Here is a 57,671-nt window from a genome sequence, read left to right on the forward strand (position 1 = left end):
GTATAGCCCAGCAGTCTGCACAGGGCTTTATTCGCCTGTATCCACTGACCGTTGGTGGAGACCAGAGCCATACCAATCGCTGAATACTCCATCGCGTGACGGAAACGGGTCTCACTTTCAGCAATATGTTTGCGCTCTTCGCGAAACGAATGCATCACCAGCGTCATTATATGGCTGGGGATCAGCGCCAGCAGGAAGGGCACCCACGGCATGGCGGTAAGCAGACGGGCATTGGTGGTGTCCGCTGGAATAAGATGAAGTGCCAGCATCAGCGACATCATCGAAATAGTCGCGAGGTAGATAACAAAGGCTTCAAAGCGTGGCAGGCGCACCGCACTGTAGAACAGGATCACGATAACGAAGGTGAACGGCCAGGGGAAATAGCGCAACGTCAGCCAGCACAGGGAAAGGGTGAGCACCAGGGTAAGCAGCGTTTCAAACAACACATTCTGGCGCAAGTGACGGCGAACATAATCAGGCTGCCACAGCAGGCATACCGGCCCCAGGGCCAGCATGCCGATGACCTCGGAAATCGTCCATGTGGTAAAGAAGTTAAATGAGACATGGTCGTTGATATCCAGCAGCCAGCTTGCCAGCAGCCCGCCTGCCAGTGGGGTAAAAATGCCGACGGAAACGACCATCTTGCACCAGCTAAGCAGGGAGTTGAGCGGCGCACGCCGGTCAAGCAGCTGGCGTAGCAACGACCCGCCAATCAATGCCTGTAAAAGATTAACCAGGGGGAATTTAAGATTGGAGAACGATGTTCCCAACACCACGGCGTTAGCGAAGGTGACACCCAGCACGCAGCCCACCAGAAGCAGAGGCAGCTCGCGCGAAGGATTGCGGAAAACCACCATCGTCATCAGGGCGGTGGAAAACCATAGCGGTGAAATCTGTCCGCTGACTTTGATCAGTTCCAGGCAAAAAAAGGTGACGACAAAACTCAGCAATCCCAATAGCAGACCGTGAACACAAAGTGGGCGGGAGAGGGCTACTCGTTGTAAAGTTTTTGTCGTCATCACATATCCAGCACAGCGCCGATATAGGCGTAATCTCAATCTCTAATACCATGCTAGCATAAGAAATAAGCGATGCAGCGGCAAATGGGCAATCAAAAGATCGTCTTATTCGGACGATTGAACGGGCGCTATCCCGCGCCTGAGGGCATTTTTCGCCATTACCGGCGCAATTTGAGCAACTCCTCGCGGGTCCAGGCGTGGTCGATACCGGCGATCTGCACAGACAGGCGTTGCAGGAACTGTTGAGTGGTGGCGATGCGGCCATGACCAATCAGCAGCAGCGGCACCAGCAGGGCAATGCTCAGTTGCCACAGTGAGAATCCGCGCGGGCGGATATGGCGCTGGCCTATCAGGAATGCGCTGCTCAGTGTAAAGCCGAGGATCAATCCGCAGATCACTTCACTGACGGAGTGATAATGTAATACCAGACGCGAGATGCCCACCATCAGCGGGATCAGATAGCCGACCGCAATCGCAGCAGTACGCCAGATCGTCGGCAGACGCGCACTCAACAGCCAGAGCATGACCGGCCAGAGGGTCGCAGACATTGCGCTGTGGCCGCTGAAGCCGGTGAAATTGAAACGGGCGCTGCCAATACCAAACCCCAGGAAGGCGATTTTTGACAGGCTGACAACCGCGCCTGCGGTGCAGAAGGCCAGCAGCCAGTACCAGGCAGTGCGTTTATTGTCGCTTTTCCGGTGGAGTAAAAACGCCATAATGGCAGCGGTGGGGATCAGCAACATGCTGTCGCCAAAGTAGGTTAAAATATGGACAATATGCCAGGCCACACGGTTTCCTTTTTACTGTTTTTCTGTCCATCAGTTTAACGATGAAAGTGATTGTCGCCTAACGGGAAAGTCTGAAAAAGTTGCAGGCGCTTTTTGCTGGCATCAGCAGGGCTAACTCCCTATAATTGCGCCCGCTATGCCCTTCATATTTCAAGCCGCAGGTGCGTTTTTTGGCGTTTTTGCCTGCACCTCGAAATCTGCCGGGTTATGCTTACCCTTATATTGTCTCAGAACCAGGTCTTTAATATATGACTGACAAGTCGCATCAGTGCGTCATCGTAGGTATCGCAGGCGCTTCAGCCTCGGGAAAAAGTCTTATTGCCAGTACGCTGTATCGTGAAGTCCGCGACCGCGTGGGCGATGAAAATATTGGTGTCATCCCCGAGGATGCCTACTACAAAGACCAGAGCCACCTCACCATGGAGGAGCGGGTCAAGACGAACTACGATCATCCCAGCGCCATGGACCACAATCTGCTGTTGCAGCACTTGCAGATGCTGAAAGCCGGGCAGGCGATTGAGCTTCCCGTGTACAGCTATGTGGAACATACCCGCACCCAGCAAACCATCTGCCTTAAACCGAAGAAAGTGATCATCCTTGAGGGGATTTTGCTGCTGACGGATGCGCGGCTGCGTCAGGAGATGAACTTCTCTATTTTCGTTGATACCCCGCTGGACATCTGTCTGATGCGTCGTATGAAGCGCGATGTGAACGAACGCGGTCGCTCCATGGATTCGGTGATGGCACAGTATCAGAAGACAGTGCGCCCGATGTTCCTGCAATTTATTGAACCTTCAAAACAATACGCTGACATCATTGTGCCGCGTGGCGGCAAAAACCGTATTGCCATTGATATCCTGAAAGCGAAAATTAATCAGTTCTTCGAGTAATCGAAGCGTCTGTGGAGTGCACCATGAGATTATGTGACCGCGATATAGAAGCCTGGCTCGATAATGGCAAACTGGGCATTGATCCCCGCCCACCGGTTGAACGTATCAATGGTGCCACCGTTGATGTCCGCCTGGGCAATCAGTTCCGCACTTTTCGCGGTCATACAGCTCCTTTTATTGATTTAAGTGGACCGAAAGACGAAGTCAGCGCCGCGCTGGAACGCGTGATGAGCGATGAAATTGTGCTGCCGGAAGGCGATGCATTTTACCTGCACCCCGGTGAACTGGCGCTGGCGGTGACGCTGGAGTCGGTAACGATACCTGACGATTTGGTGGGCTGGCTGGATGGGCGTTCTTCACTGGCGCGTCTCGGGCTAATGGTTCACGTGACTGCTCACCGTATTGATCCGGGCTGGCAGGGCCGGATTGTGCTGGAGTTCTATAATTCAGGTAAACTGCCGTTAGCTCTGCGTCCAGGCATGCTGATTGGCGCACTGAGTTTTGAGCCACTGTCGGGGCCCGCAGCGCGCCCTTATAACAGCCGCCAGGATGCGAAATACAAAGGTCAGCAGGGCGCGGATGCCAGCCGTATCGACAAAGATTAAATACCCGGCATCATTCAAGCTGCAGATGCGTTGGCTTCACCCGCTCGCCCCGGTCACATAGTTATCTATGCTCCCGGGGACTTACGGGCTTGCCGCCTTCCTGCAACTCGAATGATTTAGGGTATAAGCAGCTACATTTCTTTGATTTCAGGCTGCAGAAAATGGTTTAAGGAGAGGCATGAAAAGATTTATCACTACCCTTGCCATACTTTTAGTGGTGATGGTGGCGGGTATGACCGCACTGGTCGTGCTGGTCAATCCTAATGATTTTCGCGCCTACATGATCCGCCAGGTGGAGCAGCGTAACGGCTATCAACTGGCGCTCAATGGCGATCTGCGCTGGCACGTCTGGCCGCAGCTTAGTATCCTTTCCGGGCCAGTTACCCTGACTGCACCGGGCGCCGCGCAGCCGGTTGTCAGTGCGCAAAATATGCGCCTGGACGTCAATCTGCTGCCGCTGCTTTCCCACCAGCTTTCTGTCAAACAGGTGATGCTGAAAGGTGCCGTGGTGCGCCTGACCCCAGACAGTGAGAGCCAGCGTCCGGCCGACGCGCCGATTGGCCCCGCCGATAAAGGCAATACTTCATCCGTCAGTGATGTTACGCACGGCTGGAAGTTCGACATTTCCCATTTGCGCATTGCGGATAGCCTGCTGGTCTGGCAACAGACCAACGGAGAGCAGCTTAACGTCCGCGATTTCAATCTGGCGCTGGATCAAACCCAGGCGCGCCGTGCGCATATCACGCTGAGCAGCCGGATTAACCGTGACCAGCGCGAGCTGCAGCTCAATCTCGACAGCGATCTGGACATTACCGATTATCCCCGGCGTATCGGAGCGGTGATCAATCAGTTTGATTATCAACTGAAAGGTGCCGATCTCCCTCAGGATGGCGTAAAGGGAAGTGCCCAGATGAAAGCCCACTGGACGGCGCTGACCCAGCAGTTCAGCCTGGAGGAGATCAACCTCAGTGCGAATGACAGTCAACTCACCGGCACGGTATCGGGTTCACTCGGCACGCGCCCTCAGGTGGTGGCCAGTCTGCACGCGGCCAGTCTCAATCTGGATGCCCTACTGGGTCTGAACCAGGTTGCGGCGGGCGATGCCACGGGGACTGAAAAGCGTTCAGGTCCTGCGCCAGTGATTGCCACACCGCCAGAACATGATAATGCCAATTCACCGCTTAATGCGATGGATGGTCAGCTTGCTCTGATGGCCGACAAACTGAACTGGCGTGGACTGGAGATGAACAAGGTGCAGTTGGACGCATCCAGCAACGGTGGATTACTGACGGTGAAAACGTTCAGTGGTCAGGCCGCTGATGGCAGCTTCTCTCTGCCGGGAACGATTGACGTGCGTAGCGCACAAACCAAAGTGGCATTACAACCGGACCTGAAGCAGTTTGCGCTCACGCCGTTGTTGAAAGGGCTTGAGTTGCCCAATAACGTCAGCGGAGCGCTGTCGCTGAAAGGGGACTTCCACGGTGAGGGGCTGACCGTAGATGCCTTTAAGCGGCAGTGGCAGGGCAAGGCAGAGATGAGCATCCTTGATGCGCAGTTTGCAGGTCTGAACTTCCAGCAGTTGATCCAGCGCGCGGTAGAAAATAACAGTACCAAAGTGCGCGGTCAGAATGACGACAGCCAGCCCAATCTGCAACAAATCCAGGGGAGCGTGGCGCTTAATAATGGCGTGTTTGATTTTGGTCGCCTTGATGCCCGTTCGGATCAGCTGAATTATACCGGCGCTGGCATGATTGATGTGGTGAAAAGAACGCTGGATATCCGCTTTGGCGTGACGGTGACGGCAGGCTGGAGCGGTGACAGTACGCTGGTTCAGCGCCTGCAACAAACGCCAGTGCCTTTACGTATTTATGGTCCGTGGTCTGCGATTAACTATAACCTGAGAGTCGATCAGGTACTGCGTGACCAGATCCGTGATGAAGCCCGCCAGCGGCTGAAACAGTGGATTGAGCGTAACCCGGATAGCAATAACAAAGATGATATGAATAAGCTGCTGAAAGGTCTGTGATTTTGTAGGGGTCGACCCCTGAGGTATCCCCATAAAGTCAGACCGGCATGACGAGCGGTCGACCAGTGACGCTGGTCTGCACGATTGTCCAGGTCAACGTCAAGGGCGTTTCGCTTTCCCGCTGCGCGGGCTGAGCGACCCAGGGTGGGCAGTCGCCCCCTTCAACGTCAAAATCCAGGTCAAAACCCAACCCGAAAACAACTCAGAACGCGTAGGGGCGGACCTTCTTTTTCGGTCCGCCCGTGATGTTGAGCAGGGTGCGGCCCCTGTTTTACGGGGCGATCGGAAAAGATGATCGTCCCCTACACCCGATCACAATGGCCCCGGACCTGAAGCCAGACTGCCAGCCATTCATTTTTGTGGGGATCCCTCAGGGGGCGACCATTTTTTCTGGTCGACCCGGCACCGTCCGATGGCATTACACGCCATCATTCTGCGGTATAATCTGCACCTTCTGCACGCGGTGGCTGTCAACCTGCAATGTACGGAACAGGTAATCCCCCACCTGGACCTCTTCCCCTGCCTGCGGTATGCGCTGCAAATGCTCCATCAGTAATCCTGCCAGCGTCAGATATTCGCGTTTCTCATCCAGTACCAGCGGCAAGTGCATCGCCAGGTCGTCGAGCGGCATATGACCATTGGCGGTCCAGCTACCGTCGGCATTCTGTTGAATGTCGTAGCGCGGATCGATCTTCTCCCCTTCGTTTGGCAGATTCCCTGCGATGGTTTCCATCACATCACTCAGCGTCACGATCCCCTCGACCGAACCAAACTCATCAACGACAAACGCAAAATGGGTTCGGGCGGTGCGGAACTGCTCCAACGCAGGCAACAGGGCCAACTGCTCGGGGAAGATCAAGGGCTGGCGGATCAGCGCGCGCAAATCAAGGTCATTGCCATGCAGCGCCTGCTTCAGCAGGTCAATAACATGTACCACCCCGAGGGGTTCATCGCTGTTTTCAGTAATGATCAACCGCGTATGCTGATTATTGTCCAGCAGCGCCATGATTTTTTCCGGCGACTCTGCCAGGTCGATATGCTCAATATCATGACGCGAGGTCATGATGCTGCGAACGCTGCGCTGGCCCATTGCCAGTACGCGCGCAATCATCATGCGCTCCTGCTTGTTGAAGATCGCTTTGCGCCCGGCATTATCGGCAATCAGTGATGAGGTCTCCGCATCCAGTTCCGCCTGCTCGTGGTGGCCGCGCAGCAGCCTGAGTACCGCTTCTGCGGTGCGTTTACGCAGCGGCGATTTTGCGGAGAGGAAACGGCGACGGTTAAACTGTGCCAGCTGATTCAGGGCTTCAATAATCACCGAGAAACCGATGGCGGCGTACAGGTAGCCTTTCGGAATATGATAGCCAAAGCCATCGGCCATCAGGCTGAAGCCGATCATCAGCAGGAAGCTGAGACAGAGAATAATGATGGTCGGGTGACCGTTAACGAAACGTGTCAGGGGTTTACTTGCCAGCAGCATCAGGAAGATGGCAATAATCACCGCCGCCATCATAACCGCGAGGTGATCAACCATTCCCACCGCGGTAATCACTGAGTCCAGCGAGAACACCGCATCCAGCACCACAATCTGTGCCACCACCGGCCAGAATCGTGCCCCACGTTTTTGCGGGCCTTCCTCTTCATCCTTACCTTCCAGCCGCTCGTTCAATTCCATCGTGGCTTTAAACAGCAGGAATACACCGCCGACCAGCATGATCAGATCGCGGGCACTAAAACCGTGGCCGTTGACGCTAAACAGAGCATCGGTCAGTGATGACAGCCAGGAGATAGAGGCCAGCAGGCCCAGACGCATCAGCAGGGCCAGCATCAGGCCAGTGACGCGGGCACGGTCGCGCAGTGCCGGAGGAAGTTTTTCCGCCAGGATGGCAATAAACACCAGGTTATCAATACCCAGGACCAGTTCCAGCAGGACTAGCGTGACCAGGCCGGCCCAGATTGACGGGTCGGCGATCCATTCGAACATTGTTTTCACCTGAACAGCATATGAGATCATCAATGATGAGTCGGAATCGTCACCATTTCAACCAGTAATCCGGGCGTATTGTCTTATGGCATCAGGGATGGACGATAAATCAGCTTTATCGCCGGATTAATAACCATCGGTTACCGAAATTCTTAAACTGTTTCTTTTCAGGATTAATCGTATAGGGCCAGATTGATTAAAGAGTAATACTTATAACCTGAATACACGGAAGTAGGATAATTCTTAATTTTCGACAGGGAATTAATCTTAATTTTACTGTGAGAGGAGTAGGGCAATGAGTGGTACTGACGCAACAGCAACGTAGTCTTATTCCTAAAAGAAGGTACGGGCGGGGGGAGCCTCTTGTAAACAGGCCAGTTATAACTAGTATAGCAACGTGTTACTGAATGTCTGCGTGGATGTTGTATTTAGCGCAGTACTGACGGATTAAATGTTGATTTATGTGAATGAAGACACATTTCCGTTGATAAAAACGCTAAAACCTGACGCTAAAAATGGCAGGTAAACAACATGAAACGGCAACATTTTACAGCGCATTGGCAGCTACAAGCCAGGGGCGGTAGCGTGTCCTGACGAGTCTTGAGACTGTTCAGGAAGCGCCGCGGAACAGTAAACGTTCATGTTGATTTTCTTGCCAAAATCTCTAGCCGCTATGCCAGCTACGATGACCTTTTTGTCAGACTCCCTAAATAAGTTTCCTGTGAAATAACTGATGTGTTGATTAAATACTCATCTCACCAGGTCAGAGACCAATAAAACACAGGCTTCCTAAGATAAAAATTACGAGTTAACTATGCGCGATATTGAATTTACCTTTAAAGGGTTGTTAATAAAACTGTCATTGGCTCTCTCAGATCTCATCTGTTTTAATGCGGCACTGGCTGTGGCCATTTTGCTCATTAATAGTTTTCCTGGTGATATTCTGTCAGATATACCTGCCATCGATTTCAAATTGACTATTGCTACACACATTATGCTTTCTGTTGTTTGTGTGGGGTGGTTCTGGGTGAGATTACGCCATTACACTTACCGCAAACCCTTCTGGTTTGAGTTAAAAGAAGTCTTCAGAACCGTCTTAGTGTTTTCGATTATTGCACTGTCAGTGAGCGCATTATCTAAATGGGAATTGTCCCGTTGGATATGGGTATTAACCTGGCTGCTGGCGATGGTGATGATCCCGGTCGGACGTGCCGTGGTGAAACGGGTGCTTAATCGTAACAATCTGTGGAAAAAACAGTCCATCATTTTGGGCAGCGGTAAAAATGCCGAAGAAGCGTATCAGGCGCTGCAAAGCGAAGAAGTGATGGGCTTTGATGTGGTGGCCTTCTTTGATGTGGATGGCAGCCAGCCCGCTCATGAACTCTTCGGTATCCCGGTCGTGAAAGACGAGCAGGCGCTATGGGCAATCGTGAACAGCGAAACGCAGTTTATCGTGGCAGTAGAATATGAACAGAGCCAGTCACGCGACCTGTGGCTGAAAAATCTGGCCAAACATAACTGCCGTTCCGTTTCCGTCATCCCTTCACTGCGTGGCGTGCCGCTTTATGGCACAGATATGGCCTACATCTTTAGCCATGAAGTGATGATCCTGCGGGTGAACAACAATCTCGCCAAGCGCACCTCGCGCTTCCTGAAACGTACCTTTGATATCGTTGGCGCGCTGGGGATTATCACCATGCTGTTGCCGGCCTTAGCTGCACTGATCTTTATGGTGTCACGCGATGGTGGGGCACCTATCTACGGCCACGAACGCGTTGGCTTCAAGGGCCGCAAATTTAAGTGTCTGAAATTCCGCTCTATGGTGGTGAACTCGAAAGAGGTGCTGGAAGAGGTGCTGCGCACTGATCCGGCAGCCCGTGAAGAGTGGGATAAAGACTTTAAGCTGAAAAATGACCCGCGCATTACCCGCGTTGGACATTTTATCCGTAAGACCAGCCTTGATGAACTACCGCAATTATGGAATGTCGTGCGCGGTGAAATGAGTCTGGTGGGGCCACGTCCGGTGATTGAAGCCGAACTGGAACGCTATGCGGGTGATGTTGATTACTACTATATGGCTAAACCAGGCATGACCGGATTGTGGCAGGTGAGTGGACGTAATGATGTTGATTACGAAACGCGTGTCTACTTCGACTCCTGGTACGTGAAAAACTGGTCACTGTGGAACGATATCGCCATCTTGTTCAAAACCGTCGGTGTGGTTCTGAAACGTGATGGGGCGTATTAAAACAAAGCAGGGGGCCTTACAAATACAGTGCCTGATTAGAAGTCTTAGCAATTTTTAGACGCTACACAGCGGCGGTCTCGCCATTCACATTCATATTACTGATAGCGATAAACCAGATGATTAAAATCAAAACTAAATTGATACCCCTGCTGGTTTCAGCAGCATTCCTTTCCGGTTGTACTATCGAGCCGGGCAGCCACCTTTCCACCACGGGTAAAGATGTTGTCAAGCAGCAGGTCAGTGATTTTGACATCGACAAATACGTTAATGTCTTCCCGCTAACGCCGGGTCTGGTTGAACGCATGCGACCAAAACCGATTGTGGCACAGGCAAATGAAGCCCTGCAGCGTGAGTTGCAGGCTTATGAGTATCGCATTGGCGTTGGTGATGTTCTGACGGTAACCGTCTGGGATCACCCGGAACTGACCACCCCATCTGGTCAGTATCGTAGCGCCAGCGACACCGGTAACTGGGTCCATTCTGATGGCACTATTTTCTACCCGTATATCGGTAAAGTCCGTGTAGCCGGTCGTACGGTGCAGGAAATCCGTGATGAGATCGCCCGCCGTCTGTCGCAATACATTGAAACCCCGCAGGTGGATGTCAGCATTGCGTCATTCAAATCACAAAAAACCTATGTAACCGGTGAAGTGACCACGTCTGGCCAGCAGGCGATCACCAACGTGCCGTTGACCATTCTTGATGCCGTCAACGCCGCGGGCGGGTTAACCGCCAACGCCGACTGGCGCAACGTGGTGCTGACGCACAACGGCCGCGAGCAGCCTATTTCATTACAGGCGCTGATGAAGAACGGTGACCTGTCGCAAAACCATCTGTTGTATCCCGGCGACATTCTTTATGTGCCGCGTAATGATGACCTCAAAGTGTTCGTTATGGGTGAAGTTAAACAGCAGACCACACTGAAAATGGACCGCAGCGGCATGACGCTGTCGGAAGCGCTGGGCAATGCTCAGGGCATGGATCAGACCGCTGCTGATGCAACGGGTGTCTTTGTGATTCGTCCAACCAAAGGACCTAACCGCAGCAAAATCGCCAACATCTATCAGCTCAATACTAAAGATGCCGCCGCGATGGTAATGGGTACCGAGTTCCAGTTAGAACCTTATGACATCGTTTATGTCACCTCTACGCCGCTCACCCGTTGGAACCGCGTGATTTCACAGCTCGTTCCAACCATCAGCGGTGTTTACGATGCGACACGTACCGTGCAGACGCTTCATAACTGGTAACCGTCGGAAAACATTATGATTAATTCAATCTTAGTTGTTTGTATCGGAAATATCTGCCGTTCCCCCACCGGGGAACGCCTGCTGAAATCCGCACTACCTGAGAAGAATATCGCATCCGCGGGATTGGGGGCCATGGTCGGCCACGCTGCTGACGACACTGCCAGCAGCGTGGCCGGTGAAAATGGTGTGTCACTGCACGGGCATGTGGCACAGCAACTCACGTCAGGCATGTGCCGGGATTATGATTTGATCCTGGTGATGGAAAAAAAACATGTCGACCAGGTCTGCCGCATCAACCCTTCCGTACGTGGCAAAACCATGCTGTTTGGACACTGGATCAATCAGCAGGAAATCGCCGACCCGTATAAGAAAAGCCGCGATGCCTTTGAGGCCGTGTACGGAATCCTTGAAAACGCTGCCCAGAAATGGGTCAACGCATTAAGCCGATAGTTGGGACTTCCATGAAAATAAAAAGTAAGGCACCGTCAGCGCCTCAAGACGATTCAAACGGGTTTGATCTGGCGCATCTTGTGGGACAGTTCATTGACCATCGCTGGATAATCGTTGCAGTAACGGCGTTATTTATGTTGATGGGCACGCTCTATAGCCTGTTCGCCACGCCGATTTACAGTGCGGATGCCATGGTGCAGGTTGAGCAGAAAAATGCCAACACCGTGTTGAACGACCTGTCGCAGATGATGCCGAATGCACAACCCGCCTCAGCGACTGAAGTGCAAATCGTGACCTCACGTATGGTGTTGGGGAAAACGGTGACAGACCTCGGACTTGATGTGCTGGTGCAGCAGGACTATTTCCCGGTTATCGGTCGCGGCCTGTCACGCATGATGGGCAATAAGCCACAGCAGATTGCTATTTCACGCATGAAAGTGCCGGCCATCTGGGATAAACGCCAGGTAACGATCGAAGTGGATGGCCCGGACAGCTACACCGTCAGCAAAGATGGCGATGAGCTGTTTAAAGGTAAAGTTGGCCAGTTTGAACAGCACGGCGATGTCACCATGCTGGTTAGCGACATTCAGGCAGAGCAAGGCACCAGCTTCACCGTGTCTAAACTGAGCGACCTGCAGGCGATTAAACTGATCTTCAATAACCTGACCGTTGCGGATATGGGTAAGGATACCGGCGTGCTGGGCCTGACCTATACCGGTGAAGACCCGGTGTTAATCAGCCAGGTGCTGAACCAGGTGATTAACAACTATCTGTACCAGAACATTGAGCGCAAATCAGAAGAAGCCGAGAAGAGCCTGGCGTTCCTGAAGGAGCAGCTGCCTGATGTTCGCCGCAAACTGGATGTCGCCGAAGACAAGCTGAATACTTTCCGTCGCCAGAATGACTCCGTTGATGTGTCGCTGGAGGCGAAGTCCGCGCTCGACTCTTCTGTCAGCATTCAGACGCAGCTGAACGAACTGACTTTCCGTGAAGCGGAAGTGTCACAGCTGTTTAAGAAAGATCACCCGACTTACCGCGCATTACTGGAAAAACGGGCGACGCTGGAAGATGAGCAGAAAAAGCTGAACGGCAAAATCAGCCAGATGCCACAGACTCAGCAGGAAATCGTGCGTTTAACGCGTGATGTGCAGGCAGGGCAGGAAATCTACATGCAGCTGCTGAATCGTCAGCAGGAACTGAGTATCAGTAAGGCCAGTACCGTGGGTGATGTCCGCATCATCGACCATGCGGAAACCGCGGGTACACCGGTTGCACCGAAAAAACTGTTGCTGATTCTGGCCAGTCTGGTGGCAGGCCTGGTGGTATCGGTGGGTCTGGTGCTGCTGAAAGCGCTGTTCCATCATGGCATTGATAACCCGGAACAGCTGGAAGAGCTGGGTCTGAGTGTTTATGCCAGCGTACCGCTTTCCGAATGGCAGCGTAAGAAAGATGCCGAAGCACTGGCAAAACGTAACCTGAAAGGCAAAACAGACCCGCACAACACGCTGCTGGCACTGGGCAACCCGACGGACCTCTCCATCGAAGCGATCCGCAGCCTGCGTACCAGCCTGCACTTCGCCATGATGGAAGCGAAAAACAACATTCTGATGATTACCGGTGCCAGTCCGGGGATCGGTAAAACCTTTATCTGTTCTAACCTGGCCACGCTGGTGGCGAAAGCCGGTCAGAAAGTGCTGTTTATCGATGGCGATATGCGTCGCGGTTATACCCACGAACTGCTGGGTGCCGAGAGCAAAAATGGCCTGTCGAATATTCTGTCCGGTAAGACGCCGTTCAGCGCGGATCTGGTGCAGCACGGTGACTTCGGCTTTGATTTCATCGCGCGTGGACAAGTGCCGCCTAACCCGTCTGAGCTGCTGATGCACAACCGCATGAATGAGCTGCTTGACTGGGCCAGCAAGAACTATGACCTGGTGTTAATTGACACCCCACCGATTCTGGCTGTGACCGATGCATCTATTATCGGCAAGCTGGCGGGAACCTCTCTTATGGTGGCGCGTTTCGAAACCAACACCCTGAAAGAAGTGGAAATCAGCTACAAGCGTTTCGCCCAGAACGGTATCGATATTAAAGGGGTGATCCTCAACGCCGTGGTACGTAAGTCAGCCAATGCCTATGGCTACGGTTATGACTATTACGACTACAGCTACAAGCAGGATGCGAAAAGCTAATATCCCTGAGGAACCTTTATACCGAAAGGGTAAAGGTTCCTTTTTTTGTGGTGAGTGTTTGTTTGTAACCGTTTAAAAGGTGCCTGGCAATGAAGGATATTCTCTTTTCGATCGTCATTCCTGCATATAATGCATCCGAATCTATCGTGACCACGCTGGATTGTGTGGCGGCGCAGAGTTACCAGAATTTCGAAGTGATCATCGTGGATGATAAATCGGCCGATGCCGATAAACTGGCCGCGCTGGTGCAGTCAGAACGTTACCGCCAGCTGAAGATCAATCTGGTGCTGTCGCAGGAAAAGTTGAACGGCTCCGGTGCGCGCAACAAAGGCATCGAACTGGCGACGGGCGATTACATCAGCTTCCTCGATGCGGATGATGAGTGGCACAAAGATAAGCTGGCAGAAAGCCTGAAGCTGATTCATCAGCTGGAAGGGCAGGGCAAGCAGAAGTTCGTGATTTACAGCCAGGTCAACATTATTCAGGATGGTCAGTTCCTGAAAGTGCTGCCGTTGCAGCAGGTCGGGCGCAATGAAACCGTGGCCGAGTATCTGTTTGGCTGCTACGGCTTTATCCAGACCAGCACCATCGTGCTGAAGCGCGAATACGCCCAGGACATCCGCTTTGATCAGAAGTATATCCGTCACCAGGACTACGACTTCTGCATCCGTGCTGACAAACTCGGCTACGAGTTTGTGATGATTGACCAGCCGCTGGCTAACTATCACCTGGTCACCAAATTTGGTTCTAAACATAAAGGCGAGTCGGTGAAGTATTCCTTCTTCTGGCTCGACAACATGAAACCGTACCTCACCCAGCGTGATATTCACACCTACAAAGCGTACAAGCTGCCGCTGCGATATAAAATGGACGGCAAATCGTTCCAGGCCAGCCTCAGCTTTGCCCGCTACTTTTTCTTAACCAATAAAGATAACCGCACTTACTTCCTCAATCGTGTCAAAGACAAACTTCGGGCCAGGCTCGGAGGGAAGTAACGTGAGCAGAAGAATAATAATTGGGTGGGAAACGCTATGGCAATATATTGGATAGTCAGTTACAGCATACTGATTTTATGTTTCTTTGAACTGGCAACGATTAACCAGGCGAATGAGCCGAAAATGAAGCGCGTGACCACCTACTTCTTCTTTATTGCGGTGGTGGCGCTGATTATGTTTGCGGGCTTCAGGGGCCCCAACTCCGGCATTGATGACTGGCAGTATCTGGGGTTCTTCTACGACTTCTCCCGTCAGTCCAGTATCAGTGGTTATGAAACCGTGGCGGATATTTACCGTTACGAAAACCTGTTTATGTTACTGGCGTGGGTATTGTCGTGGTTCACCCATGAAAGCTACTTTTTCCTGCTGTTTGTCAGTTTTATTGCGGTATCAACCAACGCCTGGATTTTCAAAAAGTATTCGCCGTTGATCCTCTGTTCGCTGTGCCTTTACTCAGCGCATCTGTTTATCAACAAGGATATGAACCAGATTCGTTTCGGGCTTTCCAGCGCCTTCGCCGTGGCCTGCATCTGTTCGGCCGCCGGGCGTAAATATTTTCTGGCGTTTGTCTTTCTGGCGTTCAGTACCCAGTCGCACTCCACGGGTTATGCGGTACTGATGGTGCTGCCGTTCCTGTTCCTGCGTGAGCGTAAATACTTCGGTATTGCGATGGTGCTGGCGGCGATCCCGCTCGGTCTGATCGGCGGGAAAAAGCTGTTCCTGGACTCACTGGGGATTGTTCCGGTGATCGGGGACCGCGCAATGGGCTACAGCGGAACGGTATTTGATGCAGCCTCGCCGGTCTTTGGCCTGGCGAACTTAAAAAATATCGCCTTTATTGCCTTCTTTACGGTGGTCTATTTTAACCGGCCGATCAAAGAAGAAGATCGCATTGCCTACATTCTGTTTATCGCTTACTCGGCCGGTGCCGCCGTGCGTATCGTTTTCTCGGACTTCTCCATTATCGGTGGGCGCGTCGGGAACCTGTTCCTGCACTGTGAACCGTTATTGCTGGCGTTTTTGATGATGCGTATCCGTCACACGCTGCTTAACTTTGGGCTGTTGTTTGCCATGACCTCTTATTATCTGGCCTACAACACCATTCTGTCGGTGCAGTCGATCAACGGTTACAGCATTGCGCCGTTATTCCGTCTGTTTTAACGCAAGCGGGCGAGGCGTGACTCGCCCGTAATCTTCGACAGAAATATTTCCCAGGGGTCAGGCATGCCTGACCCGTAATAAAAATAGGGTATCAGATGAATAATCAAATCGGCACGGTAGGGATTATTATCCCGATGTACAATGCGCGCGCGACGGTTTTGCGGGCGGTGCAGTCGGTGATTGATCAAACGTATACCGACTGGCGGATCTATCTGATTAATGATAAATCCACCGATGACTCACTGGAATTTGTGCAGCAGCATTGTACGGACCCGCGTATTACCATTCTCAGTAATGACGTTAACCTCGGTGCAGCAGAAACACGCAACGTGGGATTAAACGCCGCGACGGAACCTTTTATTGCCTTCCTCGACAGTGACGATGAGTGGGTCAGCGATAAGCTGATGTTGCAAACCGCCTGCCTGGCGGCCGGTGATGACCTGGTGATCAGTGATTATAACTACCAGTCACGCACCAAATCATACGATGTTCGCTACGGTAAACCTGCGCTGCTGAAGGATAACTTCGTTAAAAAGCAGTTCCGCATCTGCTTCTCTTCTGTTTGTTATCGTCGCCCGGCGCGTCAGGTGCTGTTTAAGAAGAAAGGGCATGAAGATTTCCTGTTCCTGTATGAACTGTTCGATCAGTACAAGCAGGCACGGGTGATTGATAAAAATCTGGTGACCTATTACGAGATGGGGGATTCCCTGTCGCGTAATAAAAACAAAGCGGCGAAATGGCACCTCGATCTGCTCAAGTTCATTTATAAAAATAATCCGCTGAAAGTGTATTACTACTACGTCTGGTACATGGTTAATGGCGTGTTGTTTACCTTAAAACATCGCTGATCTGAGGTGGTTGAAATAATGAAAAAAATCGTACTGGTCATCAAGGATGCGTATTCCTATGCCGGAACTGAGAATATCTGTAACTTCATGTCAGAATGCTTCGGTGAGCAGCATGAGGTGACCCTCTATTCACTGGAAGGATCGGGAGAACCGTTTTATCCTTTCAGCCAGGTACAGCAGATTATCAGCTTCGCTGGCGAAAAAAATCCGCTTAAGGCCGCCGTAAAACAGATCCAGCAGCAGCGGTTCGATGCGGTATTTCTGATTAGCATGGGCCGCCTGAGCGTGATGTTTGCGCTCTACAGCATGATGACCCTCAAAAAGAAAACCGCCCGCGTCTACGCCTGTGAGCATGTGGCGATTAACTCCTTCAGTAAACCGATCAAACTCCTCAAGTATCTGATGCTGCGCTATTACGATCGTGTGATCGTACTGACCGACAAAGACCATCAGGTGTTCAACGGCTGGAATATCGCCAGCAAAACCATCCCCAATCCTGTGGTGTACAAAAACCTTCAGCGCACAACGCGGCATTATCGGGCGCTGGCGGTCGGACGTCTGGATCATCAAAAAGGTTTCGACCTGCTGCTGGATGTCTGGCAGGGCTTTGTTGCCACCAATCCTGACTGGACGCTGGTGATTGCCGGTGACGGCGAGCTGAAAGATGAGCTAGTCGCGCAGGCCGCACGGCTGAACATCAGCGACAGCGTGAATTTCGTTGGCCGCGTCAGCAACATCAACGACTACTACCGCGACAGCGATATGGCCCTGATGACCTCGCGCTACGAAGGTCTGCCGCTGGTGCTGCTGGAAGCCAAGTCCTGGTCACTGCCTGTTGTCGCCTATGACTGCCCGACCGGGCCGCAGGAAATTATTCACCATCAGCAGGATGGCTTCCTGGTAGCGATGAACGACAAAGCGTGCTTCATCGACAGTATGAATCAGATCGCCCATGACGATGACCTGTTCTATGCCATGAGCGCCAGTACCCAAACCACGGCCCTTAAATTCGACGGCCGCGTGATTAAAGAGAGCTGGCTGTCCCTGGTGTAAGGGCAGTTAAGGTTCTTATTGAGTATCTCTGGACAGCCATTTCCTGCCTGCTTTGCAGGCTCCAAAAAATTGACCACGGGATAACACCAATGAAAAGAAGAGAATTACTCACGGCGTTCTCGTCGATTCTTGCAGGGCTTTCTGTCAGCTCAATTTCCAGTGCGGCAGCGGCGAAAAGCGATCCTTCTCTGGCGCTAAAAGGGATCCCATCCGGTGAACTGCCGAAGGGCGATGTGCCGATTCTGACGCCGGAAAATGTCTACACCATGCCAGACCAGTTCTGGAAGAATTTCAACGGTAAATTGTATATCGGTAAAGCGGGCACTGACCCGACTCAGTCCGGTAATCTGATTAACCTCTATCTGCGCGATGCCTCTGGCAACCTGTCACAGATTCAGCAGCCGGTGGCGCTGAATAAAGGTAACTTTGAGCAATTTATTAATGATAATGCGGCGTTAATTGCCGATCCTTCACATTCCATGGCGGTGGTTGATGATGGCGGAAACACGCTGTTTAACATCCCTGACGTGACCCGTGGCGCGAACAATTTCAGCCAGCGTCTGGCGCAGCCCGCCGGGTATCAGCTGATTGGGGAAATCCCCTCGGTTGACGATCTGCGTAAAACGCGCCCGCTGTTTAGTGGCGCAAAAATTAAGCTGAAAAGCTGGCATGACGGGCTGGAAGTGGGCGGCGGCGAGTTTGTAGGCACACTGGAAGCCGCGAAAGACGACGGCGGGGTGACGATCTCCTCCGGTGCGGATTACCACTGGCGCCGCGTGGTGGAAGACTTTAACCGCCTGACGCTGTTTGACTTCGGTGCGATTGCCGATGGTAAAACCGACAGCGCACCGGCTATCAAAGCGATGTATCAGTGGGCGCAGGATGCGAACCAGCAGATCTGCCTGCAATTCCCTGCGGGCACCTTCTTCGTCAGTGCCTGTGACTTCTCCCAGCTGCAGACGCGCTTTTTCCGCGTCTCCGGTGCGATGGTTAACTTTGGCTATTTCCCGGCCACCACCCTTGTTTCTGACGGTGATTCTGACTTTGTTTTCAAGGTCAACACCCGCTGGGTGGAAGTCAGCAATCTGCAATTTAACGGTCGCACCGACACCCAGCCGAACAAGCAGGGCTTCTTCGATAACCAATGCGAAGGCGGCCAGTATTTCCGTGGTGCCTGCCTGCGCTTTGTGCGCGTCGGTGGCACGGCAATTAGCCTGATGGATACCCTCGATTGCAAAATTGATCAGTGGTATGCGCTGCGCTGTAGCGGCGACGTGATCAAATCCGTCTGGTCCAATGCACCGAAAGGGAAATGGGATCACAGCACGGCCATCGAGCTGTCCAACTTTAACGCTCAGTACTGTACCGACGGCAAGGTGCTGAACCTGCAACGCTGCGGTCAGTCGCTGATCCACAACGGCTGGATTGAACATACCGAATTCCCCGGCGATATCTCCAACGGGCAGTGGATCATTGATGCCCTGAGCCTGGAAACCTGTAAGAACCCGCTGATTGCGCACAACTCGCGCCTCAATATGCGCCAGACCAATCTTCAGGCCGGTAGCTGGATTGACAATTCTCTGGCGGAAGGCGAGTGGCTGGGCGCCTGGGAGCGCGGCTCTACGCGCGTGGAATCCTACGGCGTGGCGGTGGATGGCAGTATGAAATACAACTACCTCACCTCACGTTTTCGCATTGAAAACAACAGCGACCAGCAGAAGTGGGTGGAGCTGGGCAATATCTATACCCCGGATGTCGGCGATGCCTGGGAGATTGAAATCTTCGGTCAGTCCTCCTTCAGCAACGGCAGCGGCAATGCGCCGCTCAACAAAGTGGTGGGTGACAAAACCACCGGCGGAAGGGCGATTGTCAGCCTGCAACGGAAAACCCACAAGTTTGAAGCGTCATGGCATGCCGAAGGGGCCAGCCCGGTGCTGGATGTGATGATTGTGACGCCGCACGACACCGATGTGCGGGTGTTTGTCAAAATTGATGGCTGGGTCGCTTCAGCGGGTGTGTTGATCAAAACCACCGCCAAAGACCGCTTCAAGACCGGCCGCTGCGCACGCTTCGACAGCAGCATGGCCTTTGGCAAGCCGCCGTCAGGAAAAGATGTCAGCCGTGCCAGCCAGCGTTTCAGCCTGCATAACGGCAAGGCCGGGATCGGCGCGAATGAGGCGGGGGATTTGCTGATGGCTTCCCGTCCACTCACCGCCGACCAGGTCAATACCGATCACCCGGAAGGCTTCGTTTCTATCGTGCTTAACGGCAAACAGGTCGCCATTCCGTACTTTTCACTGAAATAACCGTCAGTTTTCCGTTAAGACCAGGCAATTTCAGAGTTATCAGGCTGTTTTTCCTCGGGCAGGACAGGCAGCCTGTTTTAAACGATTCAGCAGCATTGATGGGCTTAGCCTGTAAAAATTACAAAAATTTTTCTGGAGTAGTTATGAAGATTTTATTAGTTGGCAATCATACATGTGGAAATCGTGGTGATGGCGCTATTTTACGCGGGATTATTGATTCGTTGAACCTGGCAAGGAACGATCTTGATATTGATGTTATTAGCCGTTATCCAACCAGTTCTGGTTACCTGCTCCAGCAAGACATTTTGCCTGATGCGCTCTTTTTGCAGACCAAAAAGGGCAAAAACAAGATCGTCGATAAGATCAAACGCCGCCTGATGCCAAAAATCATGATGGCGCACATCGCGAATAAGGGTGTGTTCAAGCTGTTTCCTGTACCGCAGTATTTGCAGGAATTTAGCGACAACCTGAAGCAGTACGATGCGATTATCCAGGTCGGCGGTTCGTTCTTTGTCGATCTGTACGGTCCGTTGCAGTTTGAGCACTCACTCTGTGCGCTGCTGGCGAAGAAGCCGATCCATATGATTGGTCACAGCGTCGGTCCGTTCCAGAAGCCGCGTTTCAATGAAATTGCCAACTTCGTGTTTGACCGCGTCGACAGTCTGGTGCTGCGCGAAAGCGTCAGCCTGGAGATGATGAAGCAGGGCGGTATCACCACCGGGAAAGTGGTAAAAGGTGCTGATACCGCCTTCCTGGTCCGCGCACGTGAGGTGGCAGATCCGGGGCATAACCTCGTTCACTGGCAGCAGGTGATTGGCCAGCAGAAAACCATCGCCATTACCGTGCGTGAACTGGCGCCCTTTGATAAACGCCTGGGTGTCACTCAGCAGGAGTACGAAGCGGCGTTTGGCCGGGTGATCAACGCGATGATTGCACGGGGTTATCAGGTTGTCGCCTTCTCTACCTGTACCGGCATCGACAGCTATAACAAAGATGACCGTATGGTGGCGATGACCCTGAGCGATCATATTGAGCAGAAAGATAAGTACCACGTGATTATGGATGAGTTTAACGACCTTGAGCTGGGCATCATGCTGGGTCAGTGCCATCTCACGATTGGCACCCGTTTACACTCCGCGATTATCTCAATGAACTTTGGGACGCCCGCGGTGGCGATTAACTACGAGCACAAATCTCTGGGCGTGATGAACCAACTGGGGCTGCCCGATATGGCCAGCGATGTGAAGAGTCTGATGGACGGCAGCATTATCACCCGGGTGAATAATGTGCTGGATAATTATGATGCGGTGAAGCAGCAGGTGGATACCGCTGTGGAACAGGAACGGATCCTGGGTAACCGTATCACTGACGACGTGGTCAAACGCTTAGGGTGAGCCAATGAAACTGACATTTTTCACGATGCGATTTCCGGTTTCCTCGGAAACCTTCGTACTGAACCAGGTAACGCACTTTATTGATATCGGCTACGACGTTGAGGTCATTTCGGTATTTCCGGGTGACCTGGTCAACCGGCACGGTGCGTTTGACCGCTATAATCTGGCTGAGAAGACCCATTATCTGCTGCCGGAAGAGAAGGTCAGCAATACGGATAAGCTGAAACAGCGTCTGCAAATCGTGTTGCCGAAAATTCTCAATACCGCCACGTTAAAATCCTTCAATATCGGGCGCTACGGCGCCCAGTCCAGCAAGCTGCTGTTACCGGCGATTGTTGCCGCCAACAAAACCCCCTTCGTTGCCGATGTATTTTTGGTGCACTTCGGTTATGCCGGGGCGCTCGCTAACAAACTGCGTGAGCTGAAGGTGTTGCAGGGCAAACAGGCGACCGTGTTCCACGGTGCCGATATTTCACGCCGCCATATCCTCGACGAGCATAAAGAAGACTATGCGCGCCTGTTTACCCAGACCGAGCTGCTGCTGCCTATTAGCCATCTGTGGGAAAACAAGCTGATCAGCATGGGCTGCCCGGCGGAGAAGATCCATGTGACGCGTATGGGCATCGAGCCGGAGAAATTCAATCTCAAAATCAGGGATTCGCTCCATCAGCCGCTGCGCATTCTCTCCGTGGCGCGCCTCACCGAGAAGAAAGGGTTGGGCGTGGCAATCGAGGCCTGCAAAATCCTCAAGGCCCAGGGCGGGCAGTTTGAGTACACCATTGTCGGTAACGGCGACCTCGAAGAGGAACTGCGTGCCACCATCGCGGCGGCCGATCTGGCTGACTGCGTGAAAATGGTCGGCTTTAAGCCGCAGGAAGAGATCAAACGCTATCTCGATGAAGCCGATATCTTCCTGCTGCCGTCCCTGACGGCAGCGGATGGTGATATGGAAGGCATTCCGGTGGCGCTGATGGAAGCCATGGCCGTTGGGCTGCCGGTGGTGTCCAGCGAGCACAGCGGTATTCCTGAACTGATTGAACATAATGTCTCCGGCTGGCTGGCACCCGAGGGCGATGCCGAAGCCCTGGCCGCCATTCTGCTGAAGCTGTCACAGGGTGAGGCAGATGTCGCACCGGTGGTGGTGGCCGCACGTCACAAGGTGGAAACCGAATTTAACCAGCACATCGCTTACCGCGAGCTGGCAGAGATTCTGGAGCGATTAGCGTGAGTAGTTTAAAAAATCAGGCCGTATGGCTGTTTGGGGGGACCTGTTTCGCCGCCGTGTTACAGGTGATACAGCTTGGGGTGCTGGCGCGTAAGCTGGAAACCCACGAACTGGGCATTCTGGCGATTATCAACGCCATTCTGGCTGTGGCAATGGTGTTGCAGGATATGGGGATGAGCAGCTACATCGTGCATCGCCAGAACATTACTCGCAAAGAGCAGAGCACCATCTACTGGGTGAACGTGTTACTCAGCCTGCTGACCGGATTGCTGTTGATTGCCATTGCCTGGCCGATTGCACATTTCTACCACATCCCGGAACTCACCGGGCTGATTATGCTGACCAGCATCAACTTCCTGGTGCTGGGATCGCTGTCGCAGTATCAGGCGCATTTCGTTAAAGCCAAACGCATGGTGCTGCTGGCGAAGATCGAAATGGTCACTAAGTTTCTTGCCTTTGTGCTGACGGTGGGGCTGCTTTACTACTCGCCGCTCAATGTCTCCGCGGTGATCCTTGGCCTGTTTGCCAATGCCGCGATGCGCATTCTGTGCATGATCTGGTTTGGTGAGAAGTCCTGGCGGCCGACTTTCGAGTTTGATAAATCGACGTTCTTTAGTTCGATGAAGTACGGTGTGTATCAGCTGGGTTCGCAGACAATTAACCAGTTACGTACCCAGGCCGACTCCCTGATTGTCGGTAAAGTGATGGGGGCGGAAATGCTCGGGGTGTACTCGCTGGCGAAAGAGCTGGTGCTGCAACCCCTGAAACTGGTGACGCCAGTCATTAATCGCCTGGCACTACCACGCTTTGCTGAGAAACAGCACGAGCCAGCGCAGTTGCAGAAGCTGTTCCTGAAAGGCACTTTTGTCATCATGCTGTTCAGCAGCCTGATGTACCTGGCGATTGGCATCCTTTCTCCGGTGGTGGTGCGCGTGCTTTATGGCCCGGCGCATGAGGCGGTCGGGCATCTGATCCCACTGATGCTGCTGTTCGGTATGCTGCGTCCGATGGGGGGATTGACCGGCGCGATTTCTCAGGCCAACGGCCGCACCAACGTTGAGTTCTGGTGGAACGTGGTGGCGAGCATCATCGTGGTGATGGTACTGGCAACGACCTGGATCTGGCCGAACGTCTGGTATGTGGCGCTGACGCTGTCGATTTCTCAGGTGCTGATCTCCGGTTTTGCCCATCCGTTCTTCATCAAACCGGTCATTGGCATTCCGTTCCTTCCTTACGCGCGCCAGTGGATGTCGGTGGCGGTGGTGTTTGTCGGGATCATGGCATTGGTCAGTTATTACGACCTGTTTATCCGACCGGAATGGTTCGCCGGTATCTTATAAGTCGGTAATAAATATAAGGTCACCTGGAGGGTGGCCTTTTTTATGGCTGGCCCTGGCTGCTTATTTTTCAGATTAAGATTATACTTGTGAATCATCTCTTTAATGCATAATCAGTGAACGTTTTTTACTTCATTTATATGGAAAAAATATGACCAAGCTTAAAGCAGTTATCCCAGTTGCGGGTCTCGGTATGCATATGCTCCCTGCTACAAAAGCCATTCCTAAAGAGATGTTACCTGTTGTCGACAAGCCGATGATTCAGTACATCATCGACGAGTGTGTCGCTGCGGGTATCAAGGAAATTGTCCTGGTCACTCATGCATCCAAGAATGCGGTTGAAAACCACTTCGATACGTCCTATGAGCTGGAAGCCCTGCTCGAAGCGCGTGTGAAACGTCAGCTCCTGAGTGAAGTGCAGTCTATCTGCCCGCCGGGTGTGACGATCATGAACGTGCGCCAGCCGCAGCCGCTGGGCCTGGCCAACTCCCTGTTATGCGCCCGCCCGATGCTGCACGATCAGGCTTTCGTGGTGGTACTGCCGGATGTGCTGCTGGATAACGCCAGTGCCGATCCGCTACGTTACAACCTTGCCGCGATGGTGGCACGCTTTGAAGAAACGGGTCGTAGCCAGGTACTGGCGCACCATATGCCGGATGTTGACCTGTCGGAATACTCCGTCATCACCACCAGGGAGCCGCTGGACTTCCCTGGCAAGGTAAGCTCTATTGTTGAGTTCGTGGAAAAACCAGATCAACCACAAACGCTGAACTCCGACCTGGCTGCGGTGGGTCGCTATGTGCTGTCTGCAGATATCTGGGCCGAACTGGAAAACCTTGAGCCAGGCGCCTGGGGCCGCTATCAGCTGACCGATGCGATTGCCAACCTGAACAAGAAGCAGCCTGTTGATGCGCATCTGCTGAGCGGCGACAGCTTCGACTGCGGTCGTAAACTGGGCTACATGAAAGCATTTGTGACCTGGGGCCTGCGTAACCATGCTCAGGGCCGCGAGTTCCGTGAAGAAATCCAAAAAATTCTGGCTAAGTAATCTCATTGATAATGACCGCGCCGGGCGTGGTCTGAAGGAGTCAACATGGCAATTTTAGTAACGGGCGGGGCGGGCTACATCGGTTCTCATACCGTGTTGTCGCTGCTGCAACGTGGCGATGATGTTGTCGTACTGGATAACCTGAGCAATGCCTCTCGCGAGTCGATTAACCGTGTAGAGAAACTGACGGGCAAAACTGCCACCTTCTGCGAAGGGGATATCCTCGACCGTGCCTGCCTGCGCGACATTTTTTCCAGCAATAGCATCAATGCCGTGATTCATTTTGCCGGGCTGAAAGCCGTTGGCGAATCCACCCGCAAACCGCTGGAGTACTACCAGAATAACGTTACCGGTACGCTGGTGCTGCTGGAAGAGATGCGCGCAGCTGGCGTGAATCAGTTTATCTTCAGCTCTTCTGCTACCGTCTACGGTGCCGATGCGCCGGTTCCTTATGTGGAAACCACGCCGATTGGCGGCACAACCAGCCCGTATGGCACCTCGAAGCTAATGGTTGAGCAGATCCTGCGCGACTATGCCAAAGCGAACCCGGAATTCAAAACCATCGCGCTGCGTTATTTCAACCCGGTGGGTGCGCATGAGTCTGGTCAAATTGGCGAAGACCCGAACGGTATCCCGAACAACCTGCTGCCGTATATTGCTCAGGTGGCCATTGGCCGTCTTGAGAAACTGGGCATATTTGGTGGTGATTACCCAACGAAAGATGGCACCGGTGAACGCGACTATATTCACGTAATGGATCTGGCTGAAGGCCATCTGAAAGCGCTGGATCATATTGCTGCGGTTGATGGCTATAAAGCCTACAACCTCGGTGCCGGGGTAGGGTACTCGGTGCTGGAAATGGTCAAAGCCTTTGAAAAAGCCGCAGGCAAGCCTGTGCCTTACCAGATCTCACCGCGCCGTGATGGCGATCTTCCGGCGTTCTGGGCAGATGCCTCGCTGGCGGACAAAGAGCTGGACTGGCGTGTTTCACGCGGTATCGATGAGATGATGCGCGATACCTGGAACTGGCAGTCGAACAATCCTAACGGATATCGTTGATTAAATTAGCTTAAGTATTATACAAAAAACTCCCGTCTCAGGGAGTTTTTTGTTTTACTGAGCACAGGGAGGTTGTTTTATATTTCAATCGCATCAGGTCCAAAAAATGACCTGAAGCGATGAATACACTGAAGTTGTTTTAAAAACACGCACATTTTGCAACGCAAGCGTACATTATCCAACCAAAAAAACACCGTAAGTCAAAAACCGGGTAGATTAAGCTTGTGCCGTCGTAGGCTAAGTATGAGAATTACCCCTCTTTACGTTAAGGCATATGTGAAATTGTTTCTGGGAGTATTCCTGGGAAAATGGAACGCGTCTCATAGCATAGTCCGACTACGCTTATAGGGGCGACTGCAAATAGAGCGATCTGGCAGCTATAGTCAGGGGCGGTAGCGTGGAGTCTGAATAAAAACATACTTATACTTCGTGAGCGCGGATACTAATATGCAAGATATCGTTCTCCTTTTTCCAGGCGCGTTAGTGCTGCTGTTTATGGCTCGTAAAGTCGCGCGGCGTGTCGGATTAGTCGATAAACCCAATGCACGTAAGCATCACAAGGGCAGTATCCCGCTTGTGGGCGGGGTGTCCATCTATTTTTCGATATGGTTACTGTTCGGTCTGCAACCAGGGTGGCTGCCAGAATTTCCTGCCTATATGTGCTGTATTACGCTGCTGCTTATCGTGGGGGGACTTGACGATCGTTTTGACCTTCCCGTATTACCGCGTGTGCTTTTACAGGTGGGAGTTGCAGGCATAATGATGTTGCAAGGGCTGTATCTCTCTTCGCTGGGCAACGTGCTGTTTGGTTATCCGCTGGTGTTGGGGGCTGCCGGCTACATGGTGACAGTGTTTGCCGTGATCGGGGCGATTAATGCATTCAATATGGTTGATGGCATTGACGGCCTGTTGGGGTCACTTTCCTGTGTTACTTTAGGAGCGTTGGGAATTGTTTTCTGGTTAGGGGGAAGCAATAACATCGCCAAGTGGTGCCTGAGTCTTATGGCTGCTTGCCTGCCCTATATACTTCTTAACTTGGGTATCCCGTGGGGCAAAAAATTCAAAGTGTTTATGGGGGATGCTGGCAGCATGTTGATAGGGTTTACCGTGATCTGGTTACTGATCGTCGCCAGCCAAGGGCCAGAAGCTGTCATGTGGCCGGTGACAGCACTATGGTTGATAGCAGTTCCTCTTATGGATATGATTCGCGTGATGATGGCGCGAGTGAAAAAAGGCTGTAGTCCATTTAGACCTGATAGAGAACATTTTCATCATATACTATTAAGGTGCGGATTTAGTGCGCATATCTCGCTATTCATACCAACAGTTCTATCAATAGCCTTAGCAATGATCGGTATATTTATCGAGAAACTAAACGTTTCTTCATCAATAAGCTTTTTTTTAATATTAATTATTTTCTATTTATATCTTAAAATTATTAATTTGCTATCAAAAATATCAGCAGCTAAGAATGATAATATTTCCATGACTGTATGAAATAAATTATTTGGGGGGGCTATTTCTTAGTGTGGTGTAAATCCGTATATAAAACCTCTCTCTGTCCGATATTGTTAAATTCCTCTCCTATTAGGAGTGCATGCTTTTAGCCATTATTGAATCAATGGATGCTTCTTTTTCGGTGGTTTTTTCTACTCCTTCGAAGAGTTTTAATAGAGTCGACAAGCGATTTACTTTTTTATGTGTGATAACGCTAACAATCTGCCAGTAAGATTAAGTGATTCGAGAGCGCTAGTGAACGCAGGACAGACATACAGACTAAGCTAACGTAAAAATAATAAAGTTTTAATAAAAATTGATTTGTTAAAGTAGATGTAATTTTCAAATGTAATATCATCTAGTAGTGAACGTTTTTTTGTTTTTAAGTAATGTTTTTTTAATGTCATCGGAGCTTATTATCTGTGTATGCAAAAAATAATAAAACAATCGTTATAACTGCAAATACAAGCTGGTATGTTTTTAATTTCAGAAAAAATACCATCATATCACTGTTGAAGCAGGGGTATAATGTTACTGTACTTGCGCCACAAGATGATTATACTGATCGTTTACTTACATTAGGTTGTGAGTTTAAACATATTGATATAGATAAGAGCGGTACAAATTTCATCAAGGATATAAAAAGCATTGTACAGTTTTACAATTTTTATAGAAAAAATAGAGTCTCCGCTGTATTGAATTTCACACCGAAAAATAATATTTACAGCACCATTGCTGCAAACATGAATGATATTAAATCGATTAATAATATCGCAGGTTTAGGGGCTGTATTTGTTAAAAAAAATCTACTGACCTGTTTGGTGAAAAAACTCTACAAATTTAGTCAAGAGAGAGCGACTTTCGTTTTCTTTCAAAATAAAGAAGATAAAAAAATATTTGACGAAGCTAATATCAATATCTCTGGCTTTGATATCTTACCGGGATCGGGTGTCGATCTTACCCGGTTTGGGCTGTGCGAAGTAGCTGATGATGGAAGGGTTGTTTTCGCTCTTGTTGCAAGATTACTGATTGAGAAAGGTATTTTTGAATATGCACAGGCCGCTAGTAACTTGAAAGCAAGATATAAAGATGATGTGCGTTTTTTACTGATCGGTTTTACCGATGCTAGTAATCCAAGATCCGTCACCAGAGAACAGATTGAATTCTGGGTTAATGAAGGTAATATTGATTACTCAGGACCTGTCGATGATGTTGAGTCAATTTTAAAAAATGTCGATTGTATTGTCCTTCCATCTTATTATCGTGAAGGTGTACCAAAATCTTTGTTAGAGGCGGCTGCTATGGGTAAACCTATAGTCACTACAGATAATGTCGGTTGTCGGGACGTAGTAGATGATGGCATCACGGGATATCTTTGCCAATCGAGATCGGTAGCTGATCTTTCAGAGAAAATGGAAATGATAATTAATCTCTCTCATCAAGAAAGAGTTAACATGGGATTAAGAGGTCGGGAAAAAATCGAAAACCAGTTTGATGAAAGAATCGTCATTGATAAATACCTGGCTATTATTGAAGATGTTTGTAACTGAATTTCACTATATACAAAAACGAGAGGTTCATGAGGGAGACATACATCTATGTATATAACTTATGAACATACGCTAAGCATTTTTTAATGGCAAATTGCTGCCAGATGATAAATTTTTAAAGAGGTTTTATGAAAAAGGCGCTGATTACAGGAATTACCGGGCAGGATGGCTCATATCTTGCTGAATTGCTACTGAATAAAGGCTATCAGGTGCACGGTATTATTCGGCGTTCATCGTCATTCAACACCCAACGCGTAGATCATATTTCTCAGTCTGAAAACGTCACACCTGAAAACTTCGTTCTTCATTATGGTGATTTGACCGACTCTTCTAATTTAACTCGCTTGATTAAGGAAATCGAACCTGACGAGGTTTATAATCTGGGTGCGCAGTCACATGTTGCTGTTTCTTTTGACTCTCCTGAATATACTGCGGATGTTGATGCTATCGGAACACTGCGTATTTTAGAAGCAATTCGTATCTTGGGCTTAGAGAAGAAAACTCGCTTCTATCAGGCTTCCACTTCAGAGCTTTACGGGTTGGTCCAGGAAACACCACAAAGAGAAACTACACCGTTCTATCCGCGTTCCCCTTACGCAGTAGCAAAACTTTACGCATACTGGATTACTGTTAACTACCGTGAAGCTTACGGTATGTATGCCTGTAACGGTATCTTGTTTAACCATGAATCACCTCGTCGTGGTGAAACTTTTGTTACCCGTAAAATTACCCGTGTATTAGCGAATATTTCACAGGGTCTGGAGTCATGCCTCTATTTGGGGAATATGGACTCTTTACGCGACTGGGGGCATGCCAAAGATTACGTACGTATGCAGTGGCTAATGTTGCAGCAGGATCAGCCAGAAGATTTCGTTATTGCAACCGGTAAACAAATTTCAGTAAGGGAGTTTGTGCGTATGTCGGCGGCTGAACTGGGTATCGAACTGGAGTTCCGGGGCAATGGTGTGAACGAGGTGGCTGTGGTGAAGGCTATCCATAACATCGAATATACTGCAGTTAAGGTGGGTGACACTATTGTCCGGGTTGCAGAAAAATATTTCCGCCCAGCCGAAGTCGAAACCTTGCTGGGTGATCCAGCTAAAGCCAAAGCTAAATTGGGCTGGGTACCGGAAATCACTGTCAACGAAATGTGTGCAGAGATGATTCAGAACGATTTGAAACAGGCTAAATCAATTGCATTACTGAAAGACCATGGCTATGACGTGTCTATATCCGTTGAAAATAAATAAGGTATTATGGTGAAGATTCTCCTTACTGGCGCAAGAGGTATGGTTGGGAAAAATATTCTTAACCATGATAAGGCCAAAAATTACGATTTTATGAACCCTTCAAGTAAAGATCTCAATTTACTTGATAAATCTGAGGTTGATAAATTCCTTTCTGAGCATAAGCCCGACTTTGTTATCCATGCGGCAGGTGTAGTAGGTGGAATTCAGGCGAATATCAATAATCCGGTTAAATTCTTTGTCGAAAATATGTTGATGGGCATTAACCTGATTACCGCAGCTCGAGAGAGTGGTGTTCAGCAGCTGATGAACATGGGAAGCTCATGTATGTATCCTAGGAATATCGAGCATGCGCTTAGTGAAGACCTGATTCTTAAAGGTGAACTAGAGCCAACTAATGAAGGGTATGCATTAGCAAAAGTCGCTGCTGCACGTCTTTGTGAGTATATCTCGAGAGAACATGTAAACCTGGAGTACAAGACTATTATCCCCTGTAATCTGTATGGTAAATACGATAAGTTTGACGAAACTAACTCTCATATGATTCCTGCTGTGATTAGAAAATTCGTTGTGGCTGTGAAAGAGAAAAGTGAATTCGTCGATATCTGGGGCGACGGTGAAGCGCGTCGCGAATTTATGTATGCTGAAGATCTTGCCGATTTTGTCTTCTATGCCATCGATAATTTTACTGTAATGCCACAAAATTTAAACGTCGGGCTAGGCCATGACTATTCAATTAATGATTACTATAAAACGATTGCAAAAATTACCGGGTATAAAGGGACTTTCAAGCACGATCTTACCAAGCCGGTTGGAATGAAGAGAAAGCTTATCGATAACACATTATTGACTGAGTTCGGTTGGAAAAGTAAAACTGATCTCTCACAAGGTGTTGCCAAAACATATCAGTACTTTTTAGATGAGATAGTAAAATGATCAATTTTCCTTTAGCAAGTAGCACGTGGGATGATAAAGAGCTTAGTGCAATCCAGCGCGTCGTTGATTCAAATATGTTTACAATGGGCCAGTCTGTTAAAGATTACGAGAAGGATTTTGCCCGGTTCTTTGGCTCTAAATATGCGGTGATGGTCAGTTCGGGATCAACGGCTAATCTACTGATGATTGCTGCACTATTTTTCACTAAAGTGGCCAAACTGAAGCGAGGTGATGAAGTTATCGTTCCTGCGGTATCCTGGTCAACCACTTATTTCCCACTTCAGCAGTATGGCCTGAAAGTGAAGTTCGTTGATATTGACAAGGAGACTTTAAATATTGACCTCAAAAAACTTGAGGCAGCAATTACCAATGAAACTAAAGCTATCCTTACCGTCAACCTCTTGGGTAATCCAAATGACTTTGATGCGATTAATGCGCTGATAAAAGGTAAGGATATCTTCGTTCTTGAAGATAATTGCGAATCGATGGGTGCGACCTTCAATGGTAAGCAGGCAGGGACACACGGAATAATGGGAACCTTTAGTTCCTTTTTCTCGCATCATATCGCCACAATGGAAGGTGGGTGTGTGGTGACAGATGATGAAGAACTTTACCATATTTTACTCTGTATTCGTGCGCATGGCTGGACTCGTAACTTACCTGAATTTAATCATGTTTCAGGCCAGAAGAGCAGCGATCCTTTCGAGGAGTCATTTAAGTTTGTTCTGCCAGGTTATAACGTTCGCCCTCTTGAGATGAGTGGAGCGATTGGCATCGAGCAACTAAAAAAACTACCAGGTTTTATTAATGTGCGTCGCAAAAATGCAATTTTGTTCAAACAACTTTTCAGCGATCACGAATACATTGATATTCAGCAAGAGACCGGTGAAAGTAGCTGGTTTGGTTTTGCGCTGATCCTGAAAGAGAATGCAAAAGTGACTCGCGCTGAACTGGTAAAAAAACTCGTTGAAGCCGGCGTGGAATGTCGTCCTATTGTGACGGGCAATTTTCTCAAAAACGAAGAGGTTCTCAAGTTCTTCGATTATACAGTCTCCGGTGAGATCACCGATGCAGAGTACATTGATAAAAATGGATTGTTTGTAGGTAATCATCAGGTCGATTTAAGCAAAGAGATCAGGTATCTACATGATTTGCTTAGGTAATTATTTTTTATAAAATTAAGGTGAGCACTTATTGATGCTCACCTTATTATTTATAATCCTATCTTAGATTGGCTCTATAGTAAGTTAAGATAAAATGATGATCCCAAAGAAATTTAAAGGCTTTATAATAAAAAAATTAATTCCACCGGTCGCTGAACAATTCTTAGGGCCATTGATACTCTTCTTACTGACACCTTACATCATCACCACCCTCGGCAAAATAAACTATGGACTATGGGTGCTGCTCATTGCTGTATCTATGTTTTCCCAAGTTGCCTGTTTAGGAATTACCGCCTGGATAGCGAAAGCTATTTCTGAGTCACTGGCTCTTAATCATTTTCAAAAAGTAAAAGAAATTGTGTCATCATCGTTTGCTTTGATATTGACAATATTTTCTGCGTTACTGATAGGCACTTTTATCGCCTCTTCTTTCCTCAATGGGGAAACGATAACAGCAACATTTATTATGCTTTGTGTTGTATCAGGCCTATTTAACGAAATTGATAATCTTTTCACTAATGCAACAAAAGGCTATGAGTTATTTCACTATTCTTTTTCGATGGAAATCATCGGCAGAGTATTCTGGGGTGCTACTGTTATACTTGGTGTCTACACTCATCATCTAATGCTCTTCACCTGTTTTGCTATAGTACTAAAGGCACTGGTAAAATATATCTTTTTCTCATTATTCGTCATCCGATCAACCATTTTTCCACTTTTCAGCTTTCAAGCATTTAGAGCGAGATATATCGAGTCTCGCTGGATGTTTGTCCAGCTTGTGGGAGGAACATCGCTTAGCTTATTCGATCGTTTGCTAATTCCTGCTGTTCTAGGCGTGAACAAACTGGCTTCTTATACTCCTTGCATTCAATTGGCGCAGCTCGCTTTCAGCGTACCGGCAGCGGCGAACCAAATCCTAATGCCTATTTTTTCGCGTTATTACTCATTAGGTAAATTTCCCAACAAGTGGTTCGCCATGGCTATTACCGCTGCAGTGCTATCAGCGTTACCATGTCTTGTTCTGTTTTTTTTCAGCCAGCAAATATTAACATTGTGGATATCAAAGTCATTTTCTGATGAAAACTATATGACGTTGAATGTACTCTCCTTGTCCTACGGACTACTTTCCTCTCTCAGCATATTCCATTTCATTATGTTAGGTATCGGTGAGTCCAAGTTTGTTGCTAAGGTGAACTTGTTCGCAGGTGCTATGACAATGGTCGCAACGGCGATTGCTGCTAATTTTGGTGTGAATTACATTGCTTATGCGAAATTCATTTATCCATTAATGCAGTTAAATTACCTCCCCGGAATTTTAAAACTTTGGAAGGTCAATAGGGGGGTAAATGGATAAGGATTTTTTTGTTAATTTTATTGAAGTTACATTGGCATTAGTCGGTGCATTAACACTGATAAAAAAGTTGCCCTGTATTAGAATAAGTTACAATCACCTTATTTTTATTTCAATGTTGGTTTTTATTGCTTTTATTGCAGCATTTAATACCAATGGTGAGTATCTATTTGGCGTAGTTAAGTTAGCTATGTGTTGTTTTTTAATCTATTTTAGTTATCATTTTAGTCGATATTCACCAATGATTTTGGTGTTTTTTTTAATTGCCTGCTCCATTCAGAGTTTTTTTGTTACAGGGCATCTCGATAAATTCAGCTTTTTACCTGTGTCATTTATTTCTCTTATTTTGGTTTCGGTTTATTCAAAGGGCGACAATCTTAAAGGTCTGCTTGTTTTATGCATTTTGATTGATGTTTTGCAAAGTGTGTATACCAGTTATCGTGGGCAAATTTTATTTTGCATACTGGCATTCTTTTGTATTTTTTTGAAATTTTCGATCAAAAGGAGAATGACACTTGTCTTTGTCGCGGTACCATTAAGCTATCTGAGTGTCATGTACTTACTTGGTCTATATTTCTTTTCTTATCGTGAGCCGATTTTATCTGCTACCAGTAGTAATATCGAACGCTCAAGTATGATTTACTGGGGTGTTAATAAGTTTTATGACTTCTTAGTAAGTGCACCTACAGTAACGTTCTTCCAGGAAAATGCTGGGCAGTATAAAGCAGTTTACCTAATGAATCCTGCAATTCCGAATGATCCACATAGCTTTCTTATTATGCTTTTTGTTTTTTTTGGTTTCATTCCGACTGTAATGATTTTCCTTTTTTTAATTAGAATGGTGAGTAAAACAACACAACGAATTTCATTTATTCCGGGACGCAGAGCAGATTTTGTTTCTTTAGCCTTTCTTCAGGCAATAATTATATTTTCCATGCATCCTTTTAATTCCTTTTCCAGAGTGTTTTTCTCTTTAACCTTTGGTGTGTTTCTTGCTTTTGGAAGTGGTAAGTATTTTAACGAGGTTCAGTGCGATGACAAACAAAAAGATTAGTATTATTATTGCAACCTATAATGTAGCGGTTTGCATTGAAAAATGTCTTGATAGTATTTTAGAACAAACCTTTGAAGATTTCGAGATCGTTATTGTTGATGGTGCCTCAACAGATAATAGTTTGAATATTATAAGAGGTTATACCGATCCTCGCATCAAACTCGTCTCTGAACCTGACAAAGGAATCTATGATGCATGGAATAAAGGCCTCTCGCTATCGTGTGGCGAATGGATAAATTTCATTGGCGCTGATGATTGTTTCAGTACACCTACTTCCTTGAAGGTACTCGTTGATGGTATTCCTCAGAGTAACAATGCTCCGATTATTTATGGGACAATTCAGTCTGAAGGACCCGGTGGTGATATTACTGGTGGCAGCGGTGAACCTTGGTATAATTTATTCTCTCCTGCCTTCAATTATATAAGATGTAAGTTGCCGATACCTGTTATGAGCGCTATATATTCACGTGGATTTATCAAAGATGAGAAGTTTGATCTGACTCTTCGTGTCACTGCGGATGCAGACTTACTACTAAGATGCCTTCGCCTGTGGCAAGGCAATCCTCCACATTTTATTGGTGCTGATACTCCTATCGTTCGTATGGGGTACGGAGGTATTTCAACCAACAGGAATACCTACATTCTTACGTTGAAAAATTCCCTACAGACCAGAAGAAATAATGGTATATCAAATTATAACCTGGCAATTTTCATTCGCATCGTTAAAGTCTATTCTATTATTGCCGTCGGGAAGGTCTTTGGTGATTCCATACTGGCTAATTCTCTGGCTAAATATCATTTCCTGAAAAAGAAAATCAGGAAAGTGAGTTAAATGATATGAATATTATTTATGTTATTACCGGTATGAGTGTCGGTGGGGCGGAAATGCAACTGGCATTGCTGGCAGCGAAAATGGTTCAGCGTGGGAACCGAGTTTTAATTATATCTTTATCCGGAGAAGTTCAGGTTGCGGTTGATGATAAAATTACCATCAAAAGCTTAAGTATGTCGAAAAATCCTCTGAGTATGGTCTCTGCGCTATTTAAAGCCTCGAAAATTATATCTGAGTTCAAACCTGATATTGTACATAGTCATATGTTCCATGCCAACGTACTTTCACGGCTGCTTCGTTTGTTTAAATCGTTTCCAGTTTTGATATCAACGGCCCACAATTCTAATGAAGGTGGCGCATTAAGAATGTTAGCATACAGGCTGACAGAAAATATCCCTGATCTCTCTACGAATGTCAGTCCTGATGCCGTAGCCGCCTTTGTGAAAAAAAAAGCTGTTTCAGCGGGTAATATGGTTGCTGTCTATAACGGAATAGATACTAATAAATTCAAATATTCTCATTTTTTAAGAGAGAGCATCCGAAGCGATCTGTCAATAGACGTTAATACTGATGTGATTTTTAGCGTCGGTCGCTTGGTTGATGCCAAGGATTACCCAAACCTTATCGATGCATACAATCACTTGGTGAAAAATAACCTACTGATGAATAAGACTAAACTTGTCATCGTTGGTACTGGCCCTTTAGAAGCTGCATTAAAAAGTTTGGTTGAGGATTATGATCTTTCAGCAGATGTGCTTTTCCTGGGCGCACGAGACGACGTAGAGCAGCTATTCAATATTGCTGATGTATTTGTCCTTGCCTCACAGTGGGAAGGCTTCGGCTTGGTGGTGGCAGAGGCCATGGCCTGCAATAGACTAGCCATTGGCACGGACTCAGGCGGGGTTAAAGATGTGATCGGTCCATGTGGCATGCTTGTCCCGATTAAAAATCCTGTCGCCCTTGCGGAAGCAATTGCTCACTACTTGCAACTCCCTTTAAGTGAGCGTGATGCGCTCGGTTATGCCGGGAGAAAGCGGATAGAAAATAAATTTTCAATTGAATTAATTGTAGATCAATGGATTGACATCTACCTAGAATTGATTGAAAGAAAAGTTAACTCTTAACGTTTACTATTTTAAGTGTAAATATGACTAACAATATTCTTCCTGTAATTATGGCAGGTGGCTCTGGGAGCAGGTTATGGCCTTTATCCCGAGCGCTTTATCCTAAACAATTTTTATCATTAACCTCTTCTTCGACCATGCTCCAGGACACCGTGGAGAGACTAACGGGGATACCTCACTCCGATCCGATGTTTATCTGTAATGAAGAACATCGTTTTGTGGTGGCGGAACAGCTTCGCAAGGAAAACATCGCCTATCGCAGCATTTTGCTTGAGCCTGAGGGGCGAAATACCGCACCGGGCATTGCGCTGGCGGCGTTCAAAGCAATTAATGAGGGGGAAGATCCGCTGCTTTTAGTGCTAGCAGCCGATCACCTTATTGAAAACACACCGGCATTTCAGCATTCTGTGATGAGTGCTGTAGTCCATGCAGCCAATGATAAATTAGTAACTTTTGGGATCGTTCCTCATTGCCCGGAAACGGGTTATGGCTATATTCGCCGTGGCGATAGAATTGATGATATGTCGTTTATGGTGAGTGAATTCGTTGAAAAACCGGATGTCGTTAGAGCCACAGAATATGTTGATTCAGGAAATTATTACTGGAATGGGGGCATTTTCTTATTTAAAGCTTCAGTTTATCTCAATGCCCTGAAAGAGTTATCCCCTGATATCTATGACAGATGCTCACGGGCCATAGCCGGTGCTCATAATGATCTGGATTTTACTCGCGTTGATAAAACGGAATTCCTCAATTGCCCGAATGTATCTATTGATTATGCCGTTATGGAGAAATCCCTTAGCACTGTGGTCGTGACCATGGATGCACAATGGAATGATATCGGTTCCTGGTCCGCCCTCTGGAGTGTCAGCGACAAGGACGTTGATGGGAATGCACTGCGCGGTGATGTGATGGTCGATCAATCAACCAACAGCTACATTCACTCTGAAAGTCGCTTGGTTGCCGTTGTGGGGGTGAATGACCTGATCGTAGTTGAAACTAAAGATGCGGTCCTGGTTGTCGATAAAAATAATACCCAGAACGTCAAAAACATCGTTGAATTATTAAAACAAAAAGGACGGTCTGAGTATTTGCAGCATAAAGAAGTTTTCCGACCATGGGGCCATCACGATACCATCGCTGAAGGGGCGCGTTATCATGTTAAAGCCGTTACCGTTAAACCGGGTGAAAAAACGGCAACGCAACTACATTACCATCGTGCAGAGCACTGGGTGGTGGTTTCAGGAACGGCAAAAGTGACTAAAGGTAATCAGACCGTCCTGATAACAGAGAATGAATCTATTTATATCCCAGTAGGTGTGGCTCACTCGGTAGAAAATCCGGGCAGTATCTCTCTGGAATTAATTGAAGTTCGTACTGGTGTTTATTTGAATGAAAATGATGTAGTACGAATTGAGGAATATGGAGCAGGATATTGATATGCGTTCACTGACATGTTTCAAAGCGTATGATATACGCGGAAAACTCATTGATGAGATTGATGAGGAGATTGCTTACCGTATTGGAAGAGCCTATGGTCAATTGTTAAAACCTGAGACGGTTGTAGTCGGTAGTGATGTGCGTTTAACTAGTGAATCTCTCAAGATGTCACTGGCGAAAGGTCTGCAGGATAGCGGTGTTGACGTCCTTGATATAGGTCTTTCTGGCACTGAAGAGATCTATTACGCGACCTTTTCTCTCGAACTTGATGGCGGGATTGAAGTTACCGCGAGCCATAATCCTATTGAATATAACGGTATGAAGCTAGTTGGCCCACAGAGTCGGCCTATAAGTCGTGAGAACGGGCTTGCGGAAATTCAGTTACTGGCCGAAAGCAATGACTTTTCCGATTTAGTGGGTAAAAGGGTTGGAAGATATAAAAAAATTAGCGTTTTTGATGATTATGTTCGCCATCTGTTAGGTTATATCAATACCGACAACCTTACTCCAATGAAGTTAGTCATCAATTCCGGTAATGGTGCAGCAGGGCATGTTATTGACGGTATTGAAATGATTTTTTCTGAGAAAAAAATTCCTGTTGAAATTATCAAGATCCATAATGACCCCGATGGCAATTTCCCGCATGGGATACCTAACCCGCTACTGCCTGAGTGTCGGGGAGATACGGCCAATGCGGTGATTGCTCATGGCGCAGATATGGGTATTGCGTTCGATGGTGATTTCGACCGATGTTTTTTCTTTGATGATAAAGGTCAGTTTGTTGAAGGCTATTATATTGTCGGTTTGATCGCGAAGGCGTTCCTGAAAAAAAATCCTGGGGAGCGCATTATTCATGATCCGCGCTTAACATGGAGCACCATAGATGTCGTCAAGGAACAAGGTGGCATTCCCATTCAGTCAAAAACAGGTCATGCGTTTATTAAAGAGAGAATGAGATCGGAGGATGCCGTTTATGGAGGGGAAATGAGTGCTCATCATTATTTTCGTGACTTCTCATATTGTGACAGCGGAATGATACCCTGGCTACTGGTCGCGGAGTTGGTGTCAACACACAAGTTGCCTTTGTCACAGTTGGTCAATGACATGATCGCAGCTTACCCCTCTTCAGGTGAGATCAATCGTCGGATTACAGACCCCGTTGCTGCTATTGACAGAGTCGAGAATTTTTATTGCGAAAATGCATTACACATTGATAAAACAGATGGTTTAAGCCTTGAGTTTTCTCAGTGGCGTTTCAATCTGCGGATGTCAAATACTGAATCTGTGGTCAGGCTTAATGTTGAGTCAAAAGCGGATGTCGCGTTGATGAACGAAAAAACGCGGGAAATTTTAGATTTACTTCAGCAATCCTGATTCAAACCTGGCCAGTGAATGACATCGATCTTTGACTGCTAGTAAAAGCCTGTTGATTATCTGCATCAGTGTTTCTGGTGCAGATCTTTCGCACACTACCCACAACCTGTTAATTTTGTTGGCCCTGTGAATCTCTTTTGCCTACCTGGCATATTACTTCCCAATGACCGCATGCTAATAAAACACCAGTGTTAATGCGGTTTTTTTCACGTGTCAAACCAGCTTTGTACATAGAATAACATTCACAAATTTGTGACTATTTCTTTCCGTAAACTATCGCACCAATCACTACCACCCCCCAGTAATCCTGAGTTAACATGTTGGGAACATTGACCGCAGTCACAGAACTGCGGGTTTTCCACCCAGACAGGAGTAGGTATGTCCAAGCAACAGATCGGCGTTGTAGGTATGGCTGTAATGGGCCGTAATCTGGCACTCAACATCGAGAGCCGTGGCTACACAGTTTCTATCTTCAACCGCTCACGTGAAAAAACCGATGAAGTCGTGGCAGAGAACCCAGGTAAGAAACTGGTTCCACATTACAGCATCGAAGAGTTTGTTGACTCTCTGGAAAAACCTCGTCGTATCCTTTTGATGGTGCAGGCCGGTGAAGCAACCGACAAAACCATCGCCTCCCTGACCCCACACCTCGATAAAGGCGATATCCTGATCGATGGCGGTAACACCTTCTATAAAGACACCATTCGCCGTAACCGTGAACTGTCTGAGCAGGGCTTCAACTTTATCGGTACTGGTGTATCCGGTGGTGAAGAGGGCGCGCTGAAAGGTCCTTCCATCATGCCTGGTGGCCAGAAAGAAGCGTATGAGCTGGTTGCACCAATCCTGACAGAGATTGCCGCAGTTGCTGAAGGCGAAGCCTGTGTGGCCTATATGGGTCCAGACGGTGCAGGCCACTATGTTAAGATGGTTCACAACGGCATTGAATACGGCGATATGCAGCTGATTGCTGAAGCCTACTCACTGCTGAAAGGCGCACTGAACCTGAGCAACGACGAGCTGGCTAAGACCTTTAGCGAGTGGAATGAAGGCGAGCTGAGCAGCTACCTGATCGACATCACCAAAGATATCTTCACTAAGAAAGATGAAGAAGGTAACTACCTGGTTGATGTGATTCTGGATGAAGCTGCTAATAAAGGCACCGGCAAATGGACCAGCCAGAGCTCTCTGGATCTGGGTGAACCACTGTCACTGATCACCGAATCAGTCTTTGCCCGTTACCTCTCTTCACTGAAAACCCAGCGTGTTGCTGCCTCTAAAGTCCTGAGCGGTCCTAAAGTTCAGACTGTTAGCGGTGATAAAGCTGAGTTCGTTGAGAAAGTGCGCCGTGCACTGTACCTGGGTAAGATTGTTTCTTACGCACAGGGCTTCTCACAGCTGAAGGCGGCCTCTACTGAAAACAACTGGGATCTGCACTACGGTGAAATCGCTAAGATTTTCCGTGCGGGCTGCATTATCCGCGCTCAGTTCCTACAGAAAATCACCGATGCTTACGCTGTTGATGCCGACATCGCTAACCTGCTGCTGGCTCCGTACTTCAAGAACATTGCTGACGAATACCAGCAAGCACTGCGTGACGTTGTTGCCTGGGCGGTACAGAATGGTATCCCAACGCCAACGTTCTCTGCTGCTATTGCCTACTACGACAGCTACCGTTCAGCGGTACTGCCTGCGAACCTGATTCAGGCGCAGCGTGACTACTTCGGTGCGCATACTTACAAGCGTACTGATAAAGAGGGTGTTTTCCACACTGAGTGGCTGGACTAAGTTTTATCCCTCTGAACCTCCCGCTTTGCGGGAGGTTTTTCTCCGCTTTTAAGAATTGCGCGTGGCGCTTCCCTTGACACTCGTCTACCGTTAACCCACAACGATAAAACCAAAAAAAACTACATCAGTTTTTAATGAGAAAAAATACGTCATTATGAACCCCGAAAAAAATACGATTACGGACAAGGCCACAACTCGCGATTATGTCAAAGGACGCGAGGATGAACTGGATTTACTGGATCTTATCCTCCAGCTTTGGCACGGCAGATGGATTATCGTTATTGCAATGGTGATTGCCTTAGTGGCAGGAACAACATACATAGCCATAGCCGTAGCGAAAAAACATTGGGTTTCAACGGCAATTGTTACACAGCCTGATGCTGGCCAGGTTTCCTACTTTAGCGGCATTCTGAACCGCCTTTACCCGCGAATTGATGCTTTTACTCAAGAGTACAGAGCACAAGATGCTACCCAAGTCGCGAGTCTACAGCAGCAGTTGTTCAGTAGCTTCAGTACATCAGTTGATGTGCAGAAAGAACCGACATCTCAGCGGCCGTATGCGCTTGATGTCAGCACTTCCCGACTTGACAAAACCTATGCCTATCCGCTGAGTATTACGCTAAAAGCGGATAGCGCGTCAGAGGCGCAGACGCAACTCACCACTTATCTCCAGACGTTAAATGATGCCTTAGTGAAGGATTACATTGCTGACATCAACGGCAATATTGCGATAAGAATTCATGAGCTTAATCAATCACTGGCAACCCAGAAAAAAATCGCTGTAGAACGTAATCAACTGCATTTAGAGGCTGTTAAGCAAGCCCTGAAAATTGCTGAAACCTCTAACATTACTGATTCTCAGCTCAACTCGGTGGTCAATCTTACCGATGAGACCTTGTACCTGTTAGGCAGTAAAGCGCTGTCGGCAATGATCAGCCATGAGTCTACAAAACCGCTGATCATGGATAAGCAGTATTACGATACGCAGTCTCAGTTGATAACCCTGAGTGAGTTGAAACCACAGCTTGAGGATTTGCAGACCTTCAGTTTTATTAAACAGCCTGATTTACCGTCATCGCCAGTCGGTAAAAAGAAAATGCTGACTCTTATTCTGTCGATCTTGCTGGGAGGCATCGCGGGGTCTGCAATCGTGTTGGTCAGGAATATGGTTAAGGCCCGTCATCTGAACCGATAGTGCTTAGGTTAACAGGAGGCGCTGCCCGCGCCCCCACAATGACTTACTTATGTCGCTGACGAAGGTTCTCAATCACCGTTGACAGGTTCAGTTCCTGATCCTGCAACAAGACCAGCAGATGATAGATCAGGTCAGAGGCTTCGTTAGTCAGCTCATGACGATCGTTCACCGTCGCGGCCAGTGCCACTTCCACGCCTTCCTCACCGACTTTCTGTGCAATGCGCTTAGTGCCGCTGGCGTACAGGCTGGCAGTGTAAGAACTTTTCGGATCAGCGTGTTTCCGCTCGGCCAGGATCTGCTCTAGCTGATACAGGAAGGTCCAGTCTGTCGCCGCCGGTGAGAAGCAGCTTGTGGTGCCTCGATGGCAGGTTGGGCCAACCGGATTGACCAGCACCAGCAGCGTATCGTTATCGCAGTCTGGCGTTATGCTGACCACATTCAGAAAGTGCTCAGAGGACTCGCCTTTGGTCCACAAGCGCTGTTTGGTGCGTGACCAGAAGGTCACTTTGCCAATTTCCAGCGTCTTCGCCAGCGCGTCCTGATTCATATACCCGTGCATCAGCACTTCGCCAGACACGGCGTGCTGGACGATAGCGGGCATCATGCCGTCGGTTTTCACCCAGTCGAGCTGGGACAGTTGTTGTTCTGTTAACACGCGCGAATCTCCACACCTTTTTTAATCAGGTAACTTTTCAGCTCACCGATATTAATAATCTGTTTATGGAACACCGATGCTGCCAGTGCGCCGTCAACGTCAGCATCGCGGAAGGCTTCATGGAAATGCTCCATGGTGCCCGCGCCGCCGGAAGCAATCAGCGGTACTTTACAGCGCGCACGCACTTTTTGCAGTTGTACCAGGTCGTAACCATTGCGCACGCCATCCTGGTTCATCATGTTCAGCACAATCTCACCCGCGCCACGCTTCTGCACTTCTTCCACCCAGTCGAGGGTTTCCCACGTGGTGACTTTGGTTCGGCTTTCATCACCGGTGTACTGATTCACATGGTACTTGCCGCTTTCGCTGTCATACCAGGTATCAATACCGACCACAATGCACTGCACGCCAAAGCGATCGGCCAGGCGGGTGATCAGCGAAGGATCGGCCAGTGCCGGAGAGTTAATCGAAATCTTATCTGCGCCGAAAGAGAGCAGCAGGGCGGCATCTTCAACCGACTTAATGCCTCCCGCTACGCAGAAAGGAATATCAATCACTTCTGCCACGCGCGAGATCCAGCTTTTATCCACCACACGGCCATCGCTTGATGCGGTGATATCATAAAACACCAGTTCGTCGGCCCCTTCCTGAGCATAGCGCTGTGCCAGCGGCACGATATCGCCAATGATTTCGTGGTTGCGGAACTGCACACCTTTCACGACCTGGCCGTCACGCACGTCCAGGCAAGGGATTATCCGTTTTGCCAGCATGAAATAGCCTCCGATGCGGTGAATTTATCTTCCAGCAGCGCGCGACCCACGATCACACCCTGAGCGCCACAGCCGCGCAGCGCGGCAATATCGTCCAGAGAGCCGATGCCGCCGGACGACTGGAAAGCAATGCTCGGGTAGCGCGCAGACACTTCGCGATACAGCTCAACGTTAGAGCCACTGAGTGTGCCATCGCGTGAAATATCCGTGCACAGCACGTGTTTCAGGCCGAATGGCAAAAACTGCTCAATCACTTCTTCCAGCGTGATACCGCTGGCTTCCTGCCAGCCGCTGATCGCCACTTCTTTGCGGTTACTGGCATCAATGCGCACGTCAAGCGCCAGTACAATCGCTTCCGCGCCGTATTGTTTAAACCACTGCTGTACTTCTTCCGGCTGTTTCACCGCCGTGGAACCCACCACTACGCGTGTAGCACCCGCCTTTAGCAGCGCTTCCACATCCTCTTTGGTGCGGATACCGCCGCCAACCTGGACCGGAACGGTAACGCCCGCCAGCAGTTTGGTCAGTAAGGGGATCTGGCGTGCAGCCGGGTCTTTCGCCCCGGTCAGATCAACCAGATGCAGCACCTGCGCACCCTGTGCTTCATAATCTTGTAAGCGTGGCAGCGGGTCGCTGCCGTAGTCGCGTTGCTGGCCGTAATCGCCCTGGTGCAGACGCACCACCTTGCCATCAATTAAATCTAATGCCGGGATAATCATGCCGGTTACATCTCCAGGAAGTTTTTCAGCAGCTGCGCACCAGCAGCACCGGAGCGCTCCGGGTGGAACTGCACGCCAAAGAAGTTATCTTTCTGCACGGCAGCGGTAAAAGCTTCGCCATAATTACACTGAGCAATGGTGTATTCATTTACCGGCATCGCGTAGCCGTGCACGAAATAGAAATAGGCACCGTCTTCAATACCGCGAAACAGGTGGTTACCCGCCTGCGAGGTGATCTGGTTCCACCCCATATGCGGCAGCGGCAGGCCGTGATCGGTCATGCGCTGCACGGGTTGGTCGATGATATTCAGCGTCGGAATACCGCCGCTCTCGTCGCTGCCGCTACCCAGCAGCTGCATGCCGAGGCAGATGCCCAGCACGGGCTGGGTACAGGCCTTAATCAGCTCAATCAGTTCGCGTTCGCGCAGCTGATCCATCGCTGCCTGCGCGGTGCCCACGCCGGGCAGAAACAGTTTGTCGGCATTCAGCACGATATCCGCTTCTTTGCTGACGACAGGCGCGTAGCCCAGGCGTTGCACCGCCCACTTAACCGAGGAGAGGTTGGCGCAGCCGGTATCGAGGATCACCACATCCATCACAGCACTCCTTTCGAGCTTGGCAGGGTGTTACCCTCCACGCGGATCGCCTGACGCAGCGTACGGCCAAAGGCTTTAAACAGGCTCTCAACGCGGTGATGATCGTTTTTGCCTTTGGTGCGCAGGTGCAGGGTGCTGGCCATAGTGTAAGAGAGTGAACTGAAGAAGTGTTCCACCATCTCGGTGCTCAGATCGCCCACGCGCTGGTAGCTGAACTCTGCTTTATATTCGAGGTGCGGGCGACCGGAGATATCCAGCGCGCAGCGCGCTAGGCATTCGTCCATTGGCAGCACGAAACCGAAACGACCGATGCCACGTTTGTCACCCAGCGCTTTTAGCAGGGCTTCGCCCAGCGCCAGCCCGGTGTCTTCCACCGTGTGGTGATCGTCAATATAGAGGTCGCCTTTCACGTCGATGTTCATACGGAAACCGCCGTGCGTGGAGATCTGGTCGAGCATGTGGTCAAAGAAACCTACGCCAGTATTAATCTTGCTGTCGCCTTCACGATCCAGCCATACTTCGACTTTAATCTGCGTCTCTTTGGTGTTGCGTTGTACCAGTGCATAACGGTCACGCTTCGTCAGCTGCTGTTCAATCGCGTTCCAGTTGAGGCCCTCTTTGGCATACAGCAGACCGGTGATGCCCATATTGCTCGCCAGCTGCACGTCGGTCGCGCGGTCGCCAATCACATAGCTGTTGGCCGTATCCAGTGCGCCTTCCGCCAGCCAGGCTTCCACCATTTTGGTTTTCGGCTTACGGCATTCGCAGTGATCTTCCGGTTTATGCGGGCAAATCAGAATGTCGCTAAAGTTCACGCCCTGCGAACGGAGGATCTGCATCATCAGATTATGCGGGCCGTCGAAATCGTCCTGCGGGAAGCTGCTGGTTCCCAGGCCATCCTGGTTGGTGATCATCACCAGCTGATAGCCCGCTTTTTGTAACGACAGCAGGGCAGGGATGACGTCAGGCTCGAAGGCCAGTTTATCCATGCGGTCTACCTGAAAATCTTCTGGCGGCTCAGAAATGAGGGTGCCATCGCGATCGATAAAAAGGACTTTCTGACTCATGCTTGCTCCTGAGAAACGGGTGAACCGGGTAATAATGTCAGTGCGGCAACAACGCGTTGGCACTCGTCACGGGTGCCAATAGAGATGCGCAGGCAGCCAGCCAGGCCTGGCTGTTTGTTCTGATCGCGCAGAATAATGCCCTGATCCCACAAGGTTTTAAACACCTGACTTGAGGCGGTAAAGCGCGCCAGAATATAGTTGGTATCGCTCTCAAAAACCTGCTCAACACAATCTAACTTACGCAGATCGGCAATCAGTTTTTCACGGGTGGCGACCAGCTCGCTCACATGCTGGCGCATCAGTGCAATGCCCTGGTCGCTCAGTGCCTGGCCAGCAATATCGGCGACAGGCGTGGAGAGCGGGTAAGGGGCGATCACTTTCATCAGCAGCGCGATGACCTCGGCGTTAGCCAGCGTGAAACCACAGCGTAGCCCTGCCAGCGCAAAGGCTTTAGACAGGGTACGCAGCACCACCAGATGCGGGTAATCTTTCAGCCAGCCAGCGAGTGAGGCTGAAGGGCAGAACTCAATATAGGCTTCATCGGCGACGACCAGGGCTTTTCCACGGGTCATCTCCAGCAACTGGCGAATATCATCCGGGTTGATCAGGTTGCCGGTCGGGTTGTTCGGGCTGCACACATACACCAGCTTCACATTGTCTAACTGGTCAGCGATGGCGGGCAGATTCAGCTGCCAGTCTTCACGTGACTCTACCGTGCGGTATTCAATGCCGATGGTTTCCGCGCTGACGCTGTACATGCCGTAGGTCGGCGGACAGAACAGCACCGCGTCTTTACCCGGTTCGCAGAATGCACGCATTAACAGTTCGATACCTTCATCGGCACCACGGCTCACCAGCACCTGCTCAGGCGTCAGTCCGGCATAGGCCGCGTAACGCTCAATCACTAACTTAGGCTGACATTCCGGGTAGCGATTCAGTGTCTGCTGGCTCAGCTCAAACGGCACTGCCAGCGGGTATTCATTGGCGTTTAGCCAGACATCACCGTTGCCGCCCAGACGGCGTGCCGACTGGTAGGGCGTCAGGGCGCGCACATTAGCACGGGCCAGATCTTCAATCTTGCTGCTCATGGCTTCTCCTTCAGTGCGGCAACGCGCAAGGTAACGGCATTTTTGTGGGCAGTCAGTTGCTCGGCAGCGGCGAGGGTTTCAATGGTGGCAGCCAGCCCCATAAAGCCCTGCTTTGTCAGCTCCTGCACGGTCATACGCTTCTGGAAATCCGCCAGTCCAAGGCTGGAACAGGTAGCGGTATAACCGTAAGTCGGCAGGACGTGGTTGGTTCCTGAGGCGTAGTCCCCTGCGGATTCCGGTGACCAGTCACCGAGAAACACGGAACCGGCGCTGGTGATGCTGTCGACCAGGTCGCGTGCCTGGCGCGTCTGAATGATCAGGTGCTCAGGCCCGTAACGGTTGCTGACTTGAACGCACTGTTGCAGATCGCGCATCACAATCAGGCGGCTGCTTTCCAGCGCTTTGGCTGCCGTCGGCGCACGTGGCAGTTCAGCCAGCTGGCGCTCAACGGCTTCGGCGACCGCCACGGCCATCGTGTGCGATGGCGTCAGCAGGATCACCTGCGAATCCGCGCCATGTTCCGCCTGCGACAGCAGATCCGAGGCGACGAAGTCCGGCGTGGCGCCTTCATCGGCAATCACCAGCACTTCAGACGGACCGGCAGGCATATCAATCGCCGCGCCGTCCATGCGCTGGCTCACCTGGCGTTTGGCTTCGGTGACATAGGCATTGCCGGGGCCGAAAATTTTATCCACCTTAGGCACGGATTCCGTTCCGAAGGCGAGGGCAGCAATCGCCTGCGCACCGCCGACCTGGAACACTTCCTGCACGCCGCACAGGCGTGCAGCATAAAGAATTTCATCGGCAATCGGAGGTGGGGAGCAGAGCACCACACGGCCACAGCCTGCGATACGTGCCGGGGTGGCCAGCATCAGTACCGTGGAGAACAGCGGAGCCGTGCCACCGGGAATATAGAGGCCGACTGACGCCACTGGGCGCGTAACCTGCTGGCAGCGCACGCCGGGCTGTGTTTCGATATCCACCGGCGGCAACTGCTGCGCCTGGTGGAAGGTATCAATATTGGCGACCGCAACAGCCATCGCCTGCTTGATCTCATCATCCAGTCGCGCACAGGCGTCGGTGATCTGCTGTTCGCTGACGCGCAGCGCATCAACCTGGGTCTTATCAAAGGTGGCGCTGTAATAACGCAATGCATCGTCACCTTCACTTGAAACCTTGTCGAGAATGCCTCGCACGGTGGCACTAATGCTGTCAGAGGCTTCAAGCGCCGGACGAAGCAGCAGGGCCTGCTGCTGTTCGGCACTGCAATCCTGCCAGGCAATGGGGGTCATCAGGGTCGCCATCGGATTACTCCATCATCTTCTCAATAGGCAGCACCAGAATGGAGCTGGCACCCAGGGCTTTCAGTTTTTCCATCGTTTCCCAGAACAGGGTTTCGGTGCTGACCATGTGCATCGCTACGCGGCTCTTATCACCGGCCAGTGGCAGCAACGTTGGGCGCTCAGCACCTGGCAGCAGGGCGATAATATCGTCCAGGCGTTCGCTCGGTGCGTGCAGCATGATGTACTTGGATTCACGTGCCTGGATCACGCCCTGAATACGCGTCATCAGTTTGTCGATCAGCTCCTGCTTGGCGGCAGGCATTTCGCCATCGCGCTGGATCAGGCAGGCTTTAGAGCGGTAGATCACTTCCACTTCACGCAGACCGTTGGCTTCCAGCGTGGCACCGGTAGAGACCAGGTCACAGATGGCATCGGCCAGACCGGCGCGTGGAGCGACTTCGACGGAACCGTTCAGCAGGCAGGATTTGAAGTTGACGCCTTGCTTATCGAGATACTTTTTCAGCAAGTGCGGATAAGAAGTGGCAATGCGGGTGTTTTGCAAACATTGTGGGCCGGTGTATTCGTCATCAACGGACATCGCCAGTGACAGACGACAGCCACCGAAATCGAGGCGGCGCAGCGTGAAGTAACGTGGATCATCGCCCTGAGCGCGGCGGGTCAGCAGCTCTTCTTCCAGCACGTTTTCACCAATAATCCCCAGATCGACCACGCCGTCCATGACCAGGCCCGGAATATCGTCATCGCGCACCCGCAGAATATCAATCGGCATGTTTTCTGCGAAGGCGATCAGACGCTGCTGCTGGAGGTTGATTTTAATACCGCAGCGCGCGAGCAATTCGCGTGATTCATCGCTTAAACGGCCTGATTTCTGCATAGCTATGCGTAAACGGGTGTTATCTAACATGGGTTCTTATCCTTTTCCTGTCTGTATGGTGTATCCGCGTTCTTCTTGATCTCAGGGCATAAAAAAAGCCCCCGGAAGGCGATCTTCCGGGGGCTGAGTTTGCGTTCTGCACCACTGGAAGATCCTGATCGTCTTCCAGCACACATCGCCTGAAAGACTAGTCAGGGTGATGGTGATGATGGTGATTGAACTGAACGCGTTTCATAAAATTCTCTTGGATGAATGAATATTCATTACGTGACAAACAACCTAACGAGAATGGGCGCGTCGCGCAACACTTTTTTGTACATGTTGAAAAATTCTCTTATCAACTGTCGGTTGTCACCGACTGAGCGCTGGCGTAGCCTGAGAAGATAACAGTCTGCACGATCTGTGTTAACAACAGGAGATTAGGGATGAAACGAGTCGCAATTGTTGGCCTGGGATGGCTAGGTATGCCGCTGGCCATGTCGCTGGCGGGTGCGGGCTGGCAGGTCACCGGCACGAAAACCACGCCCGACGGGGTTAATGCTGCACGAGGAAGCGGCATTGATAGTTATCTTCTTGAATTGACGCCGGAACTGAACTGCGACGCAGATGATCTTGAGGCTCTGCTCAGTGTCGATGCGTTGGTAGTGACGCTACCGGCCAGCCGTACTGCGGCCGGGGGCGAAAATTATCTGCTGTCTGTACAGCAACTGGTGGACAGCGCGCTGGCATTTAACGTGCCACGGATAATTTTTACCAGTTCAACCTCGGTGTACGGCGACCACAGTGGCATCACTAAAGAGAGCAGCGTGCTGGACCCAGTCAGCGTGGCCGGAAAAACGCTACAAACGCTGGAGAGCTGGCTACATAAACTGCCGAACACCTCGGTGGATATCTTGCGTCTTGCCGGACTGGTTGGCCCACATCGTCATCCGGGGCGTTTCCTTGCGGGGAAAACCGATATTGCCAATGGTAATCAGGGCGTCAATCTGGTGCACCTGGACGATGTGATTGCCGCGATTAGCCTGTTGTTGCAGACCCCGAAAGGTGGGCATATTTATAATCTCAGCGCCCCACAGCACCCGGCGCGTAATCAGTTTTACCCGCAGGTTGCGCGGCAGTTAGGGCTGACGCCACCCACCTTCCTGGCAGAGCATGAACAGAACAACGGCAAGCTGATCGATGGCAGTAAAATCTGCCGCGAGCTGGGGTTTGAATACAGTTACCCCGACCCCGCCAGAATGCCATTGTCGTGATAAACAAGGGGCTGACCGAAACAGAAGGTCAGCCCATCAAACACCTAACCGATCCCTCAACGCGTACCATGCGGCACCGATCGCGGTTAATGGCACGCGCAGGCGACGACCGCCGGGGAAGGGCAGGTGCGGTAACCGGGCGAACGCATCAAAGCGCTCGGCATCTCCCCGCATCGCCTCAGCAATCAACTTTCCTGCCAGATGGGTACAGGTCACGCCGTGGCCGCTGTCACCTTGCATATAGTAAACGCCGTTCTCCAGGCGCCCAAACTGCGGCATCCGTGACAGGGTGAGCAGGAAATTACCGCTCCACGCATAGTCAAACTTCACGCCAGCCAGCTGTGGAAAGGTCTTCAGCAGCTTCGGGCGGATAAGGGCATCGATATCGCCCGGCTCGCGTGCGCCGTAGATTACGCCACCTCCGTACAACAGGCGGTTATCCGCTGTCAGGCGGAAGTAATCCAGCAGATAGTTACAGTCCTCCACACAGCGATGGTTGGGCAGCAACGACAGTGCCTTGTCCGCTGAAAGCGGTTCAGTAGCAATAATCTGCGAACCACAGGGCAGGCTTTTTTTCGCCAGCCGGGGTTCAAGATGTGGGGCGAGATAGGCATTCCCGGCGAAGATCACAAAACGCGCATTCACCTCGCCGCGCTCAGTTCGTACCCGATGCGGAGTGCCATAGTTTACGGCAGTCACAGCAGAGTTTTCATAAATACGCCCGCCGTGACGGCGGATGGCTTCGGCCTCACCGAGCGCCAGATTCAGCGGATGAATATGGCCACCACGGTTGTCCAGCAGCCCGCCCACATAGCGCTCTGTGCCCACTTCCCGCCGGATGCCACTTTGATCAAGCAGCTCGACGTCGTGATTGCCATAGCGCTGCCACAGGCGGTGTTGCGCTGTCAGATGCTGCATCTGGCGATGATTCAGCGCGGCGAAAATACTTCCCGGCCGATAGTCGCAGCGAATCGCATAGCGATCGATGCGATCGCGAATGATCGTCGCCCCTTCAAACATCATGCTGCCGAGCAGGCGTGCCGTCTCTTTGCCGTAGCGTTGCTCAATAACATCAACATCACGGCTGTAAGAGTTAACCACCTGGCCGCCATTGCGCCCGCTGGCACCAAAGCCCACGCGTGCCGCCTCCAGCAACACCACATCGTAGCCCGCCTCGGTAAGGAACAGGGCAGACGACAGCCCGGTAAATCCCCCGCCAATGATGCAGACGTCGCACTGAATATCCCCTTCCAGAACGGGCCAGGGATCGTGCGAATTCGTGGTGGCGGCATAATAGCTGTTGATATGTTCCATACCTTCTCCCTTAATCACTGCCTCAAAGGCGACCGAAAACAGCATCGCCCCTGACCGTCAGAATGTGGCCGGAGTATGTGCGCTGATAATGCGGCAGGGCCGCGTGGATGAATTGGTAAAGCTGTGGGGCTTGCCGGTATCGATCACATAACTCTGCCCGGCATGCAGCGCGTAGCTCTGGCCGCTGATCGTCAGAATGATTTCACCTTCCAGCAGCGTGCCGGTCTCTTCCCCCTGGTGGCGAATTTTCTCGCCCGTCGTGGCACCGGGTTCGTAGGTTTCCAGCAGCATCGCCAGCGTGCGCTGAGGATTACCGTTATGGATCAGGCGCAGCGACACGCCCTGGCTGCCGATATCGATCAGCTCATGGGTATCGATCACCACCTTTGGTGGCTCATCCTGCACTTTTTCGGCAAAAAATTCGGACAGCGACAGACCGTAAACTTTCAGCAGTTTTTGCAGCGTACTTACGGCCGGGCTGACTTTGTCCTGTTCAATAGTACTGATGGCGCTGTGCGTCAGGCCGGAAAGCTCCGCCACGCGACGTTGTGACAATCCCATCTGTTGACGGATTTCGGATAAACGCCGTCCGGGCGCCAGCGTGGTTTCACTCATTGCCGATTGTCCTTTTTCGTTGCCACGCAGGCGGCGATAAAGCCTTCAAACAGCTGACGTGACAGCGCCGAGCTGTCGCTGTGCCATTCAGGATGCCACTGTACCGCCAGGGCAAACGGGTGCTGGCGATGGCTGACGGCTTCGATCAGCCCGTCTCCGGCACGGGCTTCAATGCGCAGGGCATCACCCGTCGAGCGGATGCCCTGCTGGTGCAGGGAGTTAACCCAGAATTTTTCACAATGATTCACCAGAGGAGACAGCAGACCACCCGGTTCCACCCAGACTTCATGCGCCGGCGCGTATTGCTGGTCCAGCGGTAGCTCCTCGTCCTCACGATGTTCCTGAAGCCCCGGAACCTGATGCAACTGGCGATGCAGCGTACCGCCCGCAGCCACCACCAGTTCCTGTAAGCCACGACAAATCGCCAGCAACGGCATCTGGTGATCCAGCGCATAACGGATCAGGGCAAAGGAGAGCGTATCGCGGCCGGGGTCGGCCAGGGCTTCTGTGCCGCTCTCGCCGTAGTGGTGAGGTTCAATATTGCTGGGGCTGCCTGTCAGCAGAATACCGTCCAGCACGGCCATCGCATTGTCTAACACATGTGGGGCGGACATCAGTCCGTGGGGCAGGGCAAGCGGGACACCGCCATTAGACAGGATGGCATCGAGGTACTTGTTATGCACCATCTGCGTCGGGTGACCGCCAATATCAATCTGGCACATCACTACGCCAATCAACGGCTTGTCAAAAATAATGCCCATCAATCCCTCCTCACGCTGGTCAATATATCAACCAATCGAGCCTGAAATGGCCGAAAACTGTGCAAGCTATTTTCAATCTAGCAATCAGGTGCTTAATATTCAAACGCAATACGCGCAAATATAAAGCGCATAGTTACATTTGCACACTTTTTGTGTTGGCGCTATGTTAAGAGAGTGGCTGTTATTTTGAGCAGTACTCAACAACCTGAAAGGGTGATGCGATGACCAATATTGTCGAAGTGGAAGACTTCACGCGACACAGTGAAGAAAAACGAACCAGCGCGTTCCGGAATGAAGTGAAAGCTTATCTGGAACGCCATCCTGACACGCAGTATGCCGATATTCTTCTCAATGATTTAAACGGGGTGTTTCGCGGTAAACGCATCCCCATTGCCAGCCTGACAAAACTCGATAAGGGTTGCTACTTCCCGGCATCGGTCTTCGCCATGGATATTCTGGGCAATACCGTTGAAGAGGCCGGACTCGGCCAGGCGCTGGGCGAACCCGATAACCTTTGTATGCCGGTGGAAGGCACCTTAACGCCCTCAGCGGCGGATCCGCACCATCTGGCGCAGGTTTTGCTGACGATGTGCAATCAAGATGGCACTCCCTTTGACGTTGAACCCCGAAACGTACTCAATCACCTCTGGCAGCGACTGCGCAATCGAGGTTTGTTTCCGGTGGTAGCGGTAGAGCTGGAGTTCTATCTGGTCGATAAGCAGCGTGATGCGGAAGGCGATATTCAGCCACCCTGTGCGCCGGGCAGCGACGAACGCAGCATGCAGAGTCAGGTCTATTCCGTCGATAATCTTGACCACTTCTCAGCGGTACTGGGCGATATCGATTCCCTTGCACATGTGCAAGGGATCCCGGCTGACGGTGCGTTGGCGGAAGCCTCTCCAGGACAGTTTGAAATCAACCTGCACCATACCCGCCACGTGCTCAATGCCTGCGATCATGCCGTTCAGCTAAAACGACTGGTGCGTCAGGTCGCCGAGCAGCACGGGATGAATGCCACCTTTATGGCAAAACCTTACGAGGCGTATGCGGGCAGTGGCATGCACGTGCATATCAGCATGCTGGATGCGGCCGATCATAATGCCTTTACCTGTGACGATGGTAGCGATTCGCCGCTGCTGAAGCGCGCGCTGGCGGGCATGATTGACTTGATGCCTGCTTCAATGGCGCTGCTGGCCCCCAATGTGAATGCCTATCGTCGTTTCCTGCCGGATGCATTCGTGCCGCTTCAGGCGTCGTGGGGCCATAACAACCGTACTGTTGCTTTGCGCATCCCCTGCGCAGACCAGCAGAACCATCGCGTGGAATATCGCGTCGCCGGGGCGGATGCCAATCCCTATCTGGTGATGGCGGCTATTCTGGCGGGAATATTACATGGGCTGGACAATCAGCTACCCTTACCGCCAGCGGTCAAAGGTAACGGGCACGAAGCGGAAGGTAACCCGCTGCCGATCCGTCAAAGCGATGCACTGAATGCCTTTGAACAAAGCCATGCGATACAGGCATTACTGGGCACGCGTTTCGGTTTTGTCTGGCATCAGTGTAAACACCATGAACTGATGCAGTTTGAACGGTTGATCACCGCCACGGAGATTGACTGGATGCTGAAAAATGCCTGAAATTCCTGCGCCGGGTGTGACTGTCACGCCCGGTTTACTCTCTTTATTTCAATAAATTGTAACTGAAGCGCTTAGAGGCTTGTCATCATGCCTTACTTTGGTGCAAAATATGCGCCCTGCAAAACGACACATGAAACCGACGCTGATATTACCTGGCGGCGGTATTTTTTTATCTGTCGGTCAGCAGGCACACAACTTTCGCATTTTAAAGAGGCCGGTCCAGAACCGGATAGATATTCGCTTTTAAATACACTTTGACGTGTTTTATTGAGGAAACAAACATGGGACTTCACCACCTTACTCCGGCGTCTGCTGGGATCCGCCAGCGCGATGACTACGGCGCCAATGCAGGTAGCACCTTCACACCTGCCAGTTCTTCCCAGTATCCTCTTTCGAAAAGCTATCGCACAATGCATAGCTCCCCTGTGGTTCAGCCCAGTCAGGTTGACGCTATGGGGAGGCTAAATCATGTCGCTTGATACGCTCACTTCAGCCGCCCAGCCGCGTGCAAAACTGAAAAAAACGCTGACGTTATTGCCTGTGGTGATGATGGGTCTGGCTTATATGCAGCCAATGACCTTATTTGATACCTTTGGCATCGTTTCTGGCCTGACGGACGGCCACGTTGCGACCGCGTACGCATTTGCGCTGATTGCTATTTTGTTTACTGCACTGAGCTACGGCCAGTTGGTTCGTCGTTTCCCGTCTGCGGGATCGGCCTATACCTATGCGCAGAAAGCGATTAGCCCGCACGTCGGCTTTATGGTCGGTTGGTCTTCGCTGCTTGATTATCTGTTTATGCCGATGATCAATATCCTGCTGGCGAAAATATACTGGGAAGCACTGGTTCCAGGCATTCCATCATGGATCTTTGTGGTGTTGCTGGTGGGCTTTATGACCCTCTCTAACCTCAAAGGGATTAAAACCGTTGCCAACTTTAACAGCGTGATTGTTGTGCTGCAGGTGGTGGTGATGGTGGCGATCATGGCGATGGTTGTCTGGGGTGTGGCGCACGGTGAAGGCGCAGGCACGCTGGTCAGCAGCAAACCGTTCTGGTCAGAAAACGCGAATGTGGTGCCGATGATCACCGGCGCGACGATACTCTGTTTCTCCTTCCTGGGCTTTGACGGTATCAGTTCACTGTCGGAAGAGACCAAAGATGCAGAGCGCGTTATCCCGAAAGCGATCTTCCTTACCGCACTGATCGGCGGCGTCATCTTTATTGTGGTGTCGTATTTCCTGCAGTTGTACTTCCCGGATATCTCGCGCTTTAAAGATCCGGATGCGTCACAGCCGGAAATTATGCTGTATGTGGCAGGCAAAACCTTCCAGTTCGGTATCCTGATCTTCTCCTGTGTCACGGTACTGGCTTCCGGTATGGCGGCACATGCGGGCGTGTCTCGTCTGATGTACGTGATGGGCCGCGATGGCGTGTTCCCGGTGCGCTTCTTCGGCTATATCCATCCGAAATGGCGTACTCCGGCACTGAACGTGTTGCTGGTCGGCGTGATCGCGCTGTCTTCCGTGACCTTTGATCTGGTGACCGCGACGGCGCTGATTAACTTCGGTGCGCTGGTGGCATTTACCTTTGTTAACCTGTCGGTGATTTCACAGTTCTGGATCCGTGAAAAGCGTAACAAGACCCTGAAGGATAACTTCACGTTCCTGGTGCTGCCGCTGATGGGGGCGCTGACCGTGGGCGCACTGTGGGTGAATCTGGAAGAGAGCTCAATGGTGCTTGGCCTGGTCTGGGCTGCGATTGGCCTGTTGTATCTGGCCTTTGTGACCCGCAGCTTCCGTAACCCGGTGCCGCAGTGCAGTGAAGATTTGATGTAAACCCTCACGGGCGCATCATTCTCTGTCAGGGCGGACCGCTGTTGGGTCCGCCCTGTTCATATCAGGACACCAGTTCTCGCGCGTACTCAAACAACGCTTTCAGCTGATCCAGCTTCGCCTGTTCCCCTTCGTACTGATTAAATAACATTTCCAGCTCCTGCACATAGTTCTGCACTCGCTCAGGATTCAGCACCTCACGACGATGTTGCAGCCAGCGTTTCTGCTCAGCATCATCCAGCGTGCCGCGGAAGTTGCGTGCGCGATAGCGGAACAGCAGCTTCTCAATGCGGGCATCGTTGAACGCTAAATCCAGCGCCGGAAGATTTTCCGGGGCAGTCTGGCGAATGATATTCATCGCATTACGGTCGGCATCGCTAAAGAAGCCGTTATAAATCTGGGCATCAACATCTTCTGAGGGCTTAAAAGGCTCCGCATCGGCATACAACGCCACCACCTTTTCCCGCACCTCCGGGTGCTGACGCAGCAGAGTAAGGTTATCCAGGCAGTGCTGACGGTCAATGCCAATGCGTTCCGCATCTTCCGGGCGCAGGGTATTGGCAGGGGCAACCACCGGACACTTGTTGATATGCACCAGCTTCAGCGGCACCGGGGCAGCATCGCCCAGCTCACTGCGCGGTGTGTACAGCCGCTCACGCAGCTCATCGGCGCTCAGGGTCAGTAGCGGCGTCATATCTCCGCCAAGGTCGCAGGTAATCAGCGCATTGCGGTTATCGGGATGCCAGGCCAGCGGGGCAA

At 50.5% G+C, this 57,671-nt stretch carries 49 protein-coding genes and 1 other annotated feature (2 of these 50 cut by a window edge); of the genes, 33 read left to right on the forward strand and 16 right to left on the reverse strand.

Annotated elements, in window-relative coordinates:
- Both ACFL9S_RS10635 and ACFL9S_RS10640 read right to left on the reverse strand, forming a co-directional pair.
- Positions 1–1,019: the start of a diguanylate cyclase gene (locus ACFL9S_RS10635; RefSeq protein WP_405261830.1), read on the reverse strand. Its footprint begins 2,320 nt before the window's first position; 1,019 of the gene's 3,339 nt are visible here — the first part of the coding sequence; it begins with the start codon at positions 1,017–1,019; the stop codon falls past the left edge of the window.
- 158 nt (positions 1,020–1,177) lie between these two features.
- Positions 1,178–1,807, reverse strand: a complete 630-nt coding sequence (locus ACFL9S_RS10640; RefSeq protein ID WP_405261831.1) for a phosphatase PAP2 family protein — start codon at positions 1,805–1,807, stop codon at positions 1,178–1,180.
- Between the two features lie 248 nt (positions 1,808–2,055).
- Here ACFL9S_RS10640 and udk point away from each other — a divergent pair, with 248 nt between their 5' ends.
- The 3 genes from udk to asmA all read left to right on the forward strand — a co-directional run bounded on the left by udk (position 2,056) and on the right by asmA (position 5,328).
- Positions 2,056–2,697, forward strand: a complete 642-nt coding sequence (gene udk, locus ACFL9S_RS10645) for a uridine kinase (RefSeq protein ID WP_133841520.1) — start codon at positions 2,056–2,058, stop codon at positions 2,695–2,697.
- Positions 2,698–2,720: 23 nt separating this feature from the next.
- A complete protein-coding gene (dcd, locus tag ACFL9S_RS10650) occupies positions 2,721–3,302 on the forward strand; it encodes a dCTP deaminase (protein ID WP_133841521.1) in 582 nt (193 codons plus the stop codon).
- Positions 3,303–3,480: 178 nt separating this feature from the next.
- Positions 3,481–5,328, forward strand: coding sequence for an outer membrane assembly protein AsmA (asmA, locus tag ACFL9S_RS10655; RefSeq protein ID WP_405261832.1), 1,848 nt, complete (start codon positions 3,481–3,483; stop codon positions 5,326–5,328).
- A 418-nt stretch (positions 5,329–5,746) separates the two neighbouring features.
- Here the strand turns inward: asmA and ACFL9S_RS10660 are convergent, their stop codons facing one another.
- On the reverse strand, positions 5,747–7,312 hold the full coding sequence (locus ACFL9S_RS10660) for a TerC family protein (protein ID WP_405261833.1): 1,566 nt from the start codon (positions 7,310–7,312) through the stop codon (positions 5,747–5,749).
- Between the two features lie 814 nt (positions 7,313–8,126).
- Here ACFL9S_RS10660 and wbaP point away from each other — a divergent pair.
- The 27 genes from wbaP to ACFL9S_RS10795 all read left to right on the forward strand — a co-directional run bounded on the left by wbaP (position 8,127) and on the right by ACFL9S_RS10795 (position 42,426).
- Positions 8,127–9,560, forward strand: a complete 1,434-nt coding sequence (wbaP, locus tag ACFL9S_RS10665; protein ID WP_405261834.1) for an undecaprenyl-phosphate galactose phosphotransferase WbaP — start codon at positions 8,127–8,129, stop codon at positions 9,558–9,560.
- Between the two features lie 116 nt (positions 9,561–9,676).
- Positions 9,677–10,810 carry a polysaccharide export protein gene (locus tag ACFL9S_RS10670; protein ID WP_405261836.1) on the forward strand — a complete coding sequence of 378 codons (1,134 nt, stop codon included), beginning with the start codon at positions 9,677–9,679 and terminating at the stop codon, positions 10,808–10,810.
- Positions 10,811–10,825: 15 nt separating this feature from the next.
- Positions 10,826–11,260, forward strand: coding sequence for a protein tyrosine phosphatase (locus ACFL9S_RS10675; RefSeq protein WP_405261837.1), 435 nt, complete (start codon positions 10,826–10,828; stop codon positions 11,258–11,260).
- A gap of 11 nt (positions 11,261–11,271) precedes the next feature.
- Positions 11,272–13,452, forward strand: a complete 2,181-nt coding sequence (gene wzc, locus ACFL9S_RS10680) for a tyrosine-protein kinase Wzc (RefSeq protein ID WP_405261838.1) — start codon at positions 11,272–11,274, stop codon at positions 13,450–13,452.
- A gap of 89 nt (positions 13,453–13,541) precedes the next feature.
- On the forward strand, positions 13,542–14,447 hold the full coding sequence (locus ACFL9S_RS10685) for a glycosyltransferase family 2 protein (protein ID WP_405261839.1): 906 nt from the start codon (positions 13,542–13,544) through the stop codon (positions 14,445–14,447).
- Positions 14,448–14,483: 36 nt separating this feature from the next.
- Positions 14,484–15,608: an EpsG family protein gene (locus ACFL9S_RS10690; RefSeq protein WP_405261840.1), complete on the forward strand. Its 1,125-nt coding sequence runs from the start codon at positions 14,484–14,486 to the stop codon at positions 15,606–15,608.
- A 95-nt stretch (positions 15,609–15,703) separates the two neighbouring features.
- Entirely contained in the window at positions 15,704–16,456 is a 753-nt protein-coding gene (locus tag ACFL9S_RS10695) for a glycosyltransferase family 2 protein (protein WP_405261841.1), read from the forward strand.
- A gap of 18 nt (positions 16,457–16,474) precedes the next feature.
- Entirely contained in the window at positions 16,475–17,509 is a 1,035-nt protein-coding gene (locus tag ACFL9S_RS10700; protein ID WP_405261842.1) for a glycosyltransferase, read from the forward strand.
- A gap of 89 nt (positions 17,510–17,598) precedes the next feature.
- The gene (locus ACFL9S_RS10705) at positions 17,599–19,815 is read left to right on the forward strand and encodes a phage tailspike protein (protein ID WP_405261843.1); all 2,217 of its coding nucleotides are present in this window, start codon (positions 17,599–17,601) and stop codon (positions 19,813–19,815) included.
- A gap of 143 nt (positions 19,816–19,958) precedes the next feature.
- The gene (gene wcaK / locus ACFL9S_RS10710; protein WP_405261844.1) at positions 19,959–21,209 is read left to right on the forward strand and encodes a colanic acid biosynthesis pyruvyl transferase WcaK; all 1,251 of its coding nucleotides are present in this window, start codon (positions 19,959–19,961) and stop codon (positions 21,207–21,209) included.
- A gap of 4 nt (positions 21,210–21,213) precedes the next feature.
- Positions 21,214–22,437, forward strand: a complete 1,224-nt coding sequence (locus ACFL9S_RS10715; RefSeq protein WP_405261845.1) for a glycosyltransferase — start codon at positions 21,214–21,216, stop codon at positions 22,435–22,437.
- Positions 22,434–23,774: a lipopolysaccharide biosynthesis protein gene (locus ACFL9S_RS10720; protein ID WP_405261846.1), complete on the forward strand. Its 1,341-nt coding sequence runs from the start codon at positions 22,434–22,436 to the stop codon at positions 23,772–23,774. Before ACFL9S_RS10715 ends, ACFL9S_RS10720 begins: the two co-directional genes overlap by 4 nt.
- Positions 23,775–23,922: 148 nt before the next feature.
- The gene (gene galF / locus ACFL9S_RS10725) at positions 23,923–24,819 is read left to right on the forward strand and encodes a UTP--glucose-1-phosphate uridylyltransferase GalF (RefSeq protein WP_405261847.1); all 897 of its coding nucleotides are present in this window, start codon (positions 23,923–23,925) and stop codon (positions 24,817–24,819) included.
- Positions 24,820–24,864: 45 nt separating this feature from the next.
- Positions 24,865–25,878 (forward strand): UDP-glucose 4-epimerase GalE, encoded by a 1,014-nt coding sequence (gene galE, locus ACFL9S_RS10730; RefSeq protein ID WP_405261848.1) that lies wholly within the window; start codon positions 24,865–24,867, stop codon positions 25,876–25,878.
- 447 nt (positions 25,879–26,325) lie between these two features.
- Complete coding sequence (wecA, locus tag ACFL9S_RS10735) at positions 26,326–27,375, forward strand: UDP-N-acetylglucosamine--undecaprenyl-phosphate N-acetylglucosaminephosphotransferase (RefSeq protein WP_405261849.1); 1,050 nt, start codon at positions 26,326–26,328, stop codon at positions 27,373–27,375.
- A 422-nt stretch (positions 27,376–27,797) separates the two neighbouring features.
- On the forward strand, positions 27,798–28,925 hold the full coding sequence (locus tag ACFL9S_RS10740) for a glycosyltransferase family 4 protein (RefSeq protein ID WP_405261850.1): 1,128 nt from the start codon (positions 27,798–27,800) through the stop codon (positions 28,923–28,925).
- A 128-nt stretch (positions 28,926–29,053) separates the two neighbouring features.
- Positions 29,054–30,175: a GDP-mannose 4,6-dehydratase gene (gene gmd, locus ACFL9S_RS10745; RefSeq protein ID WP_405261851.1), complete on the forward strand. Its 1,122-nt coding sequence runs from the start codon at positions 29,054–29,056 to the stop codon at positions 30,173–30,175.
- Between the two features lie 6 nt (positions 30,176–30,181).
- Complete coding sequence (locus tag ACFL9S_RS10750; RefSeq protein ID WP_405261852.1) at positions 30,182–31,108, forward strand: GDP-L-fucose synthase family protein; 927 nt, start codon at positions 30,182–30,184, stop codon at positions 31,106–31,108.
- The gene (locus tag ACFL9S_RS10755) at positions 31,105–32,271 is read left to right on the forward strand and encodes a DegT/DnrJ/EryC1/StrS family aminotransferase (protein WP_405261853.1); all 1,167 of its coding nucleotides are present in this window, start codon (positions 31,105–31,107) and stop codon (positions 32,269–32,271) included. Before ACFL9S_RS10750 ends, ACFL9S_RS10755 begins: the two co-directional genes overlap by 4 nt.
- A gap of 94 nt (positions 32,272–32,365) precedes the next feature.
- Positions 32,366–33,625, forward strand: coding sequence for a polysaccharide biosynthesis family protein (locus ACFL9S_RS10760; RefSeq protein ID WP_405261854.1), 1,260 nt, complete (start codon positions 32,366–32,368; stop codon positions 33,623–33,625).
- The gene (locus ACFL9S_RS10765; protein ID WP_405261855.1) at positions 33,618–34,676 is read left to right on the forward strand and encodes a hypothetical protein; all 1,059 of its coding nucleotides are present in this window, start codon (positions 33,618–33,620) and stop codon (positions 34,674–34,676) included. The genes ACFL9S_RS10760 and ACFL9S_RS10765 overlap by 8 nt, the downstream gene beginning before the upstream one ends.
- Complete coding sequence (locus tag ACFL9S_RS10770; RefSeq protein ID WP_405261857.1) at positions 34,657–35,508, forward strand: glycosyltransferase family 2 protein; 852 nt, start codon at positions 34,657–34,659, stop codon at positions 35,506–35,508. The genes ACFL9S_RS10765 and ACFL9S_RS10770 overlap by 20 nt, the downstream gene beginning before the upstream one ends.
- A 5-nt stretch (positions 35,509–35,513) precedes the next feature.
- Positions 35,514–36,632 carry a glycosyltransferase gene (locus ACFL9S_RS10775; RefSeq protein WP_405261858.1) on the forward strand — a complete coding sequence of 373 codons (1,119 nt, stop codon included), beginning with the start codon at positions 35,514–35,516 and terminating at the stop codon, positions 36,630–36,632.
- A gap of 23 nt (positions 36,633–36,655) precedes the next feature.
- Positions 36,656–38,071 carry a mannose-1-phosphate guanylyltransferase/mannose-6-phosphate isomerase gene (locus tag ACFL9S_RS10780; protein ID WP_405261859.1) on the forward strand — a complete coding sequence of 472 codons (1,416 nt, stop codon included), beginning with the start codon at positions 36,656–36,658 and terminating at the stop codon, positions 38,069–38,071.
- Between the two features lies 1 nt (position 38,072).
- Positions 38,073–39,446, forward strand: a complete 1,374-nt coding sequence (locus tag ACFL9S_RS10785; protein WP_405261861.1) for a phosphomannomutase CpsG — start codon at positions 38,073–38,075, stop codon at positions 39,444–39,446.
- A 378-nt stretch (positions 39,447–39,824) separates the two neighbouring features.
- Positions 39,825–41,231: an NADP-dependent phosphogluconate dehydrogenase gene (gene gndA, locus ACFL9S_RS10790; RefSeq protein ID WP_405261862.1), complete on the forward strand. Its 1,407-nt coding sequence runs from the start codon at positions 39,825–39,827 to the stop codon at positions 41,229–41,231.
- 154 nt (positions 41,232–41,385) lie between these two features.
- Positions 41,386–42,426 carry a Wzz/FepE/Etk N-terminal domain-containing protein gene (locus ACFL9S_RS10795; protein ID WP_405261863.1) on the forward strand — a complete coding sequence of 347 codons (1,041 nt, stop codon included), beginning with the start codon at positions 41,386–41,388 and terminating at the stop codon, positions 42,424–42,426.
- A gap of 43 nt (positions 42,427–42,469) precedes the next feature.
- Here the strand turns inward: ACFL9S_RS10795 and hisIE are convergent, their stop codons facing one another.
- The 9 genes from hisIE to hisL all read right to left on the reverse strand — a co-directional run bounded on the left by hisIE (position 42,470) and on the right by hisL (position 49,734).
- Positions 42,470–43,081 (reverse strand): bifunctional phosphoribosyl-AMP cyclohydrolase/phosphoribosyl-ATP diphosphatase HisIE, encoded by a 612-nt coding sequence (gene hisIE, locus ACFL9S_RS10800; RefSeq protein ID WP_405261864.1) that lies wholly within the window; start codon positions 43,079–43,081, stop codon positions 42,470–42,472.
- On the reverse strand, positions 43,075–43,851 hold the full coding sequence (gene hisF, locus ACFL9S_RS10805; RefSeq protein ID WP_405261865.1) for an imidazole glycerol phosphate synthase subunit HisF: 777 nt from the start codon (positions 43,849–43,851) through the stop codon (positions 43,075–43,077). Before hisF ends, hisIE begins: the two co-directional genes overlap by 7 nt.
- The gene (hisA, locus tag ACFL9S_RS10810) at positions 43,833–44,570 is read right to left on the reverse strand and encodes a 1-(5-phosphoribosyl)-5-[(5-phosphoribosylamino)methylideneamino]imidazole-4-carboxamide isomerase (protein ID WP_405261866.1); all 738 of its coding nucleotides are present in this window, start codon (positions 44,568–44,570) and stop codon (positions 43,833–43,835) included. The genes hisF and hisA overlap by 19 nt, the downstream gene beginning before the upstream one ends.
- Before the next feature lie 5 nt (positions 44,571–44,575).
- Positions 44,576–45,166, reverse strand: coding sequence for an imidazole glycerol phosphate synthase subunit HisH (gene hisH, locus ACFL9S_RS10815; RefSeq protein ID WP_405261867.1), 591 nt, complete (start codon positions 45,164–45,166; stop codon positions 44,576–44,578).
- Positions 45,166–46,233 (reverse strand): bifunctional histidinol-phosphatase/imidazoleglycerol-phosphate dehydratase HisB, encoded by a 1,068-nt coding sequence (hisB, locus tag ACFL9S_RS10820; RefSeq protein WP_405261868.1) that lies wholly within the window; start codon positions 46,231–46,233, stop codon positions 45,166–45,168. The genes hisH and hisB overlap by 1 nt, the downstream gene beginning before the upstream one ends.
- Positions 46,230–47,321, reverse strand: coding sequence for a histidinol-phosphate transaminase (gene hisC / locus ACFL9S_RS10825; RefSeq protein WP_405261869.1), 1,092 nt, complete (start codon positions 47,319–47,321; stop codon positions 46,230–46,232). The genes hisB and hisC overlap by 4 nt, the downstream gene beginning before the upstream one ends.
- Positions 47,318–48,625: a histidinol dehydrogenase gene (hisD, locus tag ACFL9S_RS10830; RefSeq protein ID WP_405261870.1), complete on the reverse strand. Its 1,308-nt coding sequence runs from the start codon at positions 48,623–48,625 to the stop codon at positions 47,318–47,320. Before hisD ends, hisC begins: the two co-directional genes overlap by 4 nt.
- A 4-nt stretch (positions 48,626–48,629) precedes the next feature.
- Positions 48,630–49,529 (reverse strand): ATP phosphoribosyltransferase, encoded by a 900-nt coding sequence (gene hisG / locus ACFL9S_RS10835; RefSeq protein ID WP_405261871.1) that lies wholly within the window; start codon positions 49,527–49,529, stop codon positions 48,630–48,632.
- 63 nt (positions 49,530–49,592) lie between these two features.
- Positions 49,593–49,711 (reverse strand) — a sequence feature (His leader region).
- Positions 49,687–49,734, reverse strand: coding sequence for a his operon leader peptide (gene hisL, locus ACFL9S_RS10840; protein ID WP_118665699.1), 48 nt, complete (start codon positions 49,732–49,734; stop codon positions 49,687–49,689). (Overlaps the previous feature by 25 nt.)
- Before the next feature lie 190 nt (positions 49,735–49,924).
- Between hisL and ACFL9S_RS10845 the strand changes: the two genes are divergently transcribed.
- Positions 49,925–50,752, forward strand: coding sequence for an SDR family oxidoreductase (locus tag ACFL9S_RS10845; protein ID WP_405261872.1), 828 nt, complete (start codon positions 49,925–49,927; stop codon positions 50,750–50,752).
- A gap of 36 nt (positions 50,753–50,788) precedes the next feature.
- On the opposite strand, the gene ACFL9S_RS10850 is transcribed toward ACFL9S_RS10845, so the two are convergent.
- The 3 genes from ACFL9S_RS10850 to puuD are packed head-to-tail and all read right to left on the reverse strand — an operon-like array spanning position 50,789 to position 53,442.
- Positions 50,789–52,066, reverse strand: a complete 1,278-nt coding sequence (locus ACFL9S_RS10850) for an NAD(P)/FAD-dependent oxidoreductase (protein WP_405261874.1) — start codon at positions 52,064–52,066, stop codon at positions 50,789–50,791.
- A gap of 57 nt (positions 52,067–52,123) precedes the next feature.
- Positions 52,124–52,681 (reverse strand): HTH-type transcriptional regulator PuuR, encoded by a 558-nt coding sequence (puuR, locus tag ACFL9S_RS10855; RefSeq protein ID WP_405261875.1) that lies wholly within the window; start codon positions 52,679–52,681, stop codon positions 52,124–52,126.
- Positions 52,678–53,442, reverse strand: a complete 765-nt coding sequence (gene puuD, locus ACFL9S_RS10860) for a gamma-glutamyl-gamma-aminobutyrate hydrolase (protein WP_405261876.1) — start codon at positions 53,440–53,442, stop codon at positions 52,678–52,680. The genes puuR and puuD overlap by 4 nt, the downstream gene beginning before the upstream one ends.
- A 221-nt stretch (positions 53,443–53,663) precedes the next feature.
- On the opposite strand from puuD, the gene ACFL9S_RS10865 reads away from it, so the two are divergent.
- Together ACFL9S_RS10865 and ACFL9S_RS10870 are read left to right on the forward strand one after the other, a co-directional pair.
- Entirely contained in the window at positions 53,664–55,079 is a 1,416-nt protein-coding gene (locus ACFL9S_RS10865; RefSeq protein ID WP_405261877.1) for a glutamine synthetase family protein, read from the forward strand.
- Between the two features lie 468 nt (positions 55,080–55,547).
- On the forward strand, positions 55,548–56,915 hold the full coding sequence (locus ACFL9S_RS10870) for an APC family permease (protein ID WP_405261878.1): 1,368 nt from the start codon (positions 55,548–55,550) through the stop codon (positions 56,913–56,915).
- A 61-nt stretch (positions 56,916–56,976) separates the two neighbouring features.
- Here ACFL9S_RS10870 and sbcB read toward each other — a convergent pair whose 3' ends face one another.
- A protein-coding gene (gene sbcB / locus ACFL9S_RS10875; RefSeq protein WP_405261879.1) for an exodeoxyribonuclease I crosses the window boundary here: on the reverse strand, positions 56,977–57,671 show its end. Its footprint extends 733 nt past the window's final position; the window shows 695 of its 1,428 coding nt (coding positions 734–1,428); the start codon falls outside the window, past its right edge; the stop codon is at positions 56,977–56,979.

The sequence above is a fragment of the Erwinia sp. AnSW2-5 genome (assembly GCF_045107195.1).
Lineage (GTDB): Bacteria > Pseudomonadota > Gammaproteobacteria > Enterobacterales > Enterobacteriaceae > Erwinia.

Bases quoted from the DNA above. Each gene is read 5' to 3' on its own strand.
- galF (WP_405261847.1), top strand. From the start codon at position 23,923: ATGACCAAGCTTAAAGCAGTTATCCCAGTTGCGGGTCTCGGTATGCAT.
- ACFL9S_RS10750 (WP_405261852.1), top strand. From the start codon at position 30,182: ATGGTGAAGATTCTCCTTACTGGCGCAAGAGGTATGGTTGGGAAAAAT.
- ACFL9S_RS10770 (WP_405261857.1), top strand. From the start codon at position 34,657: ATGACAAACAAAAAGATTAGTATTATTATTGCAACCTATAATGTAGCG.
- ACFL9S_RS10785 (WP_405261861.1), top strand. From the start codon at position 38,073: ATGCGTTCACTGACATGTTTCAAAGCGTATGATATACGCGGAAAACTC.
- ACFL9S_RS10795 (WP_405261863.1), top strand. From the start codon at position 41,386: ATGAACCCCGAAAAAAATACGATTACGGACAAGGCCACAACTCGCGAT.
- ACFL9S_RS10780 (WP_405261859.1), top strand. From the start codon at position 36,656: ATGACTAACAATATTCTTCCTGTAATTATGGCAGGTGGCTCTGGGAGC.
- hisH (WP_405261867.1), bottom strand. From the start codon at position 45,166: ATGGATGTGGTGATCCTCGATACCGGCTGCGCCAACCTCTCCTCGGTT.
- ACFL9S_RS10865 (WP_405261877.1), top strand. From the start codon at position 53,664: ATGACCAATATTGTCGAAGTGGAAGACTTCACGCGACACAGTGAAGAA.
- hisA (WP_405261866.1), bottom strand. From the start codon at position 44,570: ATGATTATCCCGGCATTAGATTTAATTGATGGCAAGGTGGTGCGTCTG.
- galE (WP_405261848.1), top strand. From the start codon at position 24,865: ATGGCAATTTTAGTAACGGGCGGGGCGGGCTACATCGGTTCTCATACC.
- wecA (WP_405261849.1), top strand. From the start codon at position 26,326: ATGCAAGATATCGTTCTCCTTTTTCCAGGCGCGTTAGTGCTGCTGTTT.
- wzc (WP_405261838.1), top strand. From the start codon at position 11,272: ATGAAAATAAAAAGTAAGGCACCGTCAGCGCCTCAAGACGATTCAAAC.
- hisD (WP_405261870.1), bottom strand. From the start codon at position 48,625: ATGGCGACCCTGATGACCCCCATTGCCTGGCAGGATTGCAGTGCCGAA.
- puuD (WP_405261876.1), bottom strand. From the start codon at position 53,442: ATGGGCATTATTTTTGACAAGCCGTTGATTGGCGTAGTGATGTGCCAG.
- ACFL9S_RS10755 (WP_405261853.1), top strand. From the start codon at position 31,105: ATGATCAATTTTCCTTTAGCAAGTAGCACGTGGGATGATAAAGAGCTT.
- ACFL9S_RS10765 (WP_405261855.1), top strand. From the start codon at position 33,618: ATGGATAAGGATTTTTTTGTTAATTTTATTGAAGTTACATTGGCATTA.
- udk (WP_133841520.1), top strand. From the start codon at position 2,056: ATGACTGACAAGTCGCATCAGTGCGTCATCGTAGGTATCGCAGGCGCT.
- ACFL9S_RS10675 (WP_405261837.1), top strand. From the start codon at position 10,826: ATGATTAATTCAATCTTAGTTGTTTGTATCGGAAATATCTGCCGTTCC.
- ACFL9S_RS10870 (WP_405261878.1), top strand. From the start codon at position 55,548: ATGTCGCTTGATACGCTCACTTCAGCCGCCCAGCCGCGTGCAAAACTG.
- hisB (WP_405261868.1), bottom strand. From the start codon at position 46,233: ATGAGTCAGAAAGTCCTTTTTATCGATCGCGATGGCACCCTCATTTCT.
- asmA (WP_405261832.1), top strand. From the start codon at position 3,481: ATGAAAAGATTTATCACTACCCTTGCCATACTTTTAGTGGTGATGGTG.
- gndA (WP_405261862.1), top strand. From the start codon at position 39,825: ATGTCCAAGCAACAGATCGGCGTTGTAGGTATGGCTGTAATGGGCCGT.
- ACFL9S_RS10715 (WP_405261845.1), top strand. From the start codon at position 21,214: ATGAAACTGACATTTTTCACGATGCGATTTCCGGTTTCCTCGGAAACC.
- hisC (WP_405261869.1), bottom strand. From the start codon at position 47,321: ATGAGCAGCAAGATTGAAGATCTGGCCCGTGCTAATGTGCGCGCCCTG.
- ACFL9S_RS10705 (WP_405261843.1), top strand. From the start codon at position 17,599: ATGAAAAGAAGAGAATTACTCACGGCGTTCTCGTCGATTCTTGCAGGG.
- wbaP (WP_405261834.1), top strand. From the start codon at position 8,127: ATGCGCGATATTGAATTTACCTTTAAAGGGTTGTTAATAAAACTGTCA.
- ACFL9S_RS10760 (WP_405261854.1), top strand. From the start codon at position 32,366: ATGATGATCCCAAAGAAATTTAAAGGCTTTATAATAAAAAAATTAATT.
- ACFL9S_RS10695 (WP_405261841.1), top strand. From the start codon at position 15,704: ATGAATAATCAAATCGGCACGGTAGGGATTATTATCCCGATGTACAAT.
- hisG (WP_405261871.1), bottom strand. From the start codon at position 49,529: ATGTTAGATAACACCCGTTTACGCATAGCTATGCAGAAATCAGGCCGT.
- dcd (WP_133841521.1), top strand. From the start codon at position 2,721: ATGAGATTATGTGACCGCGATATAGAAGCCTGGCTCGATAATGGCAAA.
- puuR (WP_405261875.1), bottom strand. From the start codon at position 52,681: ATGAGTGAAACCACGCTGGCGCCCGGACGGCGTTTATCCGAAATCCGT.
- ACFL9S_RS10845 (WP_405261872.1), top strand. From the start codon at position 49,925: ATGAAACGAGTCGCAATTGTTGGCCTGGGATGGCTAGGTATGCCGCTG.
- ACFL9S_RS10850 (WP_405261874.1), bottom strand. From the start codon at position 52,066: ATGGAACATATCAACAGCTATTATGCCGCCACCACGAATTCGCACGAT.
- ACFL9S_RS10670 (WP_405261836.1), top strand. From the start codon at position 9,677: ATGATTAAAATCAAAACTAAATTGATACCCCTGCTGGTTTCAGCAGCA.
- ACFL9S_RS10690 (WP_405261840.1), top strand. From the start codon at position 14,484: ATGGCAATATATTGGATAGTCAGTTACAGCATACTGATTTTATGTTTC.
- ACFL9S_RS10660 (WP_405261833.1), bottom strand. From the start codon at position 7,312: ATGTTCGAATGGATCGCCGACCCGTCAATCTGGGCCGGCCTGGTCACG.
- ACFL9S_RS10775 (WP_405261858.1), top strand. From the start codon at position 35,514: ATGAATATTATTTATGTTATTACCGGTATGAGTGTCGGTGGGGCGGAA.
- wcaK (WP_405261844.1), top strand. From the start codon at position 19,959: ATGAAGATTTTATTAGTTGGCAATCATACATGTGGAAATCGTGGTGAT.
- hisF (WP_405261865.1), bottom strand. From the start codon at position 43,851: ATGCTGGCAAAACGGATAATCCCTTGCCTGGACGTGCGTGACGGCCAG.
- gmd (WP_405261851.1), top strand. From the start codon at position 29,054: ATGAAAAAGGCGCTGATTACAGGAATTACCGGGCAGGATGGCTCATAT.
- ACFL9S_RS10685 (WP_405261839.1), top strand. From the start codon at position 13,542: ATGAAGGATATTCTCTTTTCGATCGTCATTCCTGCATATAATGCATCC.
- ACFL9S_RS10700 (WP_405261842.1), top strand. From the start codon at position 16,475: ATGAAAAAAATCGTACTGGTCATCAAGGATGCGTATTCCTATGCCGGA.